Annotated in this window: 51 protein-coding genes and 1 pseudogene (2 of these 52 cut by a window edge); 22 read left to right on the forward strand and 30 right to left on the reverse strand. The window is 45.4% G+C overall.

Annotated elements, in window-relative coordinates; genetic code table 11:
* Together NDI35_RS13370 and NDI35_RS13375 are read right to left on the reverse strand one after the other, a co-directional pair.
* On the reverse strand, window positions 1-261 hold the 5' portion of the coding sequence (locus NDI35_RS13370; protein ID WP_445313158.1) for a DUF6335 family protein. 162 nt of this gene lie to the left of the window's left edge; 261 of the gene's 423 nt are visible here — the first part of the coding sequence; it begins with the start codon at window positions 259-261; its stop codon lies beyond the left edge, outside the window.
* Window positions 262-499: 238 nt separating this feature from the next.
* Window positions 500-706: a hypothetical protein gene (locus NDI35_RS13375; RefSeq protein WP_190740439.1), complete on the reverse strand. Its 207-nt coding sequence runs from the start codon at window positions 704-706 to the stop codon at window positions 500-502.
* 165 nt (window positions 707-871) lie between these two features.
* Here NDI35_RS13375 and NDI35_RS13380 point away from each other — a divergent pair, with 165 nt between their 5' ends.
* Window positions 872-1,285 carry a peptide chain release factor 1 gene (locus tag NDI35_RS13380; RefSeq protein WP_445313159.1) on the forward strand — a complete coding sequence of 138 codons (414 nt, stop codon included), beginning with the start codon at window positions 872-874 and terminating at the stop codon, window positions 1,283-1,285.
* Between the two features lie 234 nt (window positions 1,286-1,519).
* On the opposite strand, the gene NDI35_RS13385 is transcribed toward NDI35_RS13380, so the two are convergent.
* Entirely contained in the window at window positions 1,520-3,031 is a 1,512-nt protein-coding gene (locus tag NDI35_RS13385; RefSeq protein WP_445313160.1) for a hydroxysqualene dehydroxylase, read from the reverse strand.
* Between the two features lie 101 nt (window positions 3,032-3,132).
* Here NDI35_RS13385 and NDI35_RS13390 point away from each other — a divergent pair, with 101 nt between their 5' ends.
* The 4 genes from NDI35_RS13390 (at window position 3,133) to NDI35_RS13405 (ending at window position 7,364) form a co-directional block, all read left to right on the forward strand.
* Window positions 3,133-3,978 (forward strand): ABC transporter permease, encoded by an 846-nt coding sequence (locus NDI35_RS13390; protein ID WP_445313161.1) that lies wholly within the window; start codon window positions 3,133-3,135, stop codon window positions 3,976-3,978.
* 110 nt (window positions 3,979-4,088) lie between these two features.
* Complete coding sequence (locus NDI35_RS13395; RefSeq protein ID WP_445313162.1) at window positions 4,089-4,940, forward strand: ABC transporter permease; 852 nt, start codon at window positions 4,089-4,091, stop codon at window positions 4,938-4,940.
* 51 nt (window positions 4,941-4,991) lie between these two features.
* Window positions 4,992-6,053 carry an ABC transporter substrate-binding protein gene (locus tag NDI35_RS13400; RefSeq protein ID WP_445313163.1) on the forward strand — a complete coding sequence of 354 codons (1,062 nt, stop codon included), beginning with the start codon at window positions 4,992-4,994 and terminating at the stop codon, window positions 6,051-6,053.
* Between the two features lie 222 nt (window positions 6,054-6,275).
* The gene (locus NDI35_RS13405; RefSeq protein ID WP_445313233.1) at window positions 6,276-7,364 is read left to right on the forward strand and encodes an ABC transporter ATP-binding protein; all 1,089 of its coding nucleotides are present in this window, start codon (window positions 6,276-6,278) and stop codon (window positions 7,362-7,364) included.
* A 222-nt stretch (window positions 7,365-7,586) separates the two neighbouring features.
* On the opposite strand, the gene NDI35_RS13410 is transcribed toward NDI35_RS13405, so the two are convergent.
* Window positions 7,587-9,674, reverse strand: a complete 2,088-nt coding sequence (locus NDI35_RS13410; RefSeq protein ID WP_445313164.1) for a thioredoxin domain-containing protein — start codon at window positions 9,672-9,674, stop codon at window positions 7,587-7,589.
* A 127-nt stretch (window positions 9,675-9,801) separates the two neighbouring features.
* On the opposite strand from NDI35_RS13410, the gene NDI35_RS13415 reads away from it, so the two are divergent.
* Window positions 9,802-11,376 carry an outer membrane protein assembly factor BamB family protein gene (locus NDI35_RS13415; RefSeq protein WP_445313165.1) on the forward strand — a complete coding sequence of 525 codons (1,575 nt, stop codon included), beginning with the start codon at window positions 9,802-9,804 and terminating at the stop codon, window positions 11,374-11,376.
* Window positions 11,377-11,633: 257 nt separating this feature from the next.
* On the opposite strand, the pseudogene NDI35_RS13420 reads toward NDI35_RS13415, so the two are convergent.
* Window positions 11,634-11,834: pseudogene (locus NDI35_RS13420) on the reverse strand (DUF255 domain-containing protein); the annotation flags it as partial.
* A gap of 1,461 nt (window positions 11,835-13,295) precedes the next feature.
* Between NDI35_RS13420 and NDI35_RS13425 the strand changes: the two are divergent.
* From NDI35_RS13425 to NDI35_RS13435, 3 genes are all read left to right on the forward strand, one after another.
* On the forward strand, window positions 13,296-14,030 hold the full coding sequence (locus tag NDI35_RS13425) for a PEP-CTERM sorting domain-containing protein (protein ID WP_445313166.1): 735 nt from the start codon (window positions 13,296-13,298) through the stop codon (window positions 14,028-14,030).
* Between the two features lie 1,032 nt (window positions 14,031-15,062).
* A complete protein-coding gene (crtA, locus tag NDI35_RS13430) occupies window positions 15,063-15,899 on the forward strand; it encodes a cyanoexosortase A (protein WP_445313167.1) in 837 nt (278 codons plus the stop codon).
* 169 nt (window positions 15,900-16,068) lie between these two features.
* A complete protein-coding gene (locus NDI35_RS13435; RefSeq protein ID WP_445313168.1) occupies window positions 16,069-16,566 on the forward strand; it encodes a 2TM domain-containing protein in 498 nt (165 codons plus the stop codon).
* 236 nt (window positions 16,567-16,802) lie between these two features.
* Here the strand turns inward: NDI35_RS13435 and NDI35_RS13440 are convergent, their stop codons facing one another.
* Window positions 16,803-17,822, reverse strand: a complete 1,020-nt coding sequence (locus NDI35_RS13440) for a CHAD domain-containing protein (RefSeq protein WP_445313169.1) — start codon at window positions 17,820-17,822, stop codon at window positions 16,803-16,805.
* Window positions 17,823-17,954: 132 nt separating this feature from the next.
* Between NDI35_RS13440 and NDI35_RS13445 the strand changes: the two genes are divergently transcribed.
* Window positions 17,955-18,284: a FlxA-like family protein gene (locus tag NDI35_RS13445; protein WP_445313170.1), complete on the forward strand. Its 330-nt coding sequence runs from the start codon at window positions 17,955-17,957 to the stop codon at window positions 18,282-18,284.
* Window positions 18,285-18,441: 157 nt separating this feature from the next.
* Here NDI35_RS13445 and petJ read toward each other — a convergent pair whose 3' ends face one another.
* The 8 genes from petJ to NDI35_RS13485 all read right to left on the reverse strand — a co-directional run bounded on the left by petJ (window position 18,442) and on the right by NDI35_RS13485 (window position 23,495).
* Window positions 18,442-18,780 carry a cytochrome c6 PetJ gene (petJ, locus tag NDI35_RS13450; RefSeq protein ID WP_445313171.1) on the reverse strand — a complete coding sequence of 113 codons (339 nt, stop codon included), beginning with the start codon at window positions 18,778-18,780 and terminating at the stop codon, window positions 18,442-18,444.
* A gap of 126 nt (window positions 18,781-18,906) precedes the next feature.
* Window positions 18,907-19,407, reverse strand: a complete 501-nt coding sequence (gene psbV2, locus NDI35_RS13455; protein ID WP_445313172.1) for a photosystem II cytochrome PsbV2 — start codon at window positions 19,405-19,407, stop codon at window positions 18,907-18,909.
* Between the two features lie 154 nt (window positions 19,408-19,561).
* Complete coding sequence (psbV, locus tag NDI35_RS13460; protein ID WP_333035576.1) at window positions 19,562-20,050, reverse strand: photosystem II cytochrome c-550; 489 nt, start codon at window positions 20,048-20,050, stop codon at window positions 19,562-19,564.
* Window positions 20,051-20,195: 145 nt separating this feature from the next.
* Complete coding sequence (locus tag NDI35_RS13465; RefSeq protein ID WP_006633443.1) at window positions 20,196-20,387, reverse strand: hypothetical protein; 192 nt, start codon at window positions 20,385-20,387, stop codon at window positions 20,196-20,198.
* Between the two features lie 383 nt (window positions 20,388-20,770).
* The gene (accD, locus tag NDI35_RS13470) at window positions 20,771-21,721 is read right to left on the reverse strand and encodes an acetyl-CoA carboxylase, carboxyltransferase subunit beta (protein WP_333075686.1); all 951 of its coding nucleotides are present in this window, start codon (window positions 21,719-21,721) and stop codon (window positions 20,771-20,773) included.
* A gap of 129 nt (window positions 21,722-21,850) precedes the next feature.
* On the reverse strand, window positions 21,851-22,072 hold the full coding sequence (locus NDI35_RS13475) for a hypothetical protein (protein WP_445313173.1): 222 nt from the start codon (window positions 22,070-22,072) through the stop codon (window positions 21,851-21,853).
* 61 nt (window positions 22,073-22,133) lie between these two features.
* On the reverse strand, window positions 22,134-22,964 hold the full coding sequence (locus NDI35_RS13480; RefSeq protein ID WP_445313174.1) for a prepilin peptidase: 831 nt from the start codon (window positions 22,962-22,964) through the stop codon (window positions 22,134-22,136).
* A gap of 270 nt (window positions 22,965-23,234) precedes the next feature.
* The gene (locus tag NDI35_RS13485) at window positions 23,235-23,495 is read right to left on the reverse strand and encodes a hypothetical protein (RefSeq protein WP_445313175.1); all 261 of its coding nucleotides are present in this window, start codon (window positions 23,493-23,495) and stop codon (window positions 23,235-23,237) included.
* Between the two features lie 88 nt (window positions 23,496-23,583).
* Here NDI35_RS13485 and NDI35_RS13490 point away from each other — a divergent pair, with 88 nt between their 5' ends.
* Window positions 23,584-25,161 carry an adenylate/guanylate cyclase domain-containing protein gene (locus NDI35_RS13490; RefSeq protein ID WP_445313176.1) on the forward strand — a complete coding sequence of 526 codons (1,578 nt, stop codon included), beginning with the start codon at window positions 23,584-23,586 and terminating at the stop codon, window positions 25,159-25,161.
* A gap of 242 nt (window positions 25,162-25,403) precedes the next feature.
* Here NDI35_RS13490 and NDI35_RS13495 read toward each other — a convergent pair whose 3' ends face one another.
* The 4 genes from NDI35_RS13495 to NDI35_RS13510 all read right to left on the reverse strand — a co-directional run bounded on the left by NDI35_RS13495 (window position 25,404) and on the right by NDI35_RS13510 (window position 27,997).
* Window positions 25,404-25,913, reverse strand: a complete 510-nt coding sequence (locus tag NDI35_RS13495; RefSeq protein WP_445313177.1) for a GNAT family N-acetyltransferase — start codon at window positions 25,911-25,913, stop codon at window positions 25,404-25,406.
* Between the two features lie 39 nt (window positions 25,914-25,952).
* Window positions 25,953-27,017, reverse strand: a complete 1,065-nt coding sequence (locus tag NDI35_RS13500) for a tetratricopeptide repeat protein (RefSeq protein ID WP_445313178.1) — start codon at window positions 27,015-27,017, stop codon at window positions 25,953-25,955.
* Between the two features lie 191 nt (window positions 27,018-27,208).
* Entirely contained in the window at window positions 27,209-27,475 is a 267-nt protein-coding gene (locus NDI35_RS13505; RefSeq protein ID WP_445313179.1) for a hypothetical protein, read from the reverse strand.
* A gap of 264 nt (window positions 27,476-27,739) precedes the next feature.
* Window positions 27,740-27,997 carry a hypothetical protein gene (locus tag NDI35_RS13510; RefSeq protein ID WP_445313180.1) on the reverse strand — a complete coding sequence of 86 codons (258 nt, stop codon included), beginning with the start codon at window positions 27,995-27,997 and terminating at the stop codon, window positions 27,740-27,742.
* A gap of 297 nt (window positions 27,998-28,294) precedes the next feature.
* Here NDI35_RS13510 and NDI35_RS13515 point away from each other — a divergent pair, with 297 nt between their 5' ends.
* Window positions 28,295-29,227, forward strand: coding sequence for a LysR family transcriptional regulator (locus NDI35_RS13515; RefSeq protein WP_445313181.1), 933 nt, complete (start codon window positions 28,295-28,297; stop codon window positions 29,225-29,227).
* 155 nt (window positions 29,228-29,382) lie between these two features.
* Here NDI35_RS13515 and NDI35_RS13520 read toward each other — a convergent pair whose 3' ends face one another.
* From NDI35_RS13520 to ispD, 3 genes are all read right to left on the reverse strand, one after another.
* Complete coding sequence (locus tag NDI35_RS13520; protein WP_445313182.1) at window positions 29,383-29,706, reverse strand: hypothetical protein; 324 nt, start codon at window positions 29,704-29,706, stop codon at window positions 29,383-29,385.
* Between the two features lie 5 nt (window positions 29,707-29,711).
* Window positions 29,712-30,377: a Uma2 family endonuclease gene (locus NDI35_RS13525; protein ID WP_445313183.1), complete on the reverse strand. Its 666-nt coding sequence runs from the start codon at window positions 30,375-30,377 to the stop codon at window positions 29,712-29,714.
* Between the two features lie 211 nt (window positions 30,378-30,588).
* Window positions 30,589-31,281 (reverse strand): 2-C-methyl-D-erythritol 4-phosphate cytidylyltransferase, encoded by a 693-nt coding sequence (gene ispD, locus NDI35_RS13530; protein WP_445313184.1) that lies wholly within the window; start codon window positions 31,279-31,281, stop codon window positions 30,589-30,591.
* 172 nt (window positions 31,282-31,453) lie between these two features.
* Between ispD and NDI35_RS13535 the strand changes: the two genes are divergently transcribed.
* A complete protein-coding gene (locus tag NDI35_RS13535) occupies window positions 31,454-32,416 on the forward strand; it encodes a glycosyltransferase family 9 protein (protein WP_445313234.1) in 963 nt (320 codons plus the stop codon).
* Between the two features lie 96 nt (window positions 32,417-32,512).
* Here NDI35_RS13535 and NDI35_RS13540 read toward each other — a convergent pair whose 3' ends face one another.
* The 3 genes from NDI35_RS13540 to NDI35_RS13550 form a co-directional block, all read right to left on the reverse strand.
* On the reverse strand, window positions 32,513-33,232 hold the full coding sequence (locus NDI35_RS13540) for a response regulator transcription factor (RefSeq protein ID WP_445313235.1): 720 nt from the start codon (window positions 33,230-33,232) through the stop codon (window positions 32,513-32,515).
* Between the two features lie 54 nt (window positions 33,233-33,286).
* The gene (locus NDI35_RS13545) at window positions 33,287-33,922 is read right to left on the reverse strand and encodes an ATP-binding protein (RefSeq protein ID WP_445313185.1); all 636 of its coding nucleotides are present in this window, start codon (window positions 33,920-33,922) and stop codon (window positions 33,287-33,289) included.
* 205 nt (window positions 33,923-34,127) lie between these two features.
* Window positions 34,128-34,754 (reverse strand): ATP-binding protein, encoded by a 627-nt coding sequence (locus NDI35_RS13550; RefSeq protein ID WP_445313186.1) that lies wholly within the window; start codon window positions 34,752-34,754, stop codon window positions 34,128-34,130.
* Window positions 34,755-35,098: 344 nt separating this feature from the next.
* Here NDI35_RS13550 and NDI35_RS13555 point away from each other — a divergent pair, with 344 nt between their 5' ends.
* The 7 genes from NDI35_RS13555 to NDI35_RS13585 all read left to right on the forward strand — a co-directional run bounded on the left by NDI35_RS13555 (window position 35,099) and on the right by NDI35_RS13585 (window position 47,518).
* The gene (locus NDI35_RS13555; protein WP_445313187.1) at window positions 35,099-36,481 is read left to right on the forward strand and encodes an NACHT domain-containing protein; all 1,383 of its coding nucleotides are present in this window, start codon (window positions 35,099-35,101) and stop codon (window positions 36,479-36,481) included.
* A gap of 1 nt (window position 36,482) precedes the next feature.
* Complete coding sequence (locus NDI35_RS13560) at window positions 36,483-38,840, forward strand: WD40 repeat domain-containing protein (RefSeq protein ID WP_445313188.1); 2,358 nt, start codon at window positions 36,483-36,485, stop codon at window positions 38,838-38,840.
* A 1-nt stretch (window position 38,841) separates the two neighbouring features.
* Window positions 38,842-41,085 (forward strand): WD40 repeat domain-containing protein, encoded by a 2,244-nt coding sequence (locus tag NDI35_RS13565; protein WP_445313189.1) that lies wholly within the window; start codon window positions 38,842-38,844, stop codon window positions 41,083-41,085.
* Window position 41,086: 1 nt separating this feature from the next.
* Window positions 41,087-43,327, forward strand: coding sequence for a WD40 repeat domain-containing protein (locus tag NDI35_RS13570; RefSeq protein WP_445313190.1), 2,241 nt, complete (start codon window positions 41,087-41,089; stop codon window positions 43,325-43,327).
* Between the two features lies 1 nt (window position 43,328).
* On the forward strand, window positions 43,329-45,548 hold the full coding sequence (locus NDI35_RS13575) for a beta-propeller domain-containing protein (protein WP_445313191.1): 2,220 nt from the start codon (window positions 43,329-43,331) through the stop codon (window positions 45,546-45,548).
* Window positions 45,545-46,672 carry an ATP-binding protein gene (locus NDI35_RS13580; RefSeq protein ID WP_445313192.1) on the forward strand — a complete coding sequence of 376 codons (1,128 nt, stop codon included), beginning with the start codon at window positions 45,545-45,547 and terminating at the stop codon, window positions 46,670-46,672. Before NDI35_RS13575 ends, NDI35_RS13580 begins: the two co-directional genes overlap by 4 nt.
* A gap of 264 nt (window positions 46,673-46,936) precedes the next feature.
* Entirely contained in the window at window positions 46,937-47,518 is a 582-nt protein-coding gene (locus NDI35_RS13585) for a D-glycero-alpha-D-manno-heptose-1,7-bisphosphate 7-phosphatase (protein WP_445313193.1), read from the forward strand.
* Window positions 47,519-47,533: 15 nt separating this feature from the next.
* Here the strand turns inward: NDI35_RS13585 and NDI35_RS13590 are convergent, their stop codons facing one another.
* From NDI35_RS13590 to NDI35_RS13615, 6 genes are all read right to left on the reverse strand, one after another.
* Window positions 47,534-48,763 (reverse strand): hybrid sensor histidine kinase/response regulator, encoded by a 1,230-nt coding sequence (locus tag NDI35_RS13590; RefSeq protein ID WP_445313194.1) that lies wholly within the window; start codon window positions 48,761-48,763, stop codon window positions 47,534-47,536.
* A gap of 6 nt (window positions 48,764-48,769) precedes the next feature.
* Window positions 48,770-51,697 carry a PAS domain S-box protein gene (locus NDI35_RS13595; RefSeq protein ID WP_445313195.1) on the reverse strand — a complete coding sequence of 976 codons (2,928 nt, stop codon included), beginning with the start codon at window positions 51,695-51,697 and terminating at the stop codon, window positions 48,770-48,772.
* Window positions 51,698-51,922: 225 nt separating this feature from the next.
* A complete protein-coding gene (locus tag NDI35_RS13600) occupies window positions 51,923-53,212 on the reverse strand; it encodes an aminopeptidase P N-terminal domain-containing protein (RefSeq protein WP_445313196.1) in 1,290 nt (429 codons plus the stop codon).
* 142 nt (window positions 53,213-53,354) lie between these two features.
* Window positions 53,355-53,765, reverse strand: coding sequence for a hypothetical protein (locus NDI35_RS13605; RefSeq protein WP_445313197.1), 411 nt, complete (start codon window positions 53,763-53,765; stop codon window positions 53,355-53,357).
* Between the two features lie 133 nt (window positions 53,766-53,898).
* Complete coding sequence (gene ftsH2, locus NDI35_RS13610; RefSeq protein ID WP_333205819.1) at window positions 53,899-55,785, reverse strand: ATP-dependent zinc metalloprotease FtsH2; 1,887 nt, start codon at window positions 55,783-55,785, stop codon at window positions 53,899-53,901.
* Between the two features lie 156 nt (window positions 55,786-55,941).
* A complete protein-coding gene (locus NDI35_RS13615) occupies window positions 55,942-56,073 on the reverse strand; it encodes a hypothetical protein (protein WP_445313198.1) in 132 nt (43 codons plus the stop codon).
* A 35-nt stretch (window positions 56,074-56,108) separates the two neighbouring features.
* Here NDI35_RS13615 and fcmB point away from each other — a divergent pair, with 35 nt between their 5' ends.
* Both fcmB and fcmC read left to right on the forward strand, forming a co-directional pair.
* On the forward strand, window positions 56,109-57,191 hold the full coding sequence (fcmB, locus tag NDI35_RS13620) for a filament morphology actin-like protein FcmB (protein WP_333041971.1): 1,083 nt from the start codon (window positions 56,109-56,111) through the stop codon (window positions 57,189-57,191).
* Between the two features lie 20 nt (window positions 57,192-57,211).
* A protein-coding gene (gene fcmC / locus NDI35_RS13625; RefSeq protein WP_333170559.1) for a filament morphology membrane protein FcmC crosses the window boundary here: on the forward strand, window positions 57,212-57,671 show its 5' portion. It continues 59 nt past the right edge of the window; 460 of the gene's 519 nt are visible here — the first part of the coding sequence; it begins with the start codon at window positions 57,212-57,214; its stop codon lies beyond the right edge, outside the window.

Raw genomic sequence — 57,671 nt, forward strand, 5'->3', positions numbered from 1 at the left:
AGTAGGCGCAGTTCCGCCCACCGATTGCTCACCAGTGGCACTTTCTTGTTCCGCAGCCGGATCGCCATCCTCGCCGCCGATTTGGGAACTGGTGGAAGAGTAGTCCGAACTGCTGTCCTGCAGGGTTGTTATGTCGTCTTGGCTCACTCCGGGTTGATCGATGACGCCAGTACCGTAAGATTCGGTAATTTCTTGAGGCAATTCGCCCAAATTATCGCGTTCAGTTGTTGTTTTTGCGTTGCTTTTCTTTTGCTTTGCCACGATACTTGCTCCTGTTTTTTTTTGAACTCAATTAAATTAAAAATGTCCGAATTTGGCTTTAACTGAATTGTTTTTAGTAATTGCCAATGGCTATAATTAAGTGGTATTGTAATTACTATTTAAGTTTTTAGCTTCTATCCCAGGAAATATATTGATTCGGCTCAGCTATTTCAGAGGGAATACAAAAAGCGATCGCCCGTTTGAAAATGGCGATCGCTTTTTAATTCGGAGGCTAATGCTATTCGGGAAAATCAGGGATTATCCATTTGGGGGGTTCCGTCCGTTTCCTTCTCACCGCTTCCTCTGCTATTTCTAGCATTTTATCCAGAGAAGTATTTTCAATAAAGTTGGACGTTGCTTCTGCGTATTCCCGCTTCGGGCACTTGTCGCCCAGAACGCAGCCATTGACGCAAGCTACAGCACAATCGACAGTGTTCTCCACCATAACTTTTTTCCTTTCACGGTTCCAACAACTAGCAGGCAGATGCTCTGGGTTAATTTGTCAAGAGACTGCCCTCTATGTTTATTTTACTTTACAAACTGACCTCAAATGTCGATCGCCAGCGCAAAACTGTTATAAAATCAAAGCAACCTACTTAATCTGCCGATCGTGAACAATTTTCTGCGGCGCTTAAAACTTTTACCTTGGCGAGAAATGCTGCAAATTTCCGCCCTCGTCAACTGCATCGTGGTTGGATTGGAGTTATTTTTAGCCTGGGGTTTCACGCAATCCCGGCCAATCCGCAACGGGGTGACGCTTCTCTACAGTTCTTCCCTCGGGACATTGATACCTTTTGCAGCAGCAGTGGGAATGGGAGCTTTAGCAGTGTACTTTTTAGAGTATTGGCAACAACAATTTTTGCTCAACCGAATTAGTTTGTGGGTTTTAGTTTTCTGCGTGCTCTTGGGTTTGGTGTTAAAGTCATTCCTACCCATACCTCCTTTATTAGCAAGTTTATCGCAAGCTGCACTAATCGGAGTTACGGTGGGAGTTTTTTGGAAGGGCCGGCCTTATTGGCGATAGTCAGGCGATTTTAGATTTTAGATTAGCCATGACTGATGAATCTCGTGGTTTCGAGCTTGTCTAAAGTGGCATTCTTTTTTGAAGATAGTATAATTAGTAATTCGTCATTGGTTATTAGTCTATATGTAGGGTGCGCCTCGGCGCACCTTACCGCTTAAAACAAGAAATTCCTTCTTCCTTGTTCGTTCCATCCGTTAAATGCGTTACCGAATCCGCTGCCGAACTTCCTTCTGCTTAGGGCAGCCAAAAATCGGGAATGAATGTTTTAGTCAAACTGCGAGTAAACTGATTAATCTTTCTCCCGATTTGAATGTGCGGTTCGTCAGCTTCCACGGGAATAATTGTCGCTTTGTTCCCAAGTCCGAAACGCGAAATTACCAAATTTGCAGCCTCCAAACCAGTAACATAAGCCTTTTCCTGCGACCAAGAACCGTGGCGGGTCACAACCCAATCGCCGCTCATCAATACATTATCATAACTTGTTACTGCCGGCAACAAATACTGATAGCTGCCAGGGGCGAAATGCGTCACCGCCCGCGACAGCCGAATCGCGCTGCTGTCAATTACTTTAGCCTCCCGAAAAGGCGGAATGCAAATCGCTAAATCCCGCTGAACTAAGGAAACAATTTCCTCATCTTTCAGGGGAATTAATTGATTGGCGTGATAAAAGTCAGCTTCGACAACTGTTCCCGGTTCGTCTCGAAATTCGTCGTGCAAAGCATTCAAATCAAAAAACGTCCAACCTGTAGTTGAACTAAAGCCAAAACAGGCATTAGAAGGCAGGGGAATGTCAATTTTTCTGTCAAACCACAGGCGAACAGCTAACACGTCAACGGCACCCAAATTCATCGCGTCCCTAAACTCTTGGCGGCTTTGCAAAGCTGGGCTGCTGCTGATAATTTTTTGCATTCCCGTGACGCCAACTGCAAAAATAACTGCATCTGCATCGAAGGTTTCTTCGCCGCAAACAACGCCTGTGGCTCTGTTGTTGCTGTCAACAATTAAATCAGTAACTCGCCGCTGAGTCAATACTTTTGCGCCGATTTTTTCAAGGCGATCGACCCACGGGCGAAAGATTTTTTCTCCGACTGTGCCGCGACACCAAACTACATCAAAATCCGGTTGGTGTGCTAATATGAAATAATAGAGCATTCCCAAAGCGGCGGCAGCCGAACATTGTTCTCCTGGTGCAAATAAACCTACTAATAACATCGGTTCAAAAGCATCGCGGTACAGCCTTGCAGAAACACCAAACTGTTTAAATAGTTCGCGGGCTGTGACGCGATCGTACCTACGCCAAGCTTCGTCGGAATTGTCGAAATCGAGGACGGCGTAGAGTAAGGGCAAGGCTGAAAGCCGATCGACTAATGGCAGCCTTTTAAATCTGGTGTAAATAAATGTTCCTAACGGTGTGGGAAGCCGCGGTTCGTCCTGAAAAATCGGCGATTCTACTTCCAATCCGGCGGGTGAATACTGACAAGAACGAGTCCAAGGCGTGAAGGGATCGAGTTCTAATTCCTTGACTAAGGAAAAGATATTTTTGTAGGGATACCAGAAGCCATGAATGCCTGCTTCTACGGAACGCCCGCCGGCGGTTTTCCACCCTGCAACTAAGCCACCCGGATAAGGGCCTGCTTCTAGCAGGGTGACATCATAGCCTTGCTGTGCTAGGTGATAGGTAGCGCCTAAACCGGCCCATCCTGCACCGACGACGACTATTTTTGGGGTTGACGATTCTGCTGACATTGCGTACCTCTTGATAATTTATTAATGATGACATAATTCATAAAATGCGGATTTGATATAAAATGTGTTGAATTATGTGCTAAATTTCGCTTGAGTGAATAATGAGTGTCAAAAACCGCCAGCAAACTAACCTGTTGCTGCTCTTATTTCCCGCTACGGCATGGCTGATGGTTTTCTTCATTTTGCCGGTGCTAATTGTACTGTTGTACAGTTTCTTAGAACGCGGTACTTACGGCGGTGTTACTTGGATATTTACTCTCAGCAACTACCAGCGTTTGTTCAGTGGACTTTTCTTAGGAGTAATTGGGCGATCGCTCTGGCTGGCTTTTCTAACAACAGCCACTTGCTTGTTAGTTGGCTATCCCCTAGCATTCTTCATCGCCACCCGTTCTCCTCGCTGGCGAAATGCTTTGCTTTTGCTGGTAATTATTCCATTTTGGACTAATTTTTTAGTGAGAACCTACGCCTGGATCATACTGCTGCGTAGCGAAGGAGTAGTTAACACAGCCCTGCAAAGCCTGCAAATTATTAGCGAACCGTTAAACTTGCTTTTTACGCCTTTCGCTGTGGCGATCGGTCTTATTTACGGCTATTTACCTTTCATGGTTCTGCCTTTATATTCTAGCATGGAACGCTTCAATTTTTCATTAGTAGAAGCCGCTCACGATTTAGGGGCTAATGATATTCGCACTTTTTGGCGCGTATTTTTACCATTAACAACTCGCGGTATTGTGGCAGGCTCGATTTTAGTTTTTGTTCCCGCCGTCGGCGCTTTCATCACACCGGATATATTGGGTGGTTCTAAAACAGTTATGGTGGGAAATTTGATTCAAAATCAGTTTATGAAAGCCCGCGATTGGCCTTTTGGTTCGGCGCTTTCTATGCTGTTGACGGTAATCATATTGATTCCTGTGTTAATTTACTTCCGCGTGTCTGACGAAACTTAAACAGGTAGATTGAGATTTACAGTTGGGTGGGGGCGGGTTTATGAGATTATTGGTATTAGGCACAGATTGTCTGTAAAACCCGCCCCTACAGGCGAACCTATTTTTGACTAATGACTAAACTAGATTTACTCGTGCGGGCGATCGGCAAAAAGTGGCTTTGGGTACAAGCTGTACTAGCATTAGCCTTTCTTTACTTGCCAATTCTCATCTTAATTATTTACTCCTTTAACGCCTCCAGATTCAATGCCGTTTGGCGTGGCTTTACCCTCGATTGGTACCGCAGTTTGTTTAGCAATGCAGGCGCGACGATTGCTACGAGTAGCAGCGCCGGAATCTGGACAGCACTCAACAACAGCTTACTAATTGCAGCTATTTCGACTGTGCTAGCAAGCATTTTTGGTACAATGCTCGCCCTAGCACTGGAACGCTTTCATTTTCCGGGGCGCAAAGCAGTAGAAGCTTTACTGTTTTTGCCGATTATTATGCCCGAAATTACGATCGGCATTTCGCTGCTAGTTTTCTTTACCCTAGTATTTCGGATCGTAGAAAATCTCACGGGAATTCGTCTCAATCTCGGCTTACCTACTGTAATTATCGGTCACATTGTCTTTAATATTTCCTTTGTGACTATTACTGTCAGGGCGCGTTTGGCGGAACTAGATCCTCAATTAGAACAAGCAGCTTTTGACTTAGGCGCTAACGAATGGCGAACTTTTTGGCGCATCACTCTCCCTCTGATTTGGCCCGCTATTTTCAGCGCGGCACTGCTGGCTTTTACTCTGTCGCTGGACGATTTTGTCGTGACATTTTTTACCAGTGGTGTCGGTTCGATGACGCTGCCATTATTTGTTTATGGCATGATAAAATTTGCAGTGACGCCAGCGATTAATGCCATTTCAACTTTGATGTTGTTGGCTTCCTTGTTGCTGGTTATATCATCGTTAAAAGTTCAGAAAAGTTAAAAAAATTGCTTTCTGTGTCATAATTATTTTTGTCTGCAACTAACAAAACCTATGAAACGCCTGCTGACTTTCCTACTTTTGTTTGTGATGAGTGCAACGGTGGCTTTTGGCTGTAGCCGCACAGGTGGCAACCAACAGCAAGTGCTCAGCATTTACAATTATGCAAGTTATATCGCCCCAGAAGCGATCGCCCAATTCGAGAAAGAGAACAATGTTAAAATTCAATACGACACTTTCGAGAACAGCGACGCACTCTATGCCAAACTAAAACAGGGCAACCCCGGTTACGACTTAATATTTCCCGCCGATTACATGGTGAAAGTCATGATCGCAGAAAATATAATTGAGCCGCTGAATTTAAACAATATTCCCAACCAAAAGCACCTAGAACCTAAGTTTATCAATCAAGCTTTTGATCCGGGAAATAAATATTCGCTGCCCTACCAGTGGGGAACGATGGGAATTGGCTACAACGTGAAAACAGTCCAGGGAGAAATTAACAGTTGGGGGGGGATGTTCGACCCAAAATATACCGGAAAAGTCGCGTGGCAAGACGATGCCAGATACACATTGGCAGGAGTTTTAATGTATTTAGGATTTGACCCAAATACAACCAACCCCGAAGAAATTAACCAAGCCCGCGATTTGCTGATTAAAAGTAAAAATATCATTGCAGCTTTTGTCCCCGACACCGGGCAAAATATGCTAGATCAAGGAGAAGTATATTTGACAATGGAATGGAGCGGTGATATTTTCCAAGTGATGACAGAAAATCCTAATCTCCGTTACGCTATTCCCAAAGAAGGAACAATCATTTTTTCTGACAACATGGCCATTCCCAAAGGTGCGCCCCAGAAAGAGTTAGCGGAGAAATTTATTAACTTTATTTTGCAGCCAGAAGTCGGCGCCCAAATTTCCAATTTTACCCACTTCGGATCGCCCAACAAAGCAGCAATTGATCAAGGTTTAATCGACCCGAAGGATTTGAATAATCCTCAAATTTACCCGCCGGCTGAGGTGTTTGCCAAAATGAAATTATTGCAGGATGTCGGGAAAGCAACTGCATTGTACGATCGAGCTTGGACGGAAGTTAAAGCAGGGGCTGGAAAGTAGATATAACACAGGTTCCTGCCGGGGCGGGTTTACTTAAATTTTTAGCTTGTATTGGAGTTGCACCATCGTCAAGAACGGGCTCTCCGGCCCGTTCCACAAGAAAATTAAGTTTGGTGGAACGGGCTCTCCGGCCCGTTCCTAAACAAGTAATTGAGAATGGTGCAAGATATCAGTTTAACCGGACTCGAACTCAGATTTTTATTACTCACACATACTAACAGAATGCACTCTGTAGAAGTTTTAGAAGTTTCCAAAGTATTTAAAAGTGTCCGCAGTCAAGATTTCTTAGCTGTAGATAACATCAATCTGCAAATTTACGATCGAGAATTCTTTTCTTTACTCGGCCCTTCCGGCTGCGGCAAAACTACAACTTTGCGAATGATCGCGGGTTTTGAAATTCCCACAGCGGGCGAAATTTACATTCACGGTCAACCGATGCAAAATCGCCCGCCATTTCACCGCCCAGTAAATACGGTATTTCAAAACTATGCTTTATTTCCGCACATGACAGTAGCACAAAATGCCGCTTTTGGGTTGGAAATGGAGAATTTGCCTCAGAAAACAATTCGCGATCGCGTTGCTGAAGCCTTAGCATTAGTACAGTTAACCGAGGTAGGAAAACGCTATCCCCGCCAACTGTCAGGGGGACAGCAGCAGCGAGTAGCGCTAGCCAGAGCATTAGTCAAACAGCCGTCTGTTTTGCTGTTGGATGAACCCCTAGGAGCGCTGGATTTAAAATTGCGTAAAGAGATGCAATTAGAATTAAAAAAAATGCAGCGAAAATTGGGAATTACGTTTATTTATGTAACTCACGATCAGGAAGAAGCGCTAACGATGTCGGACAGAATTGCAGTGATGGATGGAGGAAAACTGCAACAAGTCGGCACGCCTGTTGATATTTATGAATATCCTAAAACGCGGTTTGTTGCTGATTTTATTGGCGACAGCAATTTTTTAAGCGGGCAAGTAGTAGAAAAGCAAAACGGTCAAATAATCGTGTTGGTTGACCAGCAGTTGCCTGTGTTAGTTGCGACAGCCGAAGATATGCCCGCTGGGAAAGTTGTCACCCTGGTGTTGCGGCCAGAAAAAGCTGCTCTTTTCCCGGCTAATTATGACGCTGAAAATAGCTGGCCGGGAATAGTAGAAGAAGCTATTTATATTGGCACTGACACGCGCTATACGGTGCGGTTGACTGCTAAAAGCTCGATCGCCCTTCGCCGACAAAACTTGCACAGAGATGACTTGCAGCGACACCAAGTCGGCGACAGCGTTCGAGTTGCCGTGCCGCCGGAAAGTATTTGCATTTTTTGACATCTAACTATCGCTACGGTCGTCAAGCGCCGTCTAACCAGTAAAGCTAAGTCCAAGCCACGTGACAATGGAAAACTTAGTTGAGATTGTAGAAGATTGAGGAGCCGATTGAAGATGTACTTCCTTCCCGGTAGAAGATAATCTACTTCTTCCTCCAGCTTCCTCCTTCTTCCTTCGCGTCCTTCGCGTCTTCGCGGTTCAATAATATAGACAGTATTGGTGCTAAACTCGCGTTTGACTTTGCAAAATTTCCTCCAACAGCCGCTCTTGACTTTTCGCAGGTTCCTTGCAAGTCAAACACTCGCAAACTAACCCGACAACCCCTTCAGGCAAATCTGCCTCAATCTGACAGACAGCAGTCGGATAATACTGCGAAATCAACCCAGCAATTTGATCGGAAGTCGTGCGAATTAGGGTAGAATGCTGATACCAGTCGATCGCCGAAAGCAAACTCGGACAAGCTTGCGGAGCATCTTGTACAATACTGCTGAAAGCTTGCAAACCTTGCTCAGCGCGATCGAGATATTCTAAATTCGGGCCCAACAGCGCGAGGCGAACCAAAGATGCGATCGCAATTCCATTCGCCGCCGGAGTTGCATTGTCTATATAGCTGCGTTCCCGCACCAACAAATCTCCGCTAGCATCCTTAGCAGTATTGTAATATCCTCCCAATTCCACGCTCCACAAAAACTCATCAAACTCTTCTTGCACCTGCACAGCTTTCTCCAACCAAAACTGAGAATTCGGCAACTGTTTTGCCTCTTCCCCGTTGCCTAAAGTCAAACTCGCTTGATGCAAATCCAACAAAGCTTTCACAAACAAAGCATAATCTTCCGACTGCGCGGTTACAGCAGAGTGTCCGTCATAATTCAACCGCTGAAACCGCCCATCCGTCCACTGATTGTCTAAAATAAAATTAGCCGCTTTCACAGCTAATTCCAGATATTCCCAATTTCCAAAAACAGCCGCAGCGCGGGCTAAACCCGAAATCATTAAGCTATTCCAAGCAGCAATCATTTTCGTGTCAGTAACGGCGGGAATTCTACCCGGCCAACTGTCGTTTTTAGCTTCTTGATTGTTGCGCGCTGGCGGAAAGGTTTTTACAGTATCGCGATTGCCACCGTAGCGAACTTGAAAGAGTTTAGCCAAAGCCGTTTCTACCGTGGCGCTCAGTTTTCCTGGATGGCGGCGCTGCAATACATTCTTGCCTTCAAAATTGCCGTTGCGACTAACAGTAAACTGTGCTTTAATTTCTGCCAATTCCTCAGCAGTTAATAGTTGTTCCAGTTCGGCATAAGTCCAGACATAAAATGCTCCTTCTTCCGGTTCAACTTCTTCAGAAGTGTTAAAGCTGTCAGCATCCTGTGCAGCATAAAAATAACCTGTCGGCGCGGTCATTTCTCGCTTCAACCATTCTACTGTCCCCGCGATCGCAGTTTCAAAAGCAGGCTCTTGTATTCCCGCACTCCACAAATTCGCTAAATACTCAACAATTTGACCGTTGTCGTAAAGCATTTTTTCAAAGTGTGGCACAGTCCAAGTCGCATCAACCGTGTAGCGGTGAAATCCGCCTCCTACGTGGTCGTAAATGCCGCCCAATGCTAAGTCTAATCCGCGCTGAGTGCAGACTTGTTTGCTGTCGTATTTTGATTCAAAATTAAATCGCGTTCCCCGCAGTGCTAGCTCAGCATAAGGTATCATCGGAAAACTGGGGCCGGGGTTGCTGCCCGCAATAATTCCGGTGTTGAGTTCTAAGCCTTTTTGGAAGAGTTCGCGATTTAATTCTGCGGTTACTCCTGACAGCGCGGCCGACTGTTGGAGGTTGCCTAAAATCTCTGCTTTGAAGGCTTCTACTTTGCCTTTTTCTGTGTCGTAAAAGCGGCGAATTGCTTGCAAAACTTCTAAAAATCCCGGTCGTCCGTAGCGCGGTTCTACAGGGAAATAAGTGCCTCCGTAGAAGGGAACTCGCTCGTCTGGAGTGAGAAAAACGTTGAGTGGCCAACCGCCTTGACCGGTCATCATTTGCAAGGTTTGCATATAAATGCTGTCGATATCCGGGCGTTCTTCACGATCGACTTTTATCGGTATAAAATGCGAATTCATGTATTCGGCGATCGCGCGATCGGAAAATGCTTCTCCTTCCATCACCGTGCACCAGTGGCAGCTAGAGTAGCCAATTGACAGGAAAATCGGTTTATTTTCGCTTCGGGCCGTTTCTAGGGCTTCGTCGCACCAGGGCCACCAGTCGATCGGATTTTCGGCGTGTTTCCGCAGGTAAAGGCTTTGGGATTGAGCAAGACGGTTGACCATAATCAAATCCACTTTAACTCGTGCTGAGTAAGCTTGTCAGTTCTATAGCAGTTTAGCGCGAGATGTTTTAGTTGAGTTGTTGCTGATAATTATGTTTTAATATTATGGCTGATTATCTCGATCTAATATGAGCTTATCATCTCGGAGAACCTTCAATCAACACCTAGGGCAATTTTTGCTGAGTGCTGCTGTTCCTCCTGCTGTTCTCAAACTGAGCCAAACTGAATCCTCGGAACAAGCTTTATTAGAAACTAATCTTAACAATTTTCTGGCTAAAGCAGACCCAGAAATAGAATTATTAGTCCCAACATTTTTAGGTAATGACAAGCGCCGCTTTTACGGCAGAGGTGTTCCGAAAAGCTTGAATTTAATCGACAAATTTCAACTAGGCGGCGGCCGGACTTTTCTGGGAAGGCGGTCTGTAGTTTGGAGCGGTGCCGGTTGGACTGGACAGCCGACAATTACCAGAGACGGGGGAAAAACTTATTTAATTATAGGTGCTTATGACCACAATTTGCGAAAAATAGATATTGCTACAAATAAAGAAGTTTGGCGCTATAAATTTGATGATGTGATCAAAGGATCATCAACGATTTATATCGATGCAAAAGCTAGCGCTGAAAACAGAATTGTGATTTTGCAAGGCAGCCGCAGTGGTGGCGGCGGCAAAAGTGTCGTGCCGAGTTTTAGGGCCATATCTTTTAGAACTGGCAAGGAACTTTGGAAATTGGACATCAGGAAAACACCCAGCTACAGCCGGGATAATGACAGCAGCGCTTTGGACATCGGCGGTGGAGTTTTGTTCAATGCGGGGGAAAATGCGATCGGCTATTTTCTCGATAGTTCCACAAGCAATGCAAAAATCAAACAAGGCATCAAGCAGCCAAATATCTTGTCGGAAGTACAGCTTTATGCAGCAGCCGATATCAGGAAGCACGGTGGCAACTTGGTAGCGGAGTCATCGCCATCGAGGCTCAAAGATAGAATATTTATAGCTGCTGGTTCCGGTCATATTTACGGTATTAGCATTGAATCTAAAAAGATAGTTTGGGATTTTTATACAGGTTCAGATTTGGATGGAAGTGCTGTAATTTCTAAATCAGGGAAACTGTTTTGTGCCATTGAAAAACAATACATTCAGGGCAACGGCGGAGTGCTGAAGCTGAATCCCAACAAGGAACCGAATGCCAGTGTGGAATGGTTTTTGCCGACTGGAAATCGCCGACTTTCTAGCTGGGAAGGCGGGATAATTGGCTCGGTGGCGTTGAATGACGAGTACAATTCAGGCGAGTTTCCGGCGCTGTTTGCCACAAATGCACTCGACGGCAATTTATACGTCGGTTCCCAAGATATGATTACAGGCAAAAAAATTGCTGTACCTTGGCGAAACCAGTCTTACGATACTCCGGTAATAGTATTTAAAAAAGCGATTGGTTCTTCAATTTCGACTCCGATTTTTACCGATGGCAATAAACTGATCAGTGCGGGATACAACGGTGTTTATTTGTTCAATTTGAATTGGGAACGAGCGAAGTCTGGGGATCAGAATGCTTTGAAAAATGCTAAAGGGGAGTTTTACCGTCTGAAAGTAATAGAATCGGGGAGATTTAAGCCGGGTTTGTCATTTGAGGCGACGCCTGTAGTTTGGGACGGAATTGTGAGGATTTGCGCGAGGGATGGCTGGATGTATACTTTGGGTTAGTTATTGGTATTTTGTACCTGGATCGGGAACAGGCAAGATGCCTGTTCCACAATAAGTAGAGTCTGTTGTGGAACAGGCATCTTGCCTGTTCTTAAAAGGGTGTTGAAATCCGCCACCTATTCCTACCTGCGGTTTAACTGCGGTTATATGTATGAGAGAAATAATTTCGGAAATTATCGGAAACTCGTTATGGCAACTCATGAAACTCAAATAAGTCAAGTTTACGGTTCAGAGGATGCTTAAGGTATTTTACAGTTTGCGATCGCGCGATCGCAAAATCCTTCACCTTCCATCACCCTACACCAGTGGCAGCTAGAGTAGCGAATTGACAGAAAAATCGGTTTATTTTCCCGGACGGCCCTTTCTCAGGATTCGTCGCACCAGGCGCACCAGTCGATCGGATTTTCGGCGTGTTTTCGCAGATAAAGGCTTTGGGATTCAGCAAGACGGTTGACCATAATCAAATCCACTTGAACTTTTGCTGGGTCAGCTTGTCAGTTCTCTAGCAGTTTAGCGCGAGATGTTTTAGCTGAGTTGTTGCGGATAATCCTGTTTTCAGATGATCGCTGATAATTTAGATGTCAAATGAGTCAATCATCTCGGAGAACCTTCAATCAACGGCTGGGAAAATTTTTGCTGACTGCGACAGTTCCTCCTGCTGTCCTCAAACAGTGCCAAACTGAATCTGGGAATTGACGGAGTGAGAAAGTCGCTGAAACCTTGATATTTAGAGAGTTTAGGCTCTGGAACCTCCCTCAAGAGAGTAGTAATTATCACAAGTTAATTGACCATTTTGATGGTAGCGAACACGAACTATCGTGATTAGACCCTGTAGAAAGTCTAAAAAATAGCGAGCGCACGCACACATTTTTTTGATGACAAGCTACTCAAACCCTTACAGCGTAAAGTATTTCTAGTTGCTGATCACCCGTTAAATCGTGGAATCGAGCTTTTTCGGAAAAATAATATTAACCAATGTTTAGCGAAAGCAGACCCAGAAATAGAATTATTAGTCCCCACATTTTTAGATAACAACCACCGCGCCTTTCTACGGTAGACGCAGGGCTGTTTCATTCTCTTGTAGGGGCGGCCCCCCGTGGCTACCCCAATCCATGAAACGCCTAACAAATCGTGGATGGGTCGGGTCGGCATGCTTGGCACGACCCGTACAAAAGGCTGGTTTCCCTGAGAATGAAACAGCCCTGACGGTAGACCGGTTCCGCAAACTATGTCCCAGAAAGTCGAGTCGTCCCTTTAGTCGGCCAAAGTTCCGGCGTCACAGATAATAACGACCACCGAAACCATTGGTCTCTAAACGGAGATGTTGCACCATGATCAATAAGCCTGTTTTGGGCGGCCTCTGGGGCCCAACCCCTATTCCCCCCAAGAAAACTCATTCTTTGTGGAACGGGTCCCGGAGCCGGTTTTTGGTAATGGTGCAACATATAAGTCTAAATGGCGCTTGTTGCTGAATCCGAAAGCGAGAATCGACGCAGCGAATATGCTCCAAGATTTTGTCCGGAGTTATAGCCCACATTACGCAGTTTCACCTGTCACCATCGGTTTTTACCTATTTTTACCCAGCCATCAAGCTCTCACTTAAACTTTTCTACCGTACATTAACGGAGCAAAAACTTTTTAAGGGCATAATTTAGAGTTTAAAAATAGTTTTATCAGTAATTATGCTGGGTGAAAACCCACTTTAAGAAGGTGGGTTATAGCTTGTTGAAAGAGAGAAAAGTCAGGAATAAAATCCGGATAGCAGCACCCCTATTTTTTGATGTACGCCATAGAAAATAGCTAGCTAGAACTCATCAATTTAGGCATTTTGTCTCAATCCCATCACCCTATTCTGAATCTTCATCGAATCTTTATCAAAACTACTTGCATTAACTTGTGCTTCCGTTTACATTGAATATGTGAAGGGAAAAAACCTGCTTCCAGTCAACTTAAAAATAAAGGTGTCAACCATGAAATTCCAATTAAACTTAGTCAAATCTATTTTAGCTGTTGCCGGTGTCGCCGCTGTTAGTGCACTCTCCGCAGCACCTGCCTCTGCCTTCAGCTTTGGTAATATCGCTGGTAGCGATAATCAGTATGGAGATGCTTATTTTAAGGACTTTAGCTTTGATGTCACAGATGGTGGCGCAGATAACGTTATCTTCAAGATTGCAAATAATACATCCGCAGCCGGCATGTTTATTGGTGGAGTTTACTTTGACACAGGTTCTAATAGCAATTTATTGAGCGCCTTTGGCGTTGATGTTGGTAATACTGGCACAGTTAATTTTGAAGATAGTGGAACTGCTAATATGGCACAAAGTGGGAACCTTAGTGCTTGGTCTACTGATTTTTCAGCTACGAAAAAAGGTGCTGCGTCTAACGGTGTTCACGGTGGTGAGGTTTTGGGGTTGAGTTTTACTGGAAATTATAATAACGTAGTTTCCGCGTTGAATGCTGGTACTTTAAGATTAGGGTTGCACGTCCAGGGTATTGGTCCTAAAGCTGAGTATAGCGATAGTTTCGTCAGCACCATTAGTGCTGCCAACACTGAAGCTACTCCTGAACCTTTAACAATGCTTGCTGCTGGAGCCGCTGTTGGGTTTGGTACTATGTTCAAAAAGCAACGCGCTCGGGCTCAAAAAGCTGAATAGGCTATCATTTGAACTCGTTTTCGATTCTGGCTTGATGCCAAACTGATTATTTTATGTTCGAGCTAAAAACCTGGTTTCACCAAGAAACCAGGTTTCTTATTATCTGATAGCGCCCCACCGTGAAAACCCCAGACTTGGAAGCCTATCTCAAGAGAGCATCTCATATTTGTAAACACACTTCTTCTGGCTCCTTCCTTCTTCCTATTTCCTCCTGGCTCCCAACTCCAATTTCTAGCTTGGCTGCTTTCATTGAGATGCTCCCGTCAAATCGCCCCTAGACAGCGCATTTAAAAACTACCGTAAGGCTGCTTCTGAAGCATTTCCGATATATAGCAATCCTTGCAGGAGTCGTAAATTTTTTACCCCACCCCAACCCTCCCCGAACCCGCTCGATCGGAAGTAAGAAATTCACAAATGATGCGAGGATTGCTATAAAGACACTGAGATTCTTGAAAAGCAGATAATCACCATTGAACATGGCTCGAACTCTAACTCGCTCAGCCGTATTTACTCAAACCTCAGTGTCACACCATGCGCGGTGCTAATTGCGTCTACTCTCAAGAACTCCAAGCTTCATTAAGGCTACTTATTTTTAATTATTGTTGATTCACTTCCTTTTTAGTCTTTGCTTACAGCGGCTGAGTAAGCAAGTGCTAGACCCCCAACCAATCATTTCGAGTAGCAGTCTTTTCAATAGGTATCCTAATGCTGAGCTATGGGGTGCCTCTGAGTCTCACCACCCATCAAATGCCAGAGTGTCTACTAACCTCATCTCAAAGATTTACGGCCCTTAAAATCCTCCCAGTCCTTTCCGTAGGAGGGGTTCAAGCTAATGAGTTGTCCACATCCCCTACTATTTTTATGATATGATCTAACAATAGTCTGGACTGTTTTTATTTCGTAGTCGGAAACCCTCGATTTTCCGTTGTTACTTCGATTGCCGAATCGCCGGGAAACCCTTATTCTAGGGTTGACAATCAAAAACTGTCCGAAGTCTGGCTCTCATCAATCAACTAATAACTAATATCTACAATGTTCAAGAGAAAACTTTTTTGGCTCATCATTATTGCCACAGCTTTAGTCACTCTGAATATGACACTCCTGTGGAAACTGGACGATATTGCTCATTTTTGGATGAGTATAGTTTTTTGGTTCGCTGTGGGTTCCCTGCTTTGGGACAACCAGGATATTCTCAAACAGAGTGAGATAAAAAGTGACCTATTATCGAGAATAGCAGGGACGCTATTAATAGCTTTTATTTTATTTAAAAGTGCTGTAGTTTCAAGTAAATTCGATCCTTTTTTAAGACTTGCACCTTTTTTGTCGGGTTTAGGTTTGAGCCTACTTGCGGTAGGTTTTCATAACTTAAAACTATATTGGCGTGAATTGGTAATACTATTTTTTCATGGCACCCCCAGTGTCATTACGTTACCTTTAGTGGATTTTATTACCTCGCTTACTGCTAAATTTGCTTATTATTCTTTGTGGTATGTCGGTTTTGATGTAACACGGGACGGTAATTATGTGGCTTTACCGACAGGAAGGGTGTTGGTAAATGGGGGTTGTTCGGGTATAGAGGCAATGAATTACTTATTAGGTTTAGCTGTAGTTTGTTTGTTGATGTTTCCTACCAAACAAAATAAGGCTTTGGTAATAGGTTTCGCGGTCATTTGTGGTTTTATTATTAATGTTTTGCGAGTAGCGGGAATGGCCTTGCTAGTGGCATCTCATCGCCTAGATTTGTTTAAATATTGGCATGAGGGTGAAGGTTCTTTAGTCGTGGGAATGATTGCGGTGATTTTGTTTGGGATATTTTATCAATTTATGTTGAAACGAGATAGCAAACTTAGTCACAGTTCTGGAAATTAATTAGTTGCAATTTGGGGAAATATATCGGTTCTTCGATTTCCCCTCCCATAGTCAGGAGTCTCGCTCACTCAAATGTCCGGGTGTTGAAATCCGCCAATGTCACTACCTGTCGTTTAACTGCGTCTATATCTATCATAGAAAGGATGTCAGGAATTATAGGAAACCTGTTATGGCGACAAATGAAAGTCAAATAAATCACATTTACGGTTCAGAGGATGCTCAGGGTATTTTACAGCTTGCGATCGCGCGACGACAGGATGAAGGGGAATTATCCAGAGTCCAGCTTTTCGAGATTGCAGCGGAATTGGGCATTTCGGAACAGGATATTGTAGCGGCGGAACAACAATGGTTAGCAACTAGAGGAGAATTTCAAGAAAAGCTGGTGTTTAACACTTACCGTCGTCGCAAATTGCAGAAAAATGTGACCAAGTACGGCATTATCAATACTTTTTTAGTTTTGTTTAATCTAGCAGGATCGCACGAGCTTTCTTGGTCGCTGTTCATTTTACTAACGTGGGGATTGGGATTGTCGCTGAATGCTTGGAATGTTTATCAAACTGAAGGCGAAGATTACGAAAAAGCGTTTCAGCGGTGGCGTTTGAAGAAACAGGTGGGACAGTCGCTCGGCACTGCGACTGATAAGTTTATGAAGTGGTTGCAGTCGTGATTTGCTATGGTAAAAAACGCTATCCCCCTTTTTTTTACTTCACACTGGTGAAGTAATTCGGATTTTAACTCGTTACTGGAAAGAGTAATTGTTAAGGTTTTTTATTTAACCTATCCCCAAGAGCGATCGCCCTTTATTGAGTTACACAATGAAGGACACTGCAATGCCGTGTCCCTACAAATATCCCTCTTTGAGTCCCTCCCGCCAGTCGATCGCATTCTCTCCTCGCGAAAAACCTAACTTTCCTGGGGCAACTTTCCGTTAGCAGCATCTTCAACCACAGGATGAATTAAAGCAGATCGAAAACCTTGCCGAATTTCCGAACTCAAATACCGGCGCTGCAAAATCTGCCATTTTTGCCAAGCTGCATAGCGATTTTCGGCCAACAAACCAGCCAACTTCGGCAACTCTTTTTTCAGATCGCGATCGACAAACTCTGTCAGAAACTCGCCTAAAACTTCACTGTCTTGAATATCGCCCAAACATTCCTGAATAGCTTTTACATCTTCGACATAAACTTCGTAAGTCTCGCTGTAAAAGTCCCCAAACAGATTCATCAAATAGCGAACTCGCTTCGCTTGCTTCCGCAAATCGTGCAGAATAGTTCCCTCCGCTGCTAACTTCTCTTCGACAGCCTCAGCATTTAAATCATCAGCAACTTTAACTTTGCCATCTTTATATTCTGTACCCAACAGCCAAGCCGGATGTAGAAAAAACTCGCTGACTTGAGGTAACAGTAAATCTGGCAATACCTCAGCAATTGGCAAATGTTCGATCGCCTGAAACTTCGGTTTTTCCAGCCAATCCTCGATCGACTGCTTCAGCGATTCGTAGCTTTTGTGCTCTAAAATCGCCCTCACCCCTTTCAAAGCCCGCTGGCGCTGTTTGAGCAAATTCAACAAAGCCTTATCCAAAACTTCCTGTTCGTCAGCCGGCAAATTCGGGTAATAGCGGTTTTGGAGACTTTCGAGCATCACATCCAAATCCCGGAGCGTTCCCAGAATCCGCCCCACCTTACCAATTTTACGTTCAGAAGCCTCTTTTGGCCAATCTAAAACCGGAGCAAAACCAGTCACAGCCGATCGCAAACGTCTCAATCCCACGCGCATTTGATGAAGTTCTTCCGCGTCTTTGTCTTTGATAACTTCAGCCTCGTGCGCTACACTTTTGCGGAAATATTTCTCAATCGCCCCAGATGCAGCGTCTCCGAGAGTTTTAACTTGAGTTTTAACTTTTGCTGATGTTTTTACGTTCATGACAGGTGTAGATTCCAGATCCCCGATCAACTTTAATTTGGATTTCAAGGCTTTGCTAGTAAAGGGTTTACATCCTAGCACACAACCCCAATTTATGACCCGCTTCTATACATAAATCTTCATATAAGGTGCTTGACAGTTTATACAAAGTCAGCATTTAGCAATCTCAAATCTAAAATCTTCAATCTCAAATCTCAAATCTCAAATCTCAAATCTCAAATCTCAAATCTTCAATCTCAAATCTCGAATCTCAAATCTTCAATCTCAAATCTCAAATCTTCAATCTTCAATCTCAAATCTCGAATCTTCAATCTCAAATCTCAAATCTCAAATCTTCAATCTCAAATCTGGAATCTTCAATCTCAAATCTCAAATCTCAAATCTTCAATCTTCAATCTCAAATCTCGAATCTTCAATCTCAAATCTCAAATCTCAAATAAAATTACCCTCCCTCACGCTTGAGCTAATAAAAATCCGATTTCTGGCGCGCTTTCCCAAATAGGTTAAGATCGCTGCAAACCGATATTTATTCGCCAAAGGGTGAGAGAGGGTGCGATCGGGAGGACAAGTTTTAAATTAAATCAAACCCGCCCAGGTTGCCCGACTTCAAAGAGGCAGTTTAGCCTTTCCAGTCTTTCTCAGATTGCTGGAGCACGTAGGTTGCTACATCTTCGATTTGTTCGGGCTTCAAGCGGCCAGCGAAAGCAGGCATAGCATTTTTGCCCTTAGTTACCTGAGTGGTAATAGCTTCCAGAGAATTCATGCCGTACTTCTCAAGAGCAGCCTTTTTCAAGGTTTTCGGGGCCATAACCACGTTGCCGCCACCGATGTGACAAGCAGTACAGTTGGCGCTAAAGATTTTAGCTCCATTAGCAGCATCACCTGCCAAAGCAGGGCGACCAAAGCCGACGGTAAAAATTGCGAACGCTAATAGGGCGATCGATAAGAGTCTTTTCAACGCAGTTCTCCTCTAATGGACACGCAAAGGGTGATTCTTTAGATATTTTACCTGTTAAAACAGGCGCGATCGCGATCGTCGCATCGCTTTCTCCCGAGTAATTTACCACTTTTTGGCAGCGGTAGTTCAACTCTCAAAATTCTCCACGCCCCAGCCCGGAGCTTTCTGAGCGGCCCGGATCACAAAAGCCGCCAATTTTTCGATTTCTGCTTGGGGCATCCAGCTTTCGGGCACTTGGCGGCACCAAAAAGTCTCCTCAGTACCGTCATAAGTCATCGGTTCTCTCAGATACGCCACCAAACTATTGATGTTGTTGCGGGGAGGCGTTGCCCCCTTGAGGTCAGCCAAAGACAGAGATATCGTCGGATCGGGCAAATTAGCTCCTCCGACGTGACAATTCAGGCAATTTTGCTCGAACAATACCTTGCCCGCAGACAAATCCTGAGCCGAAAACAAGCGAGTATGTCCCTCAGAGTCCAACTCCAAAGCCACAGGTTCGCTGGCTTGTAAATACCTATTCACGTAAGAATCGGCAGCAGCCAAAACAGGTTGAGGAGCCAACAGCACGATCGGCAAAATAATTAACATCCCCAACAGAAAGCAGACAAAAGCACCACGACGCAGCATGAGGGACTACAACCTTTTGCGATAATCAATGAGCCGGAGGTAAATTTTAGATTTCAGATTTTAGAGCGAAAAACGACCAGCCAGCAATTCTTGCCGAACTTCAGCCCTCTCCCAATCCAAAATCCAAAATCTAAAATCTAAAATCTAAAATCGATTAGCGAGCGCCTTTGCCACCAGCCCACTGCTTGGAGACAATTTTTGGCTGCAAGAGAATGTGACCGGCAATCGCGTACAAATCGTCATCCGAGAGATTTCTCATCTCAGCGAAAATATCCGCACTCTTCATGCTCGGATGCAGTTCCGAAATTTCCTCAAACCCGTCATAAGTGGTGGGATTTTTCATAAAGTCCACCAGCGACTCAATATTATTCCGGGGCGGGTTGGCCAAAGCCAGAGTTTCCGGGCTCAAATTCACGTTCGGGTCAGTTTTTGTCATGCCCGCAGCGTGACATTGAGCGCAAGCCGAATTGAAAAGGCGTTTGCCTTGCTGAACTTGTTTGAGGCTCAGCACTACCGGAGCACCCTTGTCATTCAAAGTCACAGTGCGAAGTTCAGGACTCAGTTCGACAGCCATCGCACTGCTGACAAATAACTGAAAGCTCAAGAATACAGCGGTCAGAGCAATGAAATATCTTTTAAGCATGGTTCTCCTTAAAAAAATCCGGCAAATTATTGAACGCTAAGAGATCGTACCTGGCAAACAGATGTGTGTTCAAAATTCCCTGATTCTGCAACAACTGGCGCAAGTTTGTGCAGCCATACCTTTAAAGGTAGAGGAATTTTGCGAGCTAATCTGCAAGAAGTTTTGAGTCGCGCCTTTTTTCGAGAGTGGACATAATTGCCTTAACATCCTCCAAAGCCAAACGGGTTTGAGGGTGCTTGTAGGCAATTTCCAACTCGTCGCACAAGCGGATCACGTCTTCAACAGGGACGTTGAAGTCTTCTGCTATTTCTGCGATGGACAGGTCTGCAAAACCCATAATTTTTAGGTCGCTGACAGGTCAAAATTGAGTTGACGGCTATTAACTGAAAGCCGGACAATTTTAGAAAGCGCTGTTAGCTTGTTTTGTTAGTTTGTTCTGAGATGTTGTTCGATCTATCGCAAGCTAACTAACCGCTAACTGCTACTAGGCATTTTTGCCCAGCCAAACTCCAGGGCCAATCAACTTCCGATCAATATCATCCCACTGCTGCGTCGTTATTACCAATAGGAGTTGCGCGGATGGGGCTCAAAAGCCGGTGTCTGCGTGAACGTCTCGTTACCAAACTCAATATTGTTGGTAGAAGCCGGGTTTTCCGCAATTCCTCAGCAATTTCCTCTGTGCCCCGCACTCACCAACAGACAATCCTCCGGCGCAGCAGCTTAGGGAGAAAGTTTGAAAGCGTGAGTCTGCGGGGGCAAAGCGTGGTTGTCGCTGCCATTGAGGGCGGGAAATTCCGAGTCGGCAAAGAAAGGCTGGGGCTGGTGGAGGCTGATGAGCTGACCCAGAGTTTTCTTTAATTGAGTCCGAGGTACAATCAAGTCTACAAAACCGTGGGCGAAGGAGTATTCGGAAGTTTGATAATTTTCCGGCAGCTTTTCCCGCAGAGTTTGCTCGATCACCCGGCCGCCCGTAAAGGCCACAGTAGCTTTTGGCTCTGCAATTATAATGTCTCCCAGCATGGCAAAACTGGCGGTGACGCCGCCGGTGGTCGGGTGGGTCAAAATCGGGATGTAAAGCAGTCTCGCTTCCCGGTGGCGTTCTAGAGCGCCGGAAATTTTAGCCATTTGCATCAAGCTGAGCATTCCTTCTTGCATTCTTGCACCACCGGAAGCGCAGACAATGATTACGGACAAGCGTTCCCGCGTGGCGTGTTCGATGAGGCGAGTCAGCTTTTCTCCGACTACTGATCCCATGCTGCCACCGATGAACTGAAATTCCATGACTCCGAGGGCGACGGGCAAATTTTCGAGTTTGCCGATGCCTGTTTCTACGGCGTCTAGGTGGCCTGTTTTTTCTTGAAATTCTCGAAGTCGATCGCTATATTTTTTGCGATCGCGAAATTTCAGGGGATCGGTGGCGTGCAGTCCTTCGTTAAGGGGCACCCAGGTATTGGGATCGATCAACTGCTCGATGCGATCGTCACTGTAAACTCTGATATGATGGCCGCATTCCAAGCAAACCATTTGATTTGCTCGCAGGTCTTTGGTATAACTCAGGGCATCGCAAGCTTCGCATTTATTCCAAAGTCCGTCCGCAATTTCTCGTTCCGGCCGTTCTTGGGAGTTCGGTACTGATTTTCGTCGATTTGCAAACCAATCAAATAGAGACATTAAAACTTGCTAATTGGTAATTGGTAATTGGTAATTGGGAATTGGTAATTGGTAATTAGTAATTGTTAGTTGTTAGTTGCTAGTTGTCAATTGCTAGTTGTTCAGTGACTAATGACTAATGACTAATGACTAATCACCAGATTCTGGCTCATCTTCAACTGGACTGATGAGGAGCGATGCTGTTGGCTGGTGTTCTGGAAGAACTTGCAGGGCTGTAGCACTTCCAGCCCCCAAATAAGATGCTATGCCCAAGTCTACAATCCGGGCCGGGATTTCATGAGCAGCTAGGAGCTGCTGCATTAATTCCGCTTCCCAACGAAAGCTAGTAGTTGTAAGTGTAATCCAAGACACGGAACAATTTTACCAATTTTTGAGACAATATCATGCTCGATCGCGCCTGACTACCTGCCGATCAGAAACTAAAATTCGGGAAAAACAACTGCAAGTAAGTAGATAAGATCGCTTCGCCCCACAAAGCAGTAATTGCTGCACCGAGAGCCAGAAAGGGGCCGAAAGGCATGGGTTGACGCCGATCGAGCAAGCCGAGGGCGATCGCCCCGCCACCGGCAAAAGCCCCGGCTAAACAAGCGATGAATCCCGCTAGCAGCAAGTATTTCCAGCCCAGCCAAGCTCCCATCAAGGCGGCCAATTTGGTATCTCCGGCCCCCATAGCATTCTGCCCCAGTCCGATCGTGCCGGCGAGTCCAATCGCGTCAAACAGCCACAACCCGACAACTGCTCCCGCGATCCCATCGAGTACCAGATAGTGTACCGAGTCGATCGAACTAAAAGTCGGCCACCAACCTTTTGCCACCTGGAAAACCAATCCGAGCACCAAACCCGATCGAGTTAAAGAATTAGGCAAAGTCATTGTATCGCAATCAATCAAAGACAAAGCCAACAACCAGCTAAACAAAGCCCAAAAACCCAGAGTTTGCACTGTTACGCCAAACCGCCAGAAGATGAGCAAAAACAGCAAACCCGTAGCTGATTCCACCAGCGGATAGCGGGCCGAAATCCGACTGTGGCAGTGATTGCAGCGTCCCCGCAGCCACAGCCAACCGAAAACGGGTATATTTTCGTAAGTTCTGAGTTGATTTAAACATTTGGGACAGCGAGAAGGAGGGTTGATCACCGACAAACCCGCAGGCAACCGATAGACTACCACATTTAGAAAACTGCCAATAGCCGATCCGAGAATAAAGACGATCGCCGTGACAAGGCAATTAAAGATAATTTCCATTAATTTGTCTGTTGTCTGTTGAAAGTTGACTGTTGTCTGTTGTCTGTTGACTGTCGTTATTTATTGATTGTTAGATTTTGTTCGGTCAATTACCCATAAGGTTTGTAGTATAGACTTTAGTCAAGAGCCAAATTCTGAGGACTTTAGTCCTCACTACAAAAGTCTTTTTTGACAATCGTTCAAGCTAACATAAATATTAGTTGTCAATTTCCCACTCGCAATTCGCAATGCCCAATGCCCAATGCCCAATGCCCAATGCCCAATGCCCAATTAATACATTTGAGATTCAATTTCGTCAAAAGTAACAAAACGTTCACCGGGCAACAAAACGGGCTGCGAAGCAAAAATTACCTGGCCTCGATCGCTTCCTTGACTGACAACTACACCGGCCGGACGCTGCATCTGGTCGGAATGCACTTTTAGATACCTACCATAGGCCGAGCGAGCCGCTCGGATCAAATCGGGAGCTAGCAAACTGTGACTTTCGGAAGTTTCTATCGTGGGTTTTGGGTTGGGTTGGTATGGGTTCACTGGAAACTTATCATAATGGTATTAAGTCGAACTATTGGTGTTGCCACTAGAGCGATCGAACTTACCTTATTTTTTAAGAATAGACTAGGTGGAAATTATTAATAGATTAACCTACAATCCTCCCTTAGCTGCGATCGAACTGCAGCTGCGATCACTCCTTTCCGCTCAACTGTACGCTGCTGCGTGGGTAGATCCGTCCCCCGCAACGCTAATGGGGGTTTTCGAGCACTTGCGAACTCTCCGCTACATCCTCCACGACTACGTGCCCAGGCCCGTGTCCGAATCTCCGGCCAACCCGGGCGAGGTGCGCTACCAGTGGCAAACAGGCACCTTGCTGTTCACGGATTTGGCAGGGTTTACCTCGCTGTTGGAAGCGAATGCGACCCAGGGGCGCAAGGGAGCTGAAAGCCTGCTGGGCGTGATTAACGACTATTTTGCCTCGATGATTGAAATTGTTAGCAAATCGGGCGGGGATTTGCTGGAGTTTACCGGAGATGCGATGCTGGTGCAGTTTCCGTCAGGGGTTTACCAAGAGGATACAGCGAGGGCGGTGCGGGCGGGTTTGCGGATGCAGCGGGCGATGGCTGAATTTGCCAATATTGAAACGGCGCGGGGTGTTTTGTCTTTGAGGATGCGGGTGGGCATCCACTGCGGTCGCTATATTAGTGCTGACATCGGTACCCCGCTGCGGATGGCCCACGTACTGCTGGGGCATTCAGTCCCGCAAGCCAAGCAAGCTGAGGGTTCTGGAACTGTGGGGCGGGTGTGTGTGACTGAAACTGCTAGAGAGTCTTTGGGAGAGCAATTTCGTTTTGAACCCGGGAAACAGGGTTATTTTTTGGTGACGGACGATTTCACGGACGATCAACTCGGAGAGTATGATATCACTTTGACTGGGCGGCGGATGCCGAGTTCGGTATTACTCGATCGCAGCGTTGCGGGCTTGGTAAGCGAAATCGGGGAAGCTGTGAATCGGCTTGAACCCCTTGCTAGTTATATTCCTAAAACGATCCTGAGACTGCTGGTTGAAAATGCCGATCGGCGCAAAATACCGCCGGATTTTCCTGAACCGACAGTGATGTTTGTCAACTTGATTGGTTTACCAGAGTCTGTGGACAAAGCTTCACTGGAGGAAGAAGTCAATCTGGTAGTGGGTTTTTCTCGGGTGTTTGCGTTGATCGATGCTGTAGTGTCAGCTAAAGGGGGAGTGTTGCAAAAAGTAACGGCGCACTTAGACGGTTCGGATATGCTGATTTATTTTGGCGTGCCCGACGCTCACAGGGATGACGCCAGCCGCGCGGCTAGTGCGGCGATTGCGATCCGAGATATCATTGCAGGTTTGCCGCCAGTAATTATCGGCGGTGAAGATGTGGAAGTAAGCTGTCAAATTGGGCTGTCCCGGGGGCCGGTGTTTGCTGCTGAGGTTGGGGAACCGCGAGGGCGCAGGGAGTTTAATATCCTCGGCGATACGGTGAATACGGCGGCTCGGTTGATGAGCAAGGCGGGGGAAAACCAAATTTTGATTGGTGAAAGGGTGTGTGAGTCGATCGAGCTAAACTTCATTTGCGAGGCTTTGGGAGCTGTTTCTCTGAAGGGGAAATCTGCTCAAACTCCGATTTTTGCTTTGCAAGCTGCAAAAGGGGAGAAGGGAAAAGGGGGCGTTTAAATAACTTTGCTGGGCAATAGTTGTACAGGTTTTATGCTTCACAAAGGCAAGTACAGCCCAACCGCTTTCGACTGTGACTCCTAATGTTATTTTTATAATTTTTTACGATACATCACAATAAAAACCGCTACTTCGTCAGATCAGTTCCCGTTGCATCGGAATGATTTAACCGCAGAGAACGCAGAGCACACAGAGGGATATCAGAGAGAGATGAATAATTCCGATGAAGGGCGGAATTAATATCACTCGCATAGACTAAACTCCGATCGATACTTCACCGTGCCGCTGCAATCCTGCAAGGCTCCACTTTCTAACTCCAATACCATAAAAGCCTCATCGGGCACATCATATTCACATCCCAAGCTCTTTCTACTAGCAGGAATGAACCCAAAACGCGAATAGAAATCTGGATGACCAAGCACAACCACTGCCTGAAATCCCGATCGCCCGCACTCTTTTAAACCTTCCCGAATCAACAGCGTTCCTATACCTTGCCGCTGATAGTTGGGTAGAACTGCGACTGGCGCCAACCCCAGAAGCGACAAATTCCTAGAACATTTTCCTTCGACGAGAACCGGACTGAAGAAAATGTGTCCGACAACGCGATCGGATTGTACCGCAACGAAGGAAAATGTAGATGCAATTCCCCGCAATCGATCGACTAAGTTTGCCTCATTTTCTCGCCCGAATGCCAGAATATTAATATTCCGAACAGCTTCCACATCTTCTGGCTTTTCGGTACGGATATCCATAGCTTATATTGATTGATTGTTCTAGCAACTAACAGTCTATTATTGCGGTACAAGCTGACCGGAAGACAATCGCTTAATGCCCTCCATCGCTGTAGTTTCTCCGGCTTTGTCACCGCCCTCGCGGGCAATTTTTAAAGCTCCCTCGTAGGATTCTAGAGCTTGAGGATATTGACCGAGACTTTCATGAATTGCGCCCATATTGTTGAGCAAGCGTCCGATACTTGTCTTGTCGCCGATTGCTTCTAACATCGGTATTGCTTGCTGAAAATAGATCAGCGCTTGAGTATCTTTGCCGAGTTTGCGAGAGGTAAGTGCCATGTTGTTGAGGAGGCGGCCGACGCCAGCCCGGTCTCCGATTTCCCGGCGAATTGCTAAAGCTTGGTGGTAAAATTCCATCGCTCTATTAAAGTCGCCGATGTTGTAGTAGACGCCGCCCATGTTATTGAGGGTACGGCCTAAATCGCGCTGATCGCCGACGGCCGTACGAATTGTCCGCGCTTGCTGGTAAAATTCGATCGCCTTGGCGTAATCTACCTGTTCTGCGTACACGGCCGCGATGTTGTGGAGGGATTCTCCAATTTCAATTTGGTCGTCGGTAGTTTTGGCAAGTTCCAAAGCTTCTTGGTGCAGTTTCATCGCTTCGGAAAAATTGTCCCCAATCCGGTTCACGAAACCTATGAGATTGAGAGTGCGCGCGATACGACGCCCTCCGCTGATTTCTCGGTGAATGACTAAAGCTTGCCCCAAAACTTCCAAAGCTTTGGGCCTCAAACCCATTTCGCCATAAACTTCCCCCATATTGTTGAGGGTTTCGCCAATTCCCGCTTGGTCGCCGAGTTGCTTGCGGATTGCCAAAACTTGCTCAAAAGTCTCGATTGCTTCTCGAAACAAACCCTCGCGGTGCTGTTTTACTCCTGTTTCAAAGAGTGCGTCTGCTTGCGTTTTGGGGTCAGTTGCCTGAGCGCGATCGCTCGCTTGGGCGCGCCTCGCATTTATAATTGGGGCATAAGCCCGGGCGTCTGAAATTGCCAGCAAGCTGAGTGCGGGCGATAAGACAATACTTATAGCTGCGAGATAGCTGAAGTGATAAGAGCGGCAGTGCACCGATCGAGTCCTCCAATAGCTAAGTGATAACTATTAAGATAGAGCTTTTTGGGGTGTTCCTGCCAAATTTTTTCTCAATCCCTAGGTTCCGATACCAGTTTCAAAAAAGAAGGCAACTGTAGACCTGTGCTTCAAACCCATACACAATCAGTAGTTCCCAATTCTTCAATCCAAAATCTAAAATCTAAAATCTAAAATCCCATGACTGGGTTTTTGTCTTGCCTGAGTGTCAGAATCAGCGGCATATTGTTGAGAGCGGATATGACAGCAAAGTTTTTGCTGGGTGCAAGCGATGCTTTTTCCTGGCTGTGCAAGATGATGTCCTGTTGGTCAAGTGTGATCCAAGCAATTCCTGACAAAACTTGAATTTCTTGATGAGTTTGAGGCAATCTGTATACCTCGTTTTCCGTCAAAATAATGCGCTCTGGCGCTGCACATTCGGAATATCTTTGAAGCATACCATCTCCTTTGGAATTAACACTCAAAAATCGCCAAAATTTTTCCAACTTTCCTAGTGATGAGTTCACCAAAATCCTTGATAATCGCAAACCATCCATAAAACTATTCTCCACAGAGCCAACAATTTATATCAACTTTGCTGCAAACATTTGTGTCATCAAAAAATCACAATTTTTAAGAAAATTCGTAGGCTTGGGTTCGCCAAAATCTTTGATAACTGCAAATAATCTACAAAAACCTGTCGCTACACAACCAACAAACTACTATTGGCAATAACGCCGATCGATCCAAGCGCGCATTTCATCATCCGTCGCCACACAGGTAGAACGACCAGTTGCCCGATCGCAACCGTGCCACCAAGTGTTACCATAGCGATCGCACGTCTGCCAAATCCTCAGTTCGTCCTCACTAGAAATGAGGTAGAGCAAAAACTGCCGAATTTGATTTATAGCTGAAAAGAGAAATGGCCCTTTCTGTTGTTCGGATGGTTTAGCTTGATCGGCAATCGAAAAAAAACTCATTATTCTGGGGTGTATCCGACTTTTGTAAGTAGACATAGCCAACACCTTAAAGGGATAATTCTTACAAAAATTGCACCAATAAAATGCCAAGAAATAGCTTTTAACTGCAATATTTTCATCGCAATTACAGCACAATATTGTTGTCGTGCAAGTCCTGTAAAAGTCTATCTGTTACCTGATAAATTAACCTTAACTCTGGGGCAATTGACAATCAAAGCATTGCTTGCATAGGTTGTATGAATAAAATCGATATATCGAAGCCCTTGTGACAATTTGGGTACTACTGGCACAAACGCTATGAACGAAATCAATACGCGGCGGATGAAACTCTCTCAGATTCAAGCTTTGATAGCTGTAGCAGACTGTGAAAACTTTAGCGAGGCGGCTTTGCAATTGGAACTGTCCCAATCCGCCGTCAGCCACGCCATCGCCTCTTTAGAAACAGAATTGGGAGTGCAATTGTTCCACCGGGGGCGACACGGTGCTCAACTGACGCCAGTGGGGGAAAGGGTAGTGAGTCACGGGCGTCAAATAGCCTGCGCCTTAGAAATGATGGTCAAAGAAGCGGATTTAGAAAAAGGTTTGCAGGGAGGCCAGGTACGGATAGTTACTTTTCGGAGTGTCGCAACTCATATCCTACCGGGTATTATTGCTAAATTTCGCAGTTGCTTTCCCAAAATTACGGTTAGCATTACCGAAGTTTATTATACCCAAGCTGTGGAAGAGGCTTTGCGATCGGGCAAAGCAGACATCGGCTTTGTCTCTCTTCCCATCTCCGATGAATTTGAAACTAGAGAAATTTTGCGGGATAAATATGTTGTGTTGCTGCCGCCAACTGCCAAATTGTCAAGTGCTAAGATTACCTGGAAAGAATTAGCGGCTTATCCGTTGATTTTGCAGCCGGTCGAAAATGCTTGTTCTGTACCGCTGCGAAAATATTTGACAACTTCGGGGTTTCCCTTAAATATCGCTTACGAACTCAGCGAAGATTCAACTATTGTCAGTATGGTGATGCAAGGTTTGGGTACAGCAATTCTTCCCCGTTTGGCTGCGGAACCGATACCTACTTCGGTGAAAGTTTGCAGTTTGCCTGCGGATTTTGAGAGGGTAATTGGGGTGGCTGTTTTGAGGGATGGGTTGTTGATTCCGGCAGTCTTTGCGTTTTTGGATGTAGTTAAAAGTGCGATAGAGGTTGATAGTGAGGGCGATTTTCCGATTAATCCTTCATGAGAAACCTAAATCAGTTGTTATTGGTTATTGGTTAGATTTGGATATTTTAACCGCAGATATCAGCGGATGAACACAGATGAACGCGGATGGGATTTTATCTGCGTTCATCTGCGGTTAAAAAAAATCGCCTAACCAATAGTACGATCGCTGATTGCCTACTTCATGCGCTTTGCCACAAGACTAGAACTGTCGCCTTGGTGGAATTTGATTCGACCGTCTACCGAGTTTTTATCCTTTAATTTGAGCCAACCGCTACCAGATGCAGGATCGTTCTCGTCATTACCGTCCCATGTAAACTCAAATCGCTGATCCTTTCCATCTTTTACCACTTCGCCGTCAATTTCACCTGATACTAAACCGAATTGAAATTCTCCTGAACCTGTTTGATCGAGCTCGATATAGGCTTCAACTTCCATGTCCAAGTAATCACTATCCCACAGTGCCATCTCTGTGATCCGCCATTTACCGCTATATTGCATTGCTTTCATCCTCCACTTGTATTATTAATATTTGTCATCTCTCTCACCCAGTTGCGGAAATTCACCTCCGCTTCTACTTCATCTACCTGCGCTGCTGCCAAGAATTCGTAGAGCTTTTCCTTGGGTACGATCGGAAAAGTGGGGCTGACAGATACTTCCAAATACTCATCGTTCTCTAGCTTATAAATTCGCCATTCTCTACCATTGTACCGCCAAAACTCCGGTACTCCCATACTGGCATAGAGAGCAGGCTTTTTAATATCGGTATGGGTGATATCTATTTCTACGACTAAATCCGGTGGCGGATCTGTTGCTAAATCTACTGTACGACCGGCTACGAGGGGCTGATTTTGGATGTAATAGGCATTATCTGGTTCTGCACCGCGCTCTAAGTCCGATCGATCTAAGGTTGTCGAACCCATTGTTTTAATTTTTAAACCTAGCTCTACTACCAAAATCCGAATCAAAAGTTCGATTAAGCGTGCTGAAAATTCGTGTTCTTCTAAAGGCATGGTAATTTCTAAAATCCCTCGATCGAATGTCAATCTAGCCGATCGTCGATCGCCTAAAATCTGTAGCAGTTGTTGATAACCCTGCCAAGTAATATGTCTAAACACTACTCGCTGTTCGCCTATGGGTAACGGTGGTGCGATCGGGGCAACAGAAATCATATGTTTACTTCCCAATATGATATTTCTAAGATAACATAAGGAACAGGCAAGATGCCTGTTCCACAACTAACAAATTATTATTTAACAGGCAAGATGCCTGTTCCATAACTAACAAATTATTATTTAACAGGCAAGATGCCTGTTCCACAACTAACAACTTTTTGAGTGTGGAACGGGCATCTTGCCTGTCCTTAAAAATACTCAACAAATTCTATTTACTCTTATCTGTTCTCTGTCGCAAAATAAATTCCGCTAGTGCTAAATCAACGGGGGTTGTGACTTTCAAATTCGTCTCTTCTCCCTCCACAATTTGCACGGGTAAACCGCATTTTTCAAACAAAGCCGCATCGTCGGTCACTTCCCAACCTTTTTGTCGCCCTTCTTCGTGACACTGCTTTAACAATTTCACTTCAAATCCTTGGGGAGTCTGGGCTGCCCACAAATTGCGTCTGTCTGGGGTGTCTCGCACGATCCGACGCTCATCTACGACCTTAATCGTATCCTTGACCGGGACGGCGACAATCAAGCCCGGACAGGTCAAGAGGGCCTCTGCAGATCGATCGAACAATTCAGCAGTTGCCAAACACCTCGCGCCGTCGTGAATCAACACTCGATCGCCCGACGGAGGCAAAGCCTGCAAACCGTTGTAAACTGACTCTTGCCTGGTGGCGCCTCCTTTAATCAGTTCCACGGGCTTAACCAAAGATAAATCGCTCACAATTGCTTTAAAATCAGGAAAATCGTCTGGCTGGCCCATGATGCCAATCCAGCTAATGTGCTGCGAAGCTTCAGCAGCAGCCAAAGTCCAACTCAGCAAAGGTTTTCCCAGCAAAGTCAGCAGCAGTTTGTTCCGCTGACTCCCCATCCGTCGCCCCGAACCCGCTGCAGGAATTAATAAGTGCATTTACTAACCGTTTTTAACCCAACTAGATATATATAATAAGAGCGTCCTGTACTTTTGAGTCAGTTGTTTAGCTGTCAGCCAGTAGCTTTTAAGGTCTAGAAATACTATAAGCTGATAGTTGAGAGCCGATCTCTGAGAGCTACCTCGATCAATAATAGCCCGATCGTTTATGATGCGAATACTAGCACTTGTCCCTGGCGGGATTGGCGACCAAATTTTATTTTTCCCCACTCTTGATGACCTCAAGCAGTCTTATCCCGACGCGCAAATTGATGTCATCGTGGAACCGAGGGCAAAGGGTGCTTACCGAGTCTGCAAATCCGTCAAAGAAGTCTTGACGTACAATTTCAAAGACCGCAACGCTATGGCAGATTTGGGCAATTTACTGGGCGTAATTCGCGATCGCGAATACGAAGCAGTTATTTCCCTCGGCCAGCGGTGGACTGTAGGGCTGCTGCTGTGGCTGACCGGCATTCCGCAGAGAGTTGGCTATTCGGGAACCAACGGTGCTCGATTTCTCACTGCTGCTGTACCGCTGAAAACAGAACAGTACGCGGCTTCAATGTACCACGATTTGCTGCAAGGATTCAACATTACAAATCCTTGTCCGCCACTAGCAATTAATGTACCAAAACAGGACATTCAGTGGGCGGAAGCCGAACAGCAGCGGTTGGGCGTAAAAGAAAGCGGCTACATTTTGATTCACGGCGGTTCGAGTCAATTAGCTGTGTCTAAAGGTATTGACAAAATTTACCCTACAGACAACTGGAAGCAAATCATCGAAGACTGTCAGCAGCGGCAGCCGAATTTGCCTGTTGTTGTTGTGAAAGGCCCAGAAGATGCAGAGTTCGTGACAAAGTTAGTCGAGTTATGTCCGAATGTAAAAGTTATCTCGCCGGATGATGTCGGCAAGTTGGCTGCCACCATTGCTGCTGCTAATTTGATGATATGTACTGACAGTGCGCCGATGCACTTAGCTGTGGCGGTTCAAACTTATACAATAGCTTTGTTTGGCCCGACTGAACCGGCGAAATTGCTGCCAAAGAGCGATCGATTTTTGGGCATTAAATCTCCTACTGGCAAAATGGCAGACATCTCTCCTCAAGATGTTTTGAAGAAGGTTTGGGGCGGCTAAAAACTAGGATATCTTAGCTGGTTCCCAGGCCGATCCTGGGAACCCATATCTAGAGGCTAGGTTTTTCACAAAATCAAGTGGTTAATGCCGATGAGCTTAGCAAATTGCCATTGCCGTGCGCGAGGGCGGCTCGAACCTGTAACCGTAACCCCGAATTGTTTTAATAAACTGCGACGCAGTAGCATCAACTTGAATCATTTTCTTGCGAATCTGACCGATATGTACCCTAACAACTTGCTCTTCTCCTGTGTCCTGGCAGTTCCACCCCCAAATTTTTTCGATTAGCTGTTGGCGACTCCAAGATTGACCCGAATGACTTGCTAAAAAATACAAGATATTAAATTCCAAGGTTGTTAACTTGAGAATGCGATCGTTCAGTGTTGCTTCCCGACGCGCTGAATCGATCGCGAATTGATCGAATACAATACGTGATGGAGTGACAGGCCTCATGCGTCTCAACACAACTTCTATACGAATTGCCAACTCCTCCAGACCAAATGGTTTGCAGATATAGTCATCAGCACCTGCCGACAGGACTTTAAGTTTATCAGCTTCGTCTGTGCGGCTGCTTAGCATAATCGCAAATACATTAGTACGGCGCTGCATTTCCTGGCAGAGGTGATAGCCTGTAGTATCCGGCAAATTCCAATCGAGAATTACTAACACAGGCTTGAATTTCTCAAACACTGCTAAAGCCGTCTCGCCATCTGCTGCCGAATCTACTTGATATTTCTGATTTAAAAAGCGATGAACTAGATTGCGGATGGATGGGTCATCATCCACAACGAGAATCTTGGGAGTAGTATTAGTAATCATCACAAAAAAGTTCCTTTCTGTTGTCAATGCAAAGCTGGCAATTTCAGAACAGCTTTAGTGAAGAGTAAAGGCCAGGTCGTTCCAACTAAACAGAGTTTTTTCGGGCAATTCTTCTTTCAGCTTGGTCTTGAGGTCAAAAGGCTTGCCCCAATCCCATATTTCGATCTCTAGGCGTTCGTTAAATACTGCGATCGCCAGTTCTATTTTCGGAGTTTCCAATGACAAATTTTTGCGGGCGTGGCGAACAGCATGGGCAAAACCCTCGATCGCAGCAAGTTTACAAAGCTGCAAAACTGCTTCGGGAATGGGTAGAAGCTCTAAAAAAAACTGCTCGACCCACCATAAAACTTGAGTAACCGCCTGGAGATCGCTATTTACTTGAATCTTTATTTTGTGAAGTGGCTGGTTATAACTTGGCTCGGATTGGGGATTTCGTTGCTCTTGAAGCCAGTTAAAGCTGTGTAAAAGGTCGATCGCACGCTTAAAAATACTAGCTTGAGTGCTAGGTTGGGGTGGTACTATACCGGGCTGAAAATATTTGACAATTAACAGACAGTTTCGACCGGCCGACGTGCGGGTATAACTTAGCTCATCGGCAATTTTGCCAATAAGTTTTATACCTATTTTGCCTATTTCATCGATTTCGCTAAAATTTTCGTCACGGTGCGAATTTTCTAAGTTAGAGTTCATAACGGTTTTCTCTGCTAAATATTGATGTTTTTTGTTTGTACAGATATCCTACTGAAGGAAAAAGGGAGAATGTAGGGCATACAAGGTGAGTCTTAATTTGCGATATGCCCTAATTTTGAGGGCATATCGGGCAGGAGATTAAAACCTATCGGCTCTAGTCAGGCAGCACTAATTAAAGAATGATTTGCAGATATAGTCATCTTTGCTAAAACATAAGTTCCAGCTCCTTCAAACCGAACGGCTCTTTTGCTTGCGATTGTTCAATTTCAACTTTGCTTGGGAAATTAAGAGGCTTTCCCCAATCCCAAATTTGAATTTCTATGCGTTCGTTAAAAACTGCGATCGCAAGATCGATAGGAGTGTTTGATGGCATATTTTTGTGGTGGTGAATAGCATTGATAAACCCCTCGACCGTCGCAAGTTTACAAAGCTGCAAAACTTCTTCGGGAAGTGGTAGATTCTCTAACTGTTCGACCCACCATAAAACTTGAGTGACAGTGGCCATGTCACTATTGAGTTGAAGAGTAATTTTTTGCAGTGGCTGGTTAGAACTGCGATCGGATTGGCTAGTTTTTTGCTCTTTCAGCCAGTTGAAGATGTTTAAAGTATCGGTCGCTCGCTTAAAACAACCAGCTTGAGTGCTAGGGTGAGGTAGTACAGGCTGAAAATATTTTACAATTAACAGACAGTTTCGACGGTCAGAAGTGTGGGTATAACTAAGCTCATCGGCAATTTGGCTAATAATTTTTATACCTATCCCAAGTGACGGGATTTCATCCATTTTGCTAAAATCTTCGTCACCGTGTGAGTTTCCCAATAATTTAAAATTCATTTGACTGACCTCTCTTGTTTATCAATAACTGCTTCTCTGTGTTCTGATCAAATCATCGCATCACTTTAATTGAGTGAAGTTGACCAGAGGTATAAAGTTAGGTCTATTAGAGGTCGGTATAATCAAAGTATACTCAAGGTATAATTAAACGACTGTCATGCAGAGTCCCTATCCTTGGCAAGAATCAGGACTGGGAAGCATCCCAGCCGTCTAAGAGATCCTTGGCTAGGCTCAGGATGATTTAAGTGCAGGACACGTAAGTTGTAATAAAGTTAAATTAGGGGTTAACCTAGATGGATTGGCAAGAATTCCTTAGACGCGAATCTGGGACACATGAATTATCGATGGAACAAACAGAAACATTATTAGCGCTATTCTCTTCTGAAAAAGCAGCCCTAAATCAGGCACAGCTTTCAGTAGAATTAAGCATATCAGAACCTACTGTAAAACAGCGGATGGGAGAGATTTACAGGAAGTTTTCATCCAGTTTTCCTGAACTTTCTGACCAACAAGGTGCGGGAAAGTTGAAGATTCTGCAGACTAAATTGATACAGAAGTATTATCAACCATCACAACCAGTAGTTCCCACCCAAGCTTCTAACTCATCTCCCTACCCTGAAGAATTTATATCGTTAATAGAAGAAAAAATTCGCAGGTTTTGCGGACGCCAATTTGTTTTTGAGACTTTTCAGCAATTTATGAACGCAAACCCTCACGGTTATTTTACGATCGTCGGGGATGCAGGAATGGGCAAAAGTTCGATCGTTGCCAAATACGTCTCTGAACATAAATCTCCCTGCTATTTCAATATTCTCGTCGAACGGCGCAACAGACCAGAATTGTTTTTGAAGAGCATTCGTCGGCAATTAATTGACCGCTATCAATTGCAAAATTCAGAAGACGCCGATTTACCAACTTTACTGGCAAGGGCGGCGGCAAAACTCACTGGTACTGAACGTTTGGTAATTGCAGTTGATGCACTGGATGAAGTCGAACAAGAACCGGGAGGAAATCTTTTACATTTACCGAAAAATTTGCCCACTAATGTATATTTTCTGCTGACTAGGCGACCCTATAGCCTCGATAAAAAGCGATTGTTAGTAGATGCTCCCGAAGAAGAGTTAGATTTAAGAGATAGCCAGTATGTTAATTTCAATCAGGATGATATAAAAGAATATATTCGCTTTGTTATCAATACTGATTCTGACCATAAAAAGGGACTGAGAAACTGGATTCAAACCCGCAACATTCCCGATACAACTTTTGTCGAACAAGTGGCAAACAAGAGCGAAAACAATTTTATGTATTTGCGGTATGTTTTGCCAGCAATTGCTAAAGGCGTTTACAATGACTTGAGTTTAAAGCAATTGCCAGACGGGTTGCTAGAGTATTATCAAAGCCATTGGGTAAAGATGGGGATGGAAGCTCAGCCAGGGCAATTGATGGAGAATGTCTTGTATATTTTACTAGAGATTGGCACGCCGATTCCCTGCAAGATGATTGCTGGAATTGCCAAGGTGGATGAATGCGATGTGGGAAAGGTTGTAGAAGATAAGTGGGTTGAGTATTTGAAAAAGCAGAATGTAGAGGGAGAAATCTGCTACACCATCTATCATGCTAGTTTCCTTGACTTTCTGAAAGGCAAACGGGAGATGGATTCAAAGCGGAAGATTTTTAAAGAAGTAAATCAACGGATTGCTGAGTATTTAGAAGAGGGGTTGGGGTGAAATGGGAGAATTTGCTGACAAGTTAGCGACCAAACCACTTTTCTATCAACGTGCTTATCTGGGCAGCTTACTGCCAAATTATGTCAAGTCAGGTAATTTAGAAAAGTATTATCAAAAACTGACTGATTTTAACTTTCTGATGGCAAAGATTCAGCATCCTGAGTTTGGGGTGCAGGCACTGATTGATGATTTTAATTTGGTTGACGCTTCAGAAGCAGTAACTCACCCAGAATACAACCCAGAAAAAGCGAAAGCCCTGAACTTGATTCAAGCGGTACTGTGGATGTCAGCCGATATTTGGGAGCGAGATAAAACGCAACTGGCAGGGCAATTGTTAGGGCGCTTGCTGCACTTTAACATTCCGGAAATTCAGGCAATGCCAGAGGTAGCAAAACAGTGGAAAGCAGAACCTTGGTTGCGTCCTTTGACACCCTGTTTAAGTCCCCCTCGTAGGGGATTGCTACGCACCCTCGAAGGTCACAGCGACTCGGTAAATGGAGTAGCTGTCACTGCTGATGGCAAGCGGGCGATTTCGGGTTCATCGGACAACACCCTCAAAGTCTGGGACTTAACAACTGGAAAGGAACTTTTTACTCTCAAAGGTCACAGGGACTGGGTAAAGGCAGTCGCTGTTACTCCTGATGGCAAGCTGGCGATTTCTGGTTCAGTTGACAAAACCTTCAAAGTCTGGGATTTAACCACTGGAAAGGAACTGTTTACTCTCAATGGTCACAGATACTTAGTAAAAGCACTAGCCATAACTCCTGATGGCAAGTGGACGATTTCTGGTTCATGGAACAACACCCTTAAAGTCTGGGATTTAATCACTGGAAAGGAACTGTTTACTCTCAGAGGTCACAGCCACTCGGTAAATGCAGTCGCTGTCACGGAGGATGGCAAAAGGGCAATTTCTAGTTCATCGGACAAAACCCTCAAAGTCTGGGATTTAACCACTGGAAAGGAAGAGTTTACTCTCAGAGGTCACAGCCACTCGGTAAATGCAGTCGCTGTCACGGAGGATGGCAAGCGGGCAATTTCTGCTTCTTTCGACAACACCCTCAAAGTCTGGGATTTAACCACTGGAAAGGAAGAGTTTACTCTCAAAGGTCATAGCAACTTGGTAAATGCAGTTGCCGTCACTGCTGATGGCAAACGAGCAATTTCTGGTTCGTGGGACAAGACCATCAAAGTCTGGGATTTAACAACTGGAAAGGAACTGTTTACTATCAAAGGTCATAGCGACTTGGTAAATGCAGTTGCCGTCACTGCTGATGGTAAGCGGGCGATTTCTGGTTCAGATGACAAGACCATCAAAGTCTGGGATTTAACAACTGGAAAGGAAGAGTTTACTCTCCAAGTTCACAGATACACAGTCCATGCAGTTGCTGTCACTGCTGATGGCAAACTGGCGATTTCTGGTTCACATGACAAAACCCTCAAAGTCTGGAATTTAAGCACTGGAAAGGAACTCTTTACTCTCAAAGGTCATAGCTACTCGGTAAATGCAGTTGCGGTCACGGAGGATGGCAAAAGGGCGATTTCTGGTTCAAAAGACAACACCCTCAAAGTCTGGGATTTAACAACTGGAAAGGAACTGTTTACTCTCCACAGCTACTCGGTAAATGCAGTTGGTGTCACGGAGGATGGCAAACGGGCGATTTCTGGTTCAAAAGACAACACCCTCAAAGTCTGGGATGTAACAACTGGAAAGGAACTGTTTACTCTCCCCAACTACTCGGTAAATGCAGTTGCTGTCACTCCTGATGGCAAACGGGCAATTTCGGGTTCAGATGAAAACATCCTCAAAGTCTGGGATTTAACAACTCGAAAGGAAGAGTTTACTCTCAAAAGTCACAGCTACCCGGTAAATGCAGTTGCTGTCACTGCTGATGGCAAACGGGCGATTTCTGGTTCATCGGACAACACCCTCAAAGTCTGGGATTTAACAACTCGAAAGGAAGAGTTTACTCTCAAAGGTCATAGCTACTCGGTAAATGCAGTGGGTGTCACTGCTGATGGCAAAAGGGCGATTTCTGGTTCAAAAGACAACACCCTAAAAGTCTGGGATGTAACAACTGGAAAGGAACTGTTTACTCTCAAATGTCACAGCGACTCGGTAAAAGCAGTAGCCATCACCCCCGACGGCAAACGGGCAATTTCTGGTTCAGATGACAACACTATCAAAGTCTGGGATTTGTCGAGTGGAAATATCATTGCCAGTTTTACAGGTGAAAGTTCGATCGCCTGTTGCGCTATTGCACCCGATGAAGTCACAATTGTCGCAGGCGACGCATCCGGCCGCGTATATTTCCTGCGACTAGAAGGGATTACTGAGTATTTAGAAGAGGGGATGGCGTGAGATGGGAGAATTTGCTGACAAGTTAGCGGCCAAACCCCTTTCATATCAACGTGCTTATCTGGGCAGCTTACTGCCCAATCATGTCAAGTCAGGTCATTTAGAAAAGTATTATCAAAGACTGACAGATTTTAACTTTCTAATGGCAAAGATTCAGCATCCTGAATTTGGGGTGCCGGCACTGATTGATGATTTCAATTTGGTTGACGATTCAGAAGCAGTAACTCACCCAGAATACAACCCAGAAACAGCGAAAGCCCTGAACTTGATTCTAAGGGTACTGTGGATGTCAGCCGATATTTGGGAGCAAGATAAAACGCAACTGGCAGGGCAATTGTTAGGGCGCTTGCTGCATTTTAACATTCCGGCTATTCAGGCAATGCCAGAGGTAGCAAAACAGTGGAAAGCAGAACCTTGGTTGCGTCCTTTGATACCCTGTTTAACTCCCCCTGGCAGGGGACTACTACGCACCCTCGAAGGTCACAGCAACTCGGTAAATGCAGTCGCTGTCACTGCTGATGGGAAGCGAGGGATTTCTGGTTCATCGGACAACACCCTCAAAATCTGGGATTTAACAACTGGAAAGGAAGAAGTTACTCTCAAAGGTCACAGTCACTGGGTAAATGCAGTCGCAGTCACGGAGGATGGCAAAAGGGCGATTTCTGGTTCGTGGGACAACACTCTGAAAGTCTGGGATTTAACAATTGGAAAGGAAGAGTTTACTCTTACCGGTCACAGCAACTCAGTATATGCAGTTGCTGTCACTGCTGATGGCAAGCGGGCAATTTCTGCTTCTTTCGACAACACTCTCAAAGTCTGGGATTTAACAACGGGAAAGGAACTGTTTACTCTCAAAGGTCACAGCGACTTCGTAAAAGCAGTTGCCGTTAGTGCTGATGGCAAGAGGGCAATTTCTGGTTCATCGGACACCACCATCAAAGTCTGGGATTTAACAATTGGAAAGGAAGAGTTTACTCTCAAAGATCACAGCAATTCAGTATATGCAGTTGCCGTCACTGCTGATGGGAAGAGGGCGATTTCTGGTTCAGCGGACAACACCCTAAAAGTCTGGGATTTAACAACTCGAAAGGAAGAGTTTACTCTCAAAGGTCACAGCAACTCAGTATATGCAGTTTCCGTCACTGTTGATGGGAAGAGGGCGATTTCTGGTTCGTCGGACAACACCATCAAAGTCTGGGATTTAACAACTCGAAAGGAAGAGTTTACTCTCAAAGGTCACAGCAAGTGGGTAAATGCAGTCGCTGTCACCCCCGATGGCAAGCGGGCGATTTCTGGTTCAAGAGACAAAACCCTCAAAGTCTGGGATTTAACTACTGGAAATGAACAGTTTACTCTCAAAGGTCACAGCTACTTGGTAAATGCGGTAGCCGTCACTGCTGATGGGAAGCAGGCGATTTCTGGTTCAAGAGACAAAACCCTCAAAGTCTGGGATTTAACTACTGGAAAGCAAGAGTTTACTCTCAAAGGTCACAGCTACTCAGTAAATGCAGTCGCCGTCACCCCTGATGGCAAGCGGGCGATTTCTGGTTCAAGAGACAAAACCCTCAAAGTCTGGGATTTAACAACTCGAAAGGAAGATTTTACTCTCAAAGGTCACAGCTACTCAGTAAATGCAGTCGCCGTCACCCCTGATGGCAAGCGGGCAATCTCTGGTTCAAGAGACAAAACCCTCAAAGTCTGGGATTTAACCACTCGAAAGGAAGAGTTTACTCTCAAAGGTCACAGCGACTGGGTAAAAGCAGTCGCCGTCACCCCCGATGGCAAGCGGGCGATTTCTGCTTCTTTGGACAACACCCTTAAAGTCTGGGATTTAACAATTGGAAAGGAAGAGTTTACTCTCGAAGCTCACGGCCAATTGGTAACAGCAGTCGCCGTCACCGCTGATGGCAAGTGGGCAATTTCTGGTTCGTGGGACAACACCCTCAAAGTCTGGGATTTAAGAACTAGAAACGAAGAGTTTACTCTAAAAGATCACAGCGACTCGGTAAATATAGTAGCCGTCACTGCTGATGGGAAGCGGGCGATTTCCGGTTCAGATGACAACACTATCAAAGTCTGGGATTTGTCGAGTGGAAATGTCATTGCCAGTTTCAGGGGTGAAAGTTCGATCGCCTGTTGCGCTATTGCACCCGATGGAGTCACAATTGTGGCAGGCGACGCATCCGGTCGCGTATATTTCTTGCGACTAGAAGGGATTACTGAATATTTAGAAAAGGGGATGGTCTGAGATGGGAGAATTTGCTGACAAGTTAGAGGCCAAACCACTTTTCTATCAACGTGCTTATCTGGGCAGCTTACTCCCAAATTATGTCAAGTCAGGGAATTTAGAAAAGTATTATCAAAGACTGACAGATTTTAATTTTCTGATGGCAAAGCTTCAGCATCCTGAATTTGGACTACAGGCGCTTATTGATGATTTTAATTTAGTTGACGATTCAGAAGCAGTAACTAACCCCGAGTACAATCCAGAAAAAGCGAAGGTCCTGAACTTGATTGAAGCGGTCTTGTGGATGTCAGCCGAGATTTTGGATGAAGATAAGACAAAACTGGCAGAACAGTTAGGGCGCTTACGCTACTTTAAAATGCCAGAGATTCAGGCAATGCTGGAGGTAGGAAAGCAGTGGAAAGCAGCACCTTGGTTGCGTCCTTTGGCACCCTGTTTAACTCCCCCTTGCACGGGGCTACTAGGCACCCTCGAAGGTCACAGCAAGTCAGTAAATGCAGTTGCTATCACAGAGGATGGCAAGCGGGTGATTTCTGGTTCCTCGGACAACACCATAAAAATCTGGAATTTAAGCACTGGAAAGGAACAGTTTACTCTCACAGGTCACAGGAACTCGGTAAATGCAGTTGCTATCACCCCCGATGGCAAGCGGGTAATTTCTGGTTCATCGGACAACACCATAAAAGCCTGGAATTTAAGCACTGAAAAGGAAGAGTTTACTCTCACCGGTCACAGCAACTCAGTCAATGCAGTCGCCGTGACTGCTGATGGCAGGCGGGCAATTTCTGGTTCATCGGACAAAACTCTCAAAGTTTGGGATTTAACCACTCAAAAGGAGCTGTTTACTCTCGAAGGTCATAGCAACTCAATATATGCAGTAGCCATCACGAAGGATGGCAAAAGGGCGATTTCTGGTTCGTGGGACAAAACCCTAAAAGTCTGGGATTTAATCACTGGAAAGGAAGAATTTACTCTCAAAGGTCACAGCTACTCAGTACATACAGTAGCCGTGACTGCTGATGGCAAGCGGGCAATTTCTGGTTCAAGAGACAACACGCTCAAAGTCTGGAATTTAACAACTCGAAAGGAAGAATTTACTCTCAAAGGCCACAGCTACCCAGTATATACAGTTGCTGTCACTGCTGATGGAAAACGGTTGATTTCTGGTTCAAGAGATAAAACCCTAAAAGTTTGGGATTTAATAACCAGAAACCAATCGTTTATTCTCGCAGGCCACAGCGGCTGGGTATATGCAGTAGCCGTCACGGAGGATGGGAAACAGGCGATTTCTAGTTCAAGAGACAACAGCATCAGAGTCTGGGATTTAACAACTCAAAAGGAAGAGTTTACTTCTCAGAGCCATACCTACTCGGTAAATGCAGCCGCTATCACGGAGGATGGGAAGCGGGCGATTTCTGGTTCAAGAGACAGCACGCTCAAAATCTGGGATTTAACCACTCGAAAGGAGCTGTTTACTCTCGAAGGTCATAGCAACTCAGTATATGCAGTAGCCGTCACTGCTGATGGGAATCGGGCGATTTCTGGTTCCTCGGACACAAACCTCAAAGTCTGGAATTTAACAACTCGAAAGGAAGAATTTACTCTTAGAGGTCACAACCACTCAGTCAATGCAGTAGTCGTCACTGCTGATGGCAAAAGGGCAATTTCTGGTTCAGAGGACAAAACTGTAAAAGTCTGGGATTTAACAACTCGAAAGGAAGAGTTTACTCTCACTGGTCACAGCTACTCGGTAAATGCGGTAGCCCTCACCGCTGATGGCAAACGGGCAATTTCTGGTTCAGAGGACAAAACGGTAAAAGTCTGGGATTTAGCAACTCGAAACGAACTATTTACTCTCGTAGGCCACAGCGACTCAGTATATTCAGTCGCCCTCACTGCTGATGCCAAGTGGGCAATTTCTGGTTCAGAGGACAAAACCCTCAAAGTCTGGGATTTAACAACTCGAAAGGAAGATTTTACTCTCAAAGGTCACAGCGACTCAGTAAAAGCAGTAGCCATCACCCCCGATGGCAAGCGGGCGATTTCTGGTTCAAGAGACAAAACCCTCAAAGTCTGGGATTTAACGACTGGAAATGTGATTGCTAGTTTCACTGGTGAAAGTTCGATCGCCTGTTGCGCTGTTGCACCCGATGGAGTCACAATTGTCGCAGGCGACGCCTCCGGCCGCGTATATTTCCTGCGGCTAGAAGGGATTACTGACTATTTAGAAGAGGGGATGGCGTGAGATGGGAGAATTTGCTGACAAGTTAGAGGCCAAACCACTTTTCTATCAACGTGCTTATCTGGGCAGCTTACTCCCAAATTATGTCAAGTCAGGGAATTTAGAAAAGTATTATCAAAAACTGACAGATTTTAACTTTCTGATAGCAAAGATTCAGCATCCTGAGTTTGGGGGGCAGGCACTGATTGATGATTTCGATTTGGTTGACGCTTCTGAAGCAGTAACTCACTCAGAATACAACTTAGAAAAAGCGAAATCCCTGAACTTGATTCAAAGGACACTGAGGTTATCGGCACATATTTGGGAGCGAGATAAAACGCAACTGACCGGGCAATTGTTAGGTCGCTTATTGTACTTTGAAATGCCTCCGATTCAGGCAATGCTGGAGGTAGCAAAGGAGTGGAAAGCAGCAGCTTGGTTGCGTCCTTTGACACCCTGTTTAACTCCCCCTCGCAGGGGATTGCTACGCACCATTGAAGGTCACAGCAACTCGGTAAATGCAGTCGCTGTCACTGCTGATGGCAAGCAGGCAATTTCTGGTTCAGGAGACTACACCGTCAAAGTCTGGGATTTAACAACTGGAAAGGAACAGTTTACTCTCACAGGTCATAGAAACTCAGTAAATGCAGTAGCCGTCACTGCCGACGGCAAGCGGGCAATTTCTGGTTCGTGGGACAACACCCTCAAAGTATGGGATTTAAACACTGGAAAGGAACTGTTTACTCTCAAAGGTCATAGCAACTCAGTAAATTCAGTAGCAGTCACTGCTGATGGCAAGCGGACAATTTTTGGTTCTTTTGACAACACCCTTAAAGTCTGGGATTTAACAACTGGAAAAGAAGAATTTACTCTCAATGGTCATAGCGACTCAGTAAATGCAGTAGCCGTCACGGATGATGGCCAACGGTCGATTTCTGCTTCAAGAGACAAAACCCTCAAAGTATGGGATTTAACCACTGGAAAGGAAGAGTTTACTCTCAAAGGTCACAGCAACTCAGTAAATGCAGTAGCCGTCACGAATGATGGCAAGTTGGTAATTTCTGGTTCATCCGACAAAACCATCAAAGTCTGGGATTTAACGACTCGAAAGGAACTATTTACTCTCAGAGGTCATAGCGACTTGGTAAATGCAGTAGCCGTCACTGCTGATGGCCAGCGGGCAATTTCTGGTTCGTGGGACAACACCCTCAAAGTTTGGGATTTAACCACTGGAAAGGAAGAGTTTACTCTCGAAGGTCACAGCGGCTCAGTAAATGCAGTAGTCGTCACTGCTGATGGCCAGCGGGCAATTTCTGGTTCATCCGACAAGACCATCAAAGTCTGGGATTTAACCACTGGAGATGAACTATTTAATTTCAAAGGTCACAGCCACTGGGTAAATGCAGTAGCTGTCACTGCTGATGGTAAGCGGGCAATTTCTGGTTCGTGGGACAACACCATCAAAGTCTGGGATTTAACAACTCAAAAGGAACCGTTTACTCTCGAAGGTCACAGCAACTGGGTAAATGCAGTAGCCATCACGGATGATGGCAAGCGGGCAATTTCTGGTTCAGATGACAACAGCATCAAAATCTGGGATTTAACAACTGGAAAGGAAGAATTTACTTTCAAAGGTCGCAGAAATTTGGTAAAAGCAGTCGCCATCACTCCCGATGGGAAGCGGGCAATTTCTGGTTCAGATCACAACAGTATCAAAGTCTGGGATTTAACAAATGGAGATGAACTCTTTACCCTCGAAGGTCACAGCGACTGGGTAAATGCAGTAGCCGTCACAGATGATGGCAAGCGGGCGATTTCTGGTTCATCCGACAAGACCATCAAAGTCTGGGATTTAACAACTGGAAAGGAACAGTTTACTCTCGAAGGTCACAATAACTGGGTAAATGCAGTAGCTGTCACGGATGATGGCAAGCGGGCGATTTCTGGTTCTTTGGACAACACCATCAGAGTCTGGGATTTAACAACTGGAAAGAAACTCAAAGATCATAGCAATTCGGTATATGCAGTAGCCGTCACTGCTGATGGCAAGCGGGTAATTTCTGGTTCAAGAGACAACACCCTCAAAGTCTGGGATTTGTCGAATGGAAATGTCATTGCTAGTTTCACGGGTGAAAGTCCGATCGCCTGTTGCGCCATTGCACCCGATGGACTGACAATGGTGGCAGGCGACGAATCCGGTCGCGTATATTTCCTGCGGCTAGAAGGGATGGAGGAACTAACATGAATTCCTCACCTCTGCCAACACCCATCTCTACTGCTGCTTACCCAAAAGAATTTCAGCAACTCCTGCGAGAAAAAACCGAGAATTTTGCAGGGCGCAAGTTTGTATTTTCTGCCATTTCCGACTTTCTGGACTCCCACAGCCGCGGTTATTTCACAATAGTCGGCACTCCCGGCTGCGGCAAAAGTTCCATCCTCGCCCAATATGTCAGGGCCCATCCTCGCAGTATCTATTACAACGCTGCAGTTGAGGGCAAAAATCGAGCTGAAGATTTTCTCGCTTCTGTCTGCACTCAACTGATTGACAAATACCTTGCCGCCAATGGGGAAACATCGGAAATTGTCAAGCTCAAATCTCAACTTCAAAATCTCGAATCCGATGATGGGAGTTGGTTTCTGTCTTTGTTGCTTCAGCAAATTAGCGATAAATTAAACGATCGCCAAAAGTTGATAATAGTCATTGATTCTGTAGACGCGATCGCCCGCACGAGTCAGCCTCCGAGCACAAATCTGTTTTATCTGCCGAGATATTTGGGCGATCGTACTTATTTTATCCTCGCCCGCCGCCCGTTTTTGAGAGAGAAATCCGGTTTGTTAATTGAAACGCCCTCTCAAACTCTCGATTTAAGAGATTATCCCGCCCAAAATCGGGAAGATGTCCTTAACTACATTCAGCAATACCTATCAACCGCACCCGATTTAACTCAACCCGAATTCTGCCAACAACTCGCCACTGTCAGCGAAAACAATTTCATGTATCTGAGTCAGATGCTAAGGGCGATCGGCGAGAATCCACACCCCGATGCTACTCTGGGAGAGTCCTCACTTCTCTCTGAACTTCCTCCCGGTTTAGCAGCGTATTATCAAAGCCACTGGCTGCGGATGAGAGGTGATGGCTTATCGGCAGTTGACTTGTCTGTGCTCAATGTTTTGGTAAAATCCCCAACAGGTTTGTCTGTAAGTGCGATCGCCAATATAATTGATCAGGATGAATACGATGTTGAAAAAACATTAGACAATTGGATCGAGTTATTAAATAAACAAGAAATTGGAGGAGAAATTTGCTATAGTTTGTATCATAATATTTTCCGCGAATGGTTAGGCAAACACTCTATTTTAGAATCATGATGAGGACAAGGCAGTGTCCATTGGAGTCAACTTCACGTTACACCGATAGTCCGACAGGGGTTGAAACCCCTGCCTCAAAGCTAAAGTCCTCTAAAAGAGGACTAATGAATGAGTCAGTCCTCTTTTAGAGGACTTTCGCTATTAGACAGGGAATTCATTCCCTGGCGGGCTGGCGGGTAGGCGGGAGGACTAGCGGAGGAAAAGCTTAAGTAATATCAATTCCGATGCCACCGAGTTTTATATTATATAAAAAACAATACAACAATGAAACGAGCAGTATTTCTTGACAGAGATGGCGTTCTCAATATCGAAGCGGGTTACATTCACAAAGTTGAAGATTTGCATTTAATCCCCGGAGTCGCCGAAGCTGTACGCCGTTTAAATGACCAACAAATATTTTGCTGTTTGGTTTCCAATCAATCCGGCCCGGCGAGGGGTTATTATCCGGTTAGCCACGTAGAAGCTTTGCACAAACGCCTTGGTCAGCTATTAGAAAATGAAGCAGGAGCCAAGTTAGATGCTCTTTATTACTGTCCTTATTTAAGCGCAGCCGAAGGCGGAACCAACCCAGAATTTACGCGGTATACAACGTGGCGAAAACCGAATACAGGGATGTTGGTAGCGGCCGCTTGGGAACAGGATTTAGATTTGCGAAAGAGTTTTATGGTCGGGGATAAAGCGACTGATGTAGATATGGCTCACAATGCCGGCTGTACTGGTATTTTGGTGCAGACTGGTTACGGGGAAAGCGTGTTGAGCGGGGAGTATCAGCACCATACTAAACCGGATTTTATTGCAGCAAATTTAGCCGCGGCTGTAGAGTGGATTTTGCAACATTTTGATTAGTGTTTGTAGTGGCATTTAATTTGTTTCTCGTCGAGTCTTACAGGAAAGTGCTACGTAAGGAAGGGCGACTGTGAAGGTTGTACCAACGCCGATTTTGCTTTCGCAGGCGATCGCCCCTCCTTGCAATTCCACAGCTTTTTTAACAATTGTTAATCCCAAACCATTACCTTTAATCTTTGTAGTATTCTTGCATCGGTAAAACATTTCAAATATTTTCCCTACTTCCGTTTCTGGGATGCCGATACCTTCGTCTCGGATACGTATAATTAGTAAGGGGGAGTTAATATTTGTAAATTGGGAATTGGGAAACAAACACTGAGGAGACAAGCAGAAAATAGGTTCTTTGTCTCCCTCGCCTGCTTGACGGCATTCCAATTCCAAGGTGACTTGCCCGCCGTTGGGAGAATATTTGATGGCATTGACGATTAAGTTAGAAATAATGCCGTGCAGCAATTGTTGATCTAATATTGCACTGGTAACATCTGAAGGGATTAATGTTAGTTTGTGCTTGGCTTCATTTCCTAATTGCAATTGAGCGAGCAAGTCTTGACAAAATTCGACTAAATTTATCGGTAATGGATTGCATTTGAGTTGGCCTGATTCGGCTCTGCCCATGAACAGCATATCGTCGATTAGCTGGTTCATCTTTTGGGTAGCTGAGTGCACCAGGCGCAGGGTTCTAACTTGGGATTCGTCCCTGCTGCGAGTTCGATCGAGATCGAGAAGTTCCGCAGAAATTAAAATCGCGTTGAGCGGGTTCCGCAATTCGTGAGCGGCCATTGAAATATACTGGTTTTGGCGGTGCGATTTTTCTTCCACCGACTCTCTGACTGCTTCCGCGGCTTTGAGAGATTCTCGCATCTTGGTTTCGATTTCGTGTCTGTGCAGGGCAATCTCGATCGCCACCCGCAAATCATTTTGTTGAAATGGTTTGATAATATAACCGAATGGGTCTGTAAGTTTCGCTCTTTGCAGCGTGTGATCGTCGGCATAAGCTGTTAAAAATACTGTCGGCACATTCCTATTAGTTCGGATTTTTTCGGCTGCCGTTACCCCGTCCATGTCACCTTTAAGCACGATGTCCATCAACACCAAATCGGGCGGGTTTTCTATAGCTTTTTGAATTGCTTCTTCTCCTGAAGAAACTGTAGCTGTTACTGCATATCCGAGTTTTTTTAATCGGCCTGCTATGTCTTGGGCTACAATAACTTCGTCTTCTACAACCAAAATTTGTATAGGGTTCATTTTTCGTTAAATACGCTGCCGATAATTTAACTCTTGGAAAATTAGATTGTAGCAGGTTCCACACTGACTGTCAATGGCAATACTCGCTTCTAATTGGTAAGCCAACATTCTTACTAATCGCAATCCTAATGTTTCAGTATTTTCCACGTCAAAATCCGCCGGAAATCCGCGACCGTTATCTTGAATAGTTAAATGAAACTGGTGACTATTTGTTTCATAAAAATTAATAGATATTTCACCATTTAAATTTGAGACAAAGGCATATTTTAAAGAGTTAGAAACCAGTTCGTTAATAATTAATCCGCACGGAATTGCTGTTTCTATGTTTAAATAAATCGGGTCAACTTTGAGATTAAATCGGATTGAAGTATTGCCGCAACCAAAAGATTGATACAAATTAGCAACCAAGTTTTCGACATAGGGGGACAGGGCGATCTGATCGAGATTTTCGGATTGATAAAGTTGCTCGTGAATCAGAGCCATCGAATGGATGCGGGTCTGGCTTTCTTCAAATAAAGTTAGCGTCGCTTCGTCTTCAATATATTGAGCTTGAAGTTGCAGCAGGCTGGAAATTACCTGCATATTATTTTTGACTCGGTGGTGAATTTCTTTGAGCAATACTTCTTTTTCGCGGAGTGCTGCTTGGATGCGGGCCTCGGTAAATTTGCGATCGCTGATATCTTCGGCAATACCCGCGATGCGGTAAATGTTGCCCGATTCGTCGTAAATGGGAAAAGCTCGATCGCACACCCAGCGAATTGTGCCGTCTGGCAGAAAAATCCGATATTCGGTATTGGTGGACTCGCCCTGCAACACTCGCCCCATTGCCTCTTCCAACAGGAGTTTATCTTCTGGATGCACCCACTCCATCATTTTTAAGGGATCAGCATACAATTCTTCGCGACTGCGCCCCCAGATTTGTTCGTAAGCTGGACTCAGATACAATAAATCGGTGAATTCCGCAGACATTAGCCAGACAGAATCTTGGATATTTTCTGCTAACTGGCGGAAGCGTTCTTCATTTTCACGGATGGTTTGTTCTGCCTGTTTACGTGTGGTAATATCTACTGCAATGCCCACGATGCGGTAAACTTTACCAGATTGATTTCTAATCGGAAAAGCCCGATCTCGAATCCAGCGCATTTTGCCGTCCGGCCTGACAATTCGATATTCTATTTCGTCTTCCAACTCAATTTTTCTAGTTAAATTAGCAATAACCCGCTCGCGATCTTCTGGATGGAGGGAATCTGCAAAAAAGCGCCCGTAAGCATATAAATCAGCGCAGCTTCTGCCCCAAATCTTTTCGTAACCTGGACTGATATAAATAATTTCCTGGGGTTGAATGTTTACCATCCAAAACACGCTTTCAATGTTTTCTGCTAGCTGTCGGAACCTTTCTTCGCTTTCTTTCAGCGCTGCTTCGGTTTCTTTACGCTCGCTAATATCTTCTGTCACTACTACATTATAAATTGCCCCACTCAGCGGTTCTTTGATTAGCGATACTGTAATATTTACCCAAACTACACTGCCGTCTTTGTGCAGCAAGCGTTTTTCCATTTTAAAACTGTCAATTTCCCCGGCAAATAATTTCTTGTTTTGTTTTAAATCTGCATCTATATCTTCTGGGTAAGTAACGTCCATCCAAGTTCGCGACAGCAGTTCGCTCGCAGTATATCCCACTATCTCGCAGAATTTTTGATTGACTCGCAAATAGCGGCCTGTTTCGTCAGGGTGGGTAATGCCGACTGCCGCTTGTTCGACGGTTGCCCGAAAGCGTTCTTCGCTATCTCTGAGGGTTGCTTCTGCTTTTTTGCGATCGCTAATATCGCGCTGCACGCCAAAATAGCCCACGATTCTGCCGTGGGAATCGTAAATGCAAATATAGTCGCCTTCCACCCAAACTGGAACCCCGTCAAACTTGCGATTTTCATTTTCGATGTGAATTCTGCCGGCCTCAAAAAATTGCCTGATTATCTCTCTGCCGCCAGTCAAGTTGTGCGATAAGAAAGAGTAAAGCGTCCTGCCAATAAACTCTTCCCTAGTACCTCCGTATTGAGCTATCAAAGCATCGTTTGCCTTAGTTACCCGCCCGTTAGCAAATATATAATCCAAGACTTTTTCTTTGTCAACTGTATCGTCCCAGTACACTGGTTCGTCCAGCATCATAAAGAAAAAGCCATCTAAAGATTGAGAGAAAAACAATTCTAGCTGTTCCTGGCTTTCCCGCAGAGCTTTTTCTGTGCGCCAGCGAGAGAGAATTTCTTCCTGCAATTGATTGTTCGCTGTTGTCAAGTCCTCAGTGCGCTTTTGATATTTAATTTCGAGCTGATTTGTGATTTCTTCCAGTGCTATTTCTGCCTGTTTTTTTTCGGTAATATCTTGAGTAACTACTATGCCTGCAAAAATTTCTTCCCCGTCGTTTTTGACTGGAGCAATTGTTGTTGAATAAACGCGATCGCCGTATTTATATTCAAAAGTATTCTCTTTTCCTGCCAAAGCAGCGCGATATTTAGTTTCAAAAAGTGACCAATCTTCAGGTGGGGATACTTCCCACAATGTTTTGCCTTCCAACAGTTCTTTGGACAAACCAACCGCTGCCAAACCTTGACCGTCAACCAGAGTATAGCGCAAATCGCGATCGAACAAAAACACCGAACCATTCGGATAATGTTTGATGAGAGTTCGGTACATTTCCTGGCTTTTTTCCAGAGATGCGATTAACCGAATGCGATCGTCCTCGGTGATATCAAATTCAGTTACGGAACCCGAAAAGCCAGCATTCTCGACTGCTTTGAGTTGTGCTTCTAATTTCTGGCACAATTCTCTCTGCCGCTGCAAATCCTCTTCAAGTTTCAGAATTTTTCCTTTTTGCTCTGCTACTAATGCTTCGCAGGTTTCGAGAGGTCGATCGATCTTGGTAGGATCAATACACATAATTGCTCTAGGTTTGGCAGTTGCGGACTTGAGCTTTTTCAAGCCCATACTAACAAAGCTCAAGCCTTCAGTGCCAACTTATATCATGGACGGTTGCATCGGAATAATATATCTGAATGATATAGCCCGCTCATAATTCCGATGCTACTGGATTTAATATTATATCCTTTCCGGTTGCATCGGTATTGTTCAAACAGTCAACAGTCAACAGTCAACAGTCAACAATTATTTAGGAACTCCCGCCGTCAAGACTTCATGGCCCTCAAGTGTCACCAAAACATCATCTTCAATCCTCACGCCAATACCGCGCCATTTTTCAGGAACCTCCGGCTGTCCTTCAACCGGTTTAATATAAGGAGAAATATAAATCCCCGGTTCCACCGTCAGCACTTGTCCGGCCTGCAAAACTTGCGGATTTTCGCCGTACTGATAAACGCCGACATCGTGCACATCCAATCCCAGCCAATGACCAGTGCGGTGCATATAAAATGGCTTGTATTTCTCTTCTTTAATTATCTCTTCAATGTCACCCACCAAAAGTTTTAAATCCATTAAACCTTCCACCAAAACGCGCACAGCCGTTTCATGAATTTTGCTGTAAGGATTTCCCGGATATACTTGACTAATTGCCTGCAATTGTGCTTGCAAAACTAAGTCATAAATTATCTGTTGTTCGGCTGTAAATTTGCCGCTAACAGGAAAGGTGCGAGTAATATCAGCGTTGTAGTAGTCGCAAGCACAACCGGCATCTATTAGCAACAAATCGTTTTCCTGCATTTGGCGGTTGTTTTCGATGTAGTGTAGGACGCAAGAATTGTAACCGGATGCAACAATTGAAGGGTAAGCGGGAGTGCAGCCATTTAAACCAAAAGTATGTTCTATTTCAGCTTGAATTTCATATTCGTATCTGCCGGGTTTGGCGAATTCTTGGGCGCGGTTGTGGGCGGCAACTGAAATATTAGCGGCTTTTCGCATTAATGCTAATTCTGTTTCGCTTTTCACCAGCCGCATCGGGTGTAAAATGATGTTGGAATCTTCGATTGCTGTCGGGCCTGTGCCACGTTTCGGATAGGTTGCCATCAAGCGCTGCCAGTGATTGAGGACTGTTTGGTTGAAAGTACGATCGCGCCCGAAGTGATAATATATGCGATCGGCCTTTTCTAAATATTTCGGCAATTTTTCCGCAAGTTCGGCGATGGGGAAAGCTTCATCCGCGCCGTACAATTCCTTAGCGCCTTCTACTCCGGCGCGATAACCGTGCCAAGTTTCTTTTTCCAAGTCTTTTGGCTGCACAAACAAAACAAATTTGTGTTCTTCGTGGTGCGGCGCGAGCACTGCTACCGCCGCAGCTTCGTTGAAACCGGTTAAGTAGAAAAAATCGCTATCTTGCCGATAGGCGTATTCTACATCGTTGTGCATGACCGCAGCAGGTGCGCTGCGAAATATCGCCGTCCCGCTGCCAATTTTTGCCATTAATTGTTCGCGTCTTTGCCGATACTCGGTGGGGTTTGTCATTCGATTTTAGATTTTAGATTTTAGATTTTAGATTGAGTGTAATATTAACACTCGGCGGTTTCAAGCGCTGCTGGTCAGACTTGCACCCGCAAGCCCAGGGTTGAAGATATAGGTGATGTGTTTTTTTTCTTTGTCTACTTACTTATTTATTCTCTTGTTCTGCGATCGCCAATTTACAAGTATAGTCAACCAGCCGAGACAAAGATGAGTTGCGATCGACTAAAGTCCATCTCGGATCGAAATTCGACCAATTTTCGCCATCTTCGCTAACTCTGACGGTTCTCAACTCTCGCTGCTGGCAGTTAACTTCCATTTGCGCCAACAATTTCTGGTTACTAAACTGTTGAGTTCCTAAAATAGTTCTGACTGGATAAGAAGGAGCACCGGGAATATCCGATTTGCTTAATTCAAAGCTGCTGGGGTCGATGCAAATATCTACAAAACATCTTAATTTTTCAGCGCGGGCGCTCAAAGTATTGATGGAAACAAAAATCAAAGTTGCTATTAAAAAAAATGACAAATTATTAATATGTATGGCACATTTAGTATTCATCTGCGTTAATTAACGTTTAGGGACGGTTTAATATTATTGACAGTTTAATAAAAAAGTAGGGACGTGGCAATAGTGCCACGTCCCTACTTTTTAAAGACACGGCAATGCCGTGTCCGTAATGTTTAAACAAGTCTTAAAGCTGAGGAACGTATTGTTCTTTTTCAGGAACAAAAGTGTATTCAGAGACGATTAGGCGCAACTCTTCGCCGTCGATGGTTTCTTTTTCGATCAACAAATCGACTAAGCGATCGATCACGGTGCGATTTTCGCGAATAATTCGGCGGGCGTCGTCGTAGCAATGATCGACAATGGCGCGAACTTGTCCGTCAATCCGAGAGGCTATTTCTTCGGAATATTCCGATCGCGCTGTGTAGTCGCGGCCGAGGAAAATTTCGCTTTGCTGGGCTTCCAGGGCGATCGGGCCCAAGGTAGACATCCCGTAGCGAGTCACCATTTGGCGTGCCATACCGCTGACTTGCTGCAAGTCGTTGCCGGCACCGGTGGTTACTTCGGCATCGCCGAAAACTACTTCTTCGGCTGCGCGACCGCCCAAAGCACCGCTAATCCGGGCTAAAATTTGCGATCGAGAAATCAAACCTTGGTCTTCGCTGGGCATGAACCAAGTCAAGCCGCGGGCCTGTCCGCGAGGAACTAAGGTAACTTTTTGAACTGGATCGTGGGCTTGAATGATTGTACCGACGATCGCGTGGCCGATTTCGTGGTAAGCAATCAAGCGCTTGCTCTTGCTGTCCACCAAAGGAGTGCCTTCCATACCTGCTACCACGCGATCGACTGCATCGTCAACTTCGAGCATCGTAATTGCTTCTTTGCGGCGGCGGGCGGTTAAAATCGCAGCTTCGTTGAGCAAGTTAGCCAAATCAGCGCCGGTAAAACCAGGAGTGCGGCGGGCGATAGCGTCCAAAGAAATCTCTGGAGACAGCTTCTTGTTGCGCGCGTGAACTTCCAAAATTTCCAAGCGGCCTTTGATATCCGGCGTATCTACGCTAACTTGGCGGTCAAAACGTCCCGGACGCAGCAGCGCTGAGTCGAGCACGTCGGGGCGGTTCGTAGCAGCAATGATGATAATGCCAGTATTGCCCTCAAAACCGTCCATTTCGGTCAGCAACTGGTTCAGGGTTTGTTCCCGTTCGTCGTTACCGCCACCGATACCGGCGCCGCGCTGGCGACCCACTGCATCGATTTCATCGATAAAGATGATGCAAGGAGCATTTTCTTTAGCTTTCTTGAACAAGTCCCGAACGCGGGAAGCCCCGACACCGACGAACATTTCCACAAATTCCGAACCGGAGATGCTGAAGAAAGGCACGCCGGCTTCGCCTGCGATCGCTTTTGCCAGCAGGGTTTTACCGGTTCCGGGAGGGCCCACTAGCAGCACGCCTTTGGGAATCTTCGCCCCGACTGCGGTAAAGCGTTCGGGTTTTTTGAGGAATGTCACCACTTCTTGAAGTTCTTCTTTGGCTTCCTCAACGCCTGCTACGTCGTCGAACAGTACGCCTGTTTTAGCTTCCATTTGAAAGCGAGCTTTGGATTTGCCAAAATTCATGGCTTGGCCCGGGCCCCCTGGCACGTTGCCACCGCGGCGGAAGAGGAAAAACAGCCCTCCTACTAACAAGAGGGGAAATACTAGATTGCCTAAAAGTCCCCAGACAGCACCGTCGTTGCGTAGTGGGTGAGTGTCGAAGCTGATTTTGGAGTCTCTGAGCCTAGAAACCAGTTCCGGGGCATTTGAGGGCAAGTCTACCCGCCACCGCTGCTCGTGATTGTCCAGTTCGGGATCGACTGCTAGGACAATAGCCGTCCGACCTCCGTCGTAAAGGTCAACGCTGGTCACTCGACCGGCGTTTAAGTAATCTAAGAATCGACCGTAGCTCAGGCGGGTGCTGGCGGTGTTCTTGCTCATTTCTGCCGGGGATGGGGCAAAGGCCCCCTGCCACAAGAAAAAGCCGATGACTAAGGCGGGTAAAGTCCAAAGTAGTATAGTTCGCCAAGAAATTTTCATAAATGCGGATGCCTTGAATGGGGGACAGATCGGGTAAGATCGCGGTGTGGGAGAAGTGCGACAAAAGTTTACACTCAGAATCTTAACTAAATTTAACTTAACAATGCACTCTCAGGCAACAGAGCTTCGAGGACGATCGCTCCAGAAAAAGTTAGGTTAGTTACGGTAAGGGCGATCGTCCCGAATATAATGTTTGGTGCTGATTTCGATACCGATCTCGGTAGAGTTAGAAGAATCGCCGCTTTCACCCACTGTCTTTAAGCGTGGCAGTGTCAAGGGATAAGGCATGATAATGGTGAGGCTCAGTGAGGTAACACATTTCAATGACAACTAGACAGCTTGTTCCTAATTCGGCTATGCTGACCCAGCAGACTAAAGTCGCTTCTAACAAATCGATTATTAGTGCTGATTTGGGTCGGACGGCAACTAAAGCTTGCGTGAGTCGCAACCCGAGTAGCGTTGTTTTCATCCCTGCCAACGTGGCTACTATGCCCGTGGAAAAGGTGCGGGGTGGCAGCTTTGAGTCCAAAGCAACAGACCCTCTGTTGGATATGTGGCTGGAGTACCAGGGCAAGGGTTACGCTATAGGTCAATTGGCGGCAGATTTTGGCGCTAATCTCGGTGGCGCTGACCAGTCGAAAGTAGTAGATGCTTTGGTTAAGGTCTTTTCCTGTGCTGGATATTTCCAGATGAAGGGCGAAATAGCAGTTGTGCTGGGTTTGCCGTTTTATTCGCAGGATCAGTTTGAGAAGGAAAAGGAAGAGATTATCAGCCAACTGCGCTCTCCCCACGTTGTGGTGTACCGGGGCGAGCGTGTGGATATTAATATCAGTCACGTTTGGGTGATGCCGGAAGGGTTCGGCAGCCTGATTTGGTGCGAGGCTCAAGATAACAAGGAGTTTACGCCGGAGTTGCCCGAACTCTCGGTGGCTGTTGTGGATATCGGACACCAAACTACCGATTTGTTAATGGTCGATCGTTTCCGGTTCGCCCGGGCAGCTTCTAAGAGCGATTCCTTCGCAATGAACAAGTTCTACGAACAAGTTGCCTCAAAGATTCCGGGAGCAGACCCTCAATCTCTGTCTTTACTGGAAGCGGTGAATAAACCGGAAGGCCAGCGTTTCTACCGTCCGAGAGGAGCGACTAAGCCGACTAATTTAGATCCGATTATTAAGGATTTGCGAGAGGCTTTCGCTAACGAACTGTCCGAACGTTTGGTGCAGTGGCTGCCGGAACGTGTGACGGATGTGGTTCTGACTGGCGGAGGCGGCGAGTTTTTCTGGGAGGTGTTGCAACCTTTGCTTAAAGACGCCAATCTTAAGGCTCACTTGGCTCAGCCTTCCCGGAAAGCTAATGCTTTGGGACAGTTTATTTATGCTGAGGCTCAGCTAGCCACGATTAAGTAACGCATTAAGGCTTGAACCCTATGGCACTGTGGGCAAAAAATAAGGCGAATTTCTCGGTGGCGTTTACGGAAGATGCTGCGGATCAAACTTTGCTGGCCGCTATTGAAAAAGAGTTGGCTTTCACGAAGTATCAGACTTTCAGCAATCTCTGCAAGCAGGCTTTGTGGCAGTTTTTGTCTGTATCTGAGTCTACTAGCTCTACACAGAGCTTTCAGCGGTTGGAACAGCGTATTGCTGAACTTGTGGTCAAATTTGCTGAGTTTGAACACAATGTTTCGGCAGAGGAATTAAGCCGTTTGGAGGGACTGGAACATCACCTGAGTAAACTCAGCGCGCAGTTGGATCAATTGCAGGGGAGTGTTAACAGTAAGTTTGCTCAAGTTTCTTTTGCCCCAGTTTCAAAAGTAGTAGAGCCTGGCCCCATTGAGTCTGAGCCTGTGGCGGATGATAATGTAGTGTCTGATGCTGAAGTTGCTCCTC

The organism is Microcoleus vaginatus FACHB-2002 (genome assembly GCF_040004035.1).
Lineage (GTDB): Bacteria > Cyanobacteriota > Cyanobacteriia > Cyanobacteriales > Microcoleaceae > Microcoleus > Microcoleus vaginatus_C.

Coding starts and splice junctions, on each gene's coding strand:
- NDI35_RS13435 (WP_445313168.1), top strand. CDS start 16,069: ATGGCGACAAATGAAAGTCAAATAAATCACATTTACGGTTCAGAGGAT.
- NDI35_RS13570 (WP_445313190.1), top strand. CDS start 41,087: ATGGGAGAATTTGCTGACAAGTTAGAGGCCAAACCACTTTTCTATCAA.
- NDI35_RS13560 (WP_445313188.1), top strand. CDS start 36,483: ATGGGAGAATTTGCTGACAAGTTAGCGACCAAACCACTTTTCTATCAA.
- fcmB (WP_333041971.1), top strand. CDS start 56,109: ATGACAACTAGACAGCTTGTTCCTAATTCGGCTATGCTGACCCAGCAG.
- NDI35_RS13580 (WP_445313192.1), top strand. CDS start 45,545: ATGAATTCCTCACCTCTGCCAACACCCATCTCTACTGCTGCTTACCCA.
- NDI35_RS13575 (WP_445313191.1), top strand. CDS start 43,329: ATGGGAGAATTTGCTGACAAGTTAGAGGCCAAACCACTTTTCTATCAA.
- NDI35_RS13390 (WP_445313161.1), top strand. CDS start 3,133: ATGAGTGTCAAAAACCGCCAGCAAACTAACCTGTTGCTGCTCTTATTT.
- NDI35_RS13550 (WP_445313186.1), bottom strand. CDS start 34,754: ATGAATTTTAAATTATTGGGAAACTCACACGGTGACGAAGATTTTAGC.
- NDI35_RS13480 (WP_445313174.1), bottom strand. CDS start 22,964: ATGGAAATTATCTTTAATTGCCTTGTCACGGCGATCGTCTTTATTCTC.
- NDI35_RS13495 (WP_445313177.1), bottom strand. CDS start 25,913: ATGGATATCCGTACCGAAAAGCCAGAAGATGTGGAAGCTGTTCGGAAT.
- psbV2 (WP_445313172.1), bottom strand. CDS start 19,407: ATGCTGCGTCGTGGTGCTTTTGTCTGCTTTCTGTTGGGGATGTTAATT.
- NDI35_RS13535 (WP_445313234.1), top strand. CDS start 31,454: ATGCGAATACTAGCACTTGTCCCTGGCGGGATTGGCGACCAAATTTTA.
- NDI35_RS13520 (WP_445313182.1), bottom strand. CDS start 29,706: ATGCAATATAGCGGTAAATGGCGGATCACAGAGATGGCACTGTGGGAT.
- NDI35_RS13540 (WP_445313235.1), bottom strand. CDS start 33,232: ATGATTACTAATACTACTCCCAAGATTCTCGTTGTGGATGATGACCCA.
- NDI35_RS13465 (WP_006633443.1), bottom strand. CDS start 20,387: ATGGGTTTTGCAGACCTGTCCATCGCAGAAATAGCAGAAGACTTCAAC.
- NDI35_RS13385 (WP_445313160.1), bottom strand. CDS start 3,031: ATGTCAGCAGAATCGTCAACCCCAAAAATAGTCGTCGTCGGTGCAGGA.
- NDI35_RS13595 (WP_445313195.1), bottom strand. CDS start 51,697: ATGTGTATTGATCCTACCAAGATCGATCGACCTCTCGAAACCTGCGAA.
- NDI35_RS13515 (WP_445313181.1), top strand. CDS start 28,295: ATGAACGAAATCAATACGCGGCGGATGAAACTCTCTCAGATTCAAGCT.
- NDI35_RS13415 (WP_445313165.1), top strand. CDS start 9,802: ATGAGCTTATCATCTCGGAGAACCTTCAATCAACACCTAGGGCAATTT.
- NDI35_RS13590 (WP_445313194.1), bottom strand. CDS start 48,763: ATGAACCCTATACAAATTTTGGTTGTAGAAGACGAAGTTATTGTAGCC.
- accD (WP_333075686.1), bottom strand. CDS start 21,721: ATGTCTCTATTTGATTGGTTTGCAAATCGACGAAAATCAGTACCGAAC.
- NDI35_RS13555 (WP_445313187.1), top strand. CDS start 35,099: ATGGAACAAACAGAAACATTATTAGCGCTATTCTCTTCTGAAAAAGCA.
- NDI35_RS13395 (WP_445313162.1), top strand. CDS start 4,089: ATGACTAAACTAGATTTACTCGTGCGGGCGATCGGCAAAAAGTGGCTT.
- NDI35_RS13605 (WP_445313197.1), bottom strand. CDS start 53,765: ATGAATACTAAATGTGCCATACATATTAATAATTTGTCATTTTTTTTA.
- NDI35_RS13600 (WP_445313196.1), bottom strand. CDS start 53,212: ATGACAAACCCCACCGAGTATCGGCAAAGACGCGAACAATTAATGGCA.
- NDI35_RS13405 (WP_445313233.1), top strand. CDS start 6,276: ATGCACTCTGTAGAAGTTTTAGAAGTTTCCAAAGTATTTAAAAGTGTC.
- NDI35_RS13510 (WP_445313180.1), bottom strand. CDS start 27,997: ATGAGTTTTTTTTCGATTGCCGATCAAGCTAAACCATCCGAACAACAG.
- NDI35_RS13585 (WP_445313193.1), top strand. CDS start 46,937: ATGAAACGAGCAGTATTTCTTGACAGAGATGGCGTTCTCAATATCGAA.
- NDI35_RS13410 (WP_445313164.1), bottom strand. CDS start 9,674: ATGGTCAACCGTCTTGCTCAATCCCAAAGCCTTTACCTGCGGAAACAC.
- psbV (WP_333035576.1), bottom strand. CDS start 20,050: ATGCTTAAAAGATATTTCATTGCTCTGACCGCTGTATTCTTGAGCTTT.
- NDI35_RS13505 (WP_445313179.1), bottom strand. CDS start 27,475: ATGCTTCAAAGATATTCCGAATGTGCAGCGCCAGAGCGCATTATTTTG.
- ftsH2 (WP_333205819.1), bottom strand. CDS start 55,785: ATGAAAATTTCTTGGCGAACTATACTACTTTGGACTTTACCCGCCTTA.
- NDI35_RS13545 (WP_445313185.1), bottom strand. CDS start 33,922: ATGAACTCTAACTTAGAAAATTCGCACCGTGACGAAAATTTTAGCGAA.
- NDI35_RS13565 (WP_445313189.1), top strand. CDS start 38,842: ATGGGAGAATTTGCTGACAAGTTAGCGGCCAAACCCCTTTCATATCAA.
- NDI35_RS13525 (WP_445313183.1), bottom strand. CDS start 30,377: ATGATTTCTGTTGCCCCGATCGCACCACCGTTACCCATAGGCGAACAG.
- NDI35_RS13375 (WP_190740439.1), bottom strand. CDS start 706: ATGGTGGAGAACACTGTCGATTGTGCTGTAGCTTGCGTCAATGGCTGC.
- NDI35_RS13615 (WP_445313198.1), bottom strand. CDS start 56,073: ATGCCTTATCCCTTGACACTGCCACGCTTAAAGACAGTGGGTGAAAGC.
- NDI35_RS13400 (WP_445313163.1), top strand. CDS start 4,992: ATGAAACGCCTGCTGACTTTCCTACTTTTGTTTGTGATGAGTGCAACG.
- ispD (WP_445313184.1), bottom strand. CDS start 31,281: ATGCACTTATTAATTCCTGCAGCGGGTTCGGGGCGACGGATGGGGAGT.
- crtA (WP_445313167.1), top strand. CDS start 15,063: ATGTTCAAGAGAAAACTTTTTTGGCTCATCATTATTGCCACAGCTTTA.
- NDI35_RS13440 (WP_445313169.1), bottom strand. CDS start 17,822: ATGAACGTAAAAACATCAGCAAAAGTTAAAACTCAAGTTAAAACTCTC.